Source organism: Pseudomonas graminis (assembly GCF_001705435.1).
GTDB lineage: Bacteria > Pseudomonadota > Gammaproteobacteria > Pseudomonadales > Pseudomonadaceae > Aquipseudomonas > Aquipseudomonas graminis_B.
In genome coordinates this window covers 57672-115342 of record NZ_MDEN01000051.1, presented here as the reverse complement: position 1 = coordinate 115342, position 57671 = coordinate 57672, and the positions used below count along the sequence as shown (strand labels likewise).

At 61.4% G+C, this 57671-nt stretch carries 51 protein-coding genes (2 of these 51 cut by a window edge); 17 read left to right on the top strand and 34 right to left on the bottom strand.

All coding sequences use genetic code 11. The annotated features are described in order from the left end of the window. The 9 genes from hutH to hutC all read right to left on the bottom strand — a co-directional run. Positions 1–1414, bottom strand: the 5' portion of a protein-coding gene (gene hutH, locus BBI10_RS03250) for a histidine ammonia-lyase (protein ID WP_083233005.1). It extends 236 nt beyond the left edge of the window; 1414 of the gene's 1650 nt are visible here — the first part of the coding sequence; the start codon lies at positions 1412–1414; its stop codon lies beyond the left edge, outside the window. A 13-nt stretch (positions 1415–1427) separates the two neighbouring features. After that, a complete protein-coding gene (locus tag BBI10_RS03245) occupies positions 1428–2312 on the bottom strand; it encodes a quaternary amine ABC transporter ATP-binding protein (RefSeq protein ID WP_065986706.1) in 885 nt (294 codons plus the stop codon). Next, positions 2309–3160, bottom strand: a complete 852-nt coding sequence (locus BBI10_RS03240; protein ID WP_065986704.1) for an ABC transporter permease — start codon at positions 3158–3160, stop codon at positions 2309–2311. The genes BBI10_RS03245 and BBI10_RS03240 overlap by 4 nt, the downstream gene beginning before the upstream one ends. Positions 3161–3346: 186 nt before the next feature. Beyond that, complete coding sequence (locus BBI10_RS03235; RefSeq protein ID WP_065986702.1) at positions 3347–4312, bottom strand: ABC transporter substrate-binding protein; 966 nt, start codon at positions 4310–4312, stop codon at positions 3347–3349. A 138-nt stretch (positions 4313–4450) separates the two neighbouring features. Then, the gene (locus BBI10_RS03230) at positions 4451–5920 is read right to left on the bottom strand and encodes a purine-cytosine permease family protein (protein ID WP_065986740.1); all 1470 of its coding nucleotides are present in this window, start codon (positions 5918–5920) and stop codon (positions 4451–4453) included. A gap of 180 nt (positions 5921–6100) precedes the next feature. Continuing rightward, positions 6101–7792: a urocanate hydratase gene (hutU, locus tag BBI10_RS03225; RefSeq protein WP_065986700.1), complete on the bottom strand. Its 1692-nt coding sequence runs from the start codon at positions 7790–7792 to the stop codon at positions 6101–6103. Positions 7793–8276: 484 nt separating this feature from the next. Beyond that, positions 8277–9455, bottom strand: a complete 1179-nt coding sequence (gene nhaA / locus BBI10_RS03220) for a Na+/H+ antiporter NhaA (protein ID WP_065986698.1) — start codon at positions 9453–9455, stop codon at positions 8277–8279. 53 nt (positions 9456–9508) lie between these two features. Then, positions 9509–10102 (bottom strand): HutD/Ves family protein, encoded by a 594-nt coding sequence (locus tag BBI10_RS03215; RefSeq protein WP_065986696.1) that lies wholly within the window; start codon positions 10100–10102, stop codon positions 9509–9511. Further along, positions 10099–10809: a histidine utilization repressor gene (gene hutC, locus BBI10_RS03210; protein ID WP_167355769.1), complete on the bottom strand. Its 711-nt coding sequence runs from the start codon at positions 10807–10809 to the stop codon at positions 10099–10101. Before hutC ends, BBI10_RS03215 begins: the two co-directional genes overlap by 4 nt. A gap of 190 nt (positions 10810–10999) precedes the next feature. On the opposite strand from hutC, the gene BBI10_RS03205 reads away from it, so the two are divergent. Next, entirely contained in the window at positions 11000–12364 is a 1365-nt protein-coding gene (locus BBI10_RS03205) for a formimidoylglutamate deiminase (RefSeq protein WP_065986692.1), read from the top strand. Position 12365: 1 nt separating this feature from the next. Here BBI10_RS03205 and BBI10_RS03200 read toward each other — a convergent pair whose 3' ends face one another. Both BBI10_RS03200 and bamE read right to left on the bottom strand, forming a co-directional pair. Further along, positions 12366–12953 carry a lipocalin family protein gene (locus tag BBI10_RS03200; protein ID WP_065986689.1) on the bottom strand — a complete coding sequence of 196 codons (588 nt, stop codon included), beginning with the start codon at positions 12951–12953 and terminating at the stop codon, positions 12366–12368. Further along, positions 12950–13204, bottom strand: coding sequence for an outer membrane protein assembly factor BamE domain-containing protein (gene bamE / locus BBI10_RS03195; protein ID WP_065986688.1), 255 nt, complete (start codon positions 13202–13204; stop codon positions 12950–12952). The genes BBI10_RS03200 and bamE overlap by 4 nt, the downstream gene beginning before the upstream one ends. A 221-nt stretch (positions 13205–13425) precedes the next feature. Between bamE and BBI10_RS03190 the strand changes: the two genes are divergently transcribed. Beyond that, positions 13426–13698, top strand: a complete 273-nt coding sequence (locus tag BBI10_RS03190; protein ID WP_065986686.1) for a type II toxin-antitoxin system Phd/YefM family antitoxin — start codon at positions 13426–13428, stop codon at positions 13696–13698. Continuing rightward, positions 13695–14027, top strand: a complete 333-nt coding sequence (locus BBI10_RS03185; RefSeq protein ID WP_065986683.1) for a type II toxin-antitoxin system RelE/ParE family toxin — start codon at positions 13695–13697, stop codon at positions 14025–14027. The genes BBI10_RS03190 and BBI10_RS03185 overlap by 4 nt, the downstream gene beginning before the upstream one ends. A 113-nt stretch (positions 14028–14140) precedes the next feature. Here BBI10_RS03185 and BBI10_RS03180 read toward each other — a convergent pair whose 3' ends face one another. The 4 genes from BBI10_RS03180 to BBI10_RS03165 form a co-directional block, all read right to left on the bottom strand. Next, a complete protein-coding gene (locus tag BBI10_RS03180) occupies positions 14141–15151 on the bottom strand; it encodes a class 1 fructose-bisphosphatase (protein ID WP_065986681.1) in 1011 nt (336 codons plus the stop codon). A gap of 355 nt (positions 15152–15506) precedes the next feature. Then, entirely contained in the window at positions 15507–16907 is a 1401-nt protein-coding gene (locus BBI10_RS03175; RefSeq protein ID WP_083233004.1) for a DUF3999 domain-containing protein, read from the bottom strand. After that, positions 16904–19786 carry a DUF2339 domain-containing protein gene (locus BBI10_RS03170; protein WP_065986677.1) on the bottom strand — a complete coding sequence of 961 codons (2883 nt, stop codon included), beginning with the start codon at positions 19784–19786 and terminating at the stop codon, positions 16904–16906. The genes BBI10_RS03175 and BBI10_RS03170 overlap by 4 nt, the downstream gene beginning before the upstream one ends. Before the next feature lie 532 nt (positions 19787–20318). Continuing rightward, complete coding sequence (locus BBI10_RS03165) at positions 20319–22802, bottom strand: glycogen/starch/alpha-glucan phosphorylase (RefSeq protein ID WP_065986675.1); 2484 nt, start codon at positions 22800–22802, stop codon at positions 20319–20321. 380 nt (positions 22803–23182) lie between these two features. On the opposite strand from BBI10_RS03165, the gene pip reads away from it, so the two are divergent. The 4 genes from pip (at position 23183) to mdoH (ending at position 29420) form a co-directional block, all read left to right on the top strand. Then, entirely contained in the window at positions 23183–24154 is a 972-nt protein-coding gene (gene pip / locus BBI10_RS03160) for a prolyl aminopeptidase (RefSeq protein ID WP_065986673.1), read from the top strand. Then, on the top strand, positions 24155–24592 hold the full coding sequence (gene dtd / locus BBI10_RS03155; RefSeq protein ID WP_065986671.1) for a D-aminoacyl-tRNA deacylase: 438 nt from the start codon (positions 24155–24157) through the stop codon (positions 24590–24592). A 258-nt stretch (positions 24593–24850) separates the two neighbouring features. Further along, positions 24851–26830: a glucan biosynthesis protein gene (locus BBI10_RS03150; RefSeq protein ID WP_083233003.1), complete on the top strand. Its 1980-nt coding sequence runs from the start codon at positions 24851–24853 to the stop codon at positions 26828–26830. Beyond that, the gene (gene mdoH, locus BBI10_RS03145) at positions 26823–29420 is read left to right on the top strand and encodes a glucans biosynthesis glucosyltransferase MdoH (RefSeq protein WP_065986668.1); all 2598 of its coding nucleotides are present in this window, start codon (positions 26823–26825) and stop codon (positions 29418–29420) included. The genes BBI10_RS03150 and mdoH overlap by 8 nt, the downstream gene beginning before the upstream one ends. Before the next feature lie 192 nt (positions 29421–29612). On the opposite strand, the gene BBI10_RS03140 is transcribed toward mdoH, so the two are convergent. From BBI10_RS03140 to ubiE, 12 genes are all read right to left on the bottom strand, one after another. Continuing rightward, complete coding sequence (locus BBI10_RS03140) at positions 29613–31556, bottom strand: methyl-accepting chemotaxis protein (protein WP_065986667.1); 1944 nt, start codon at positions 31554–31556, stop codon at positions 29613–29615. Between the two features lie 182 nt (positions 31557–31738). Further along, positions 31739–33409, bottom strand: coding sequence for a methyl-accepting chemotaxis protein (locus tag BBI10_RS03135; protein ID WP_432213741.1), 1671 nt, complete (start codon positions 33407–33409; stop codon positions 31739–31741). Continuing rightward, positions 33406–33654: a hypothetical protein gene (locus BBI10_RS28495; RefSeq protein WP_432213740.1), complete on the bottom strand. Its 249-nt coding sequence runs from the start codon at positions 33652–33654 to the stop codon at positions 33406–33408. Before BBI10_RS28495 ends, BBI10_RS03135 begins: the two co-directional genes overlap by 4 nt. Positions 33655–33938: 284 nt before the next feature. Beyond that, positions 33939–34646, bottom strand: a complete 708-nt coding sequence (locus BBI10_RS03130) for a 16S rRNA (uracil(1498)-N(3))-methyltransferase (protein WP_065986666.1) — start codon at positions 34644–34646, stop codon at positions 33939–33941. Then, on the bottom strand, positions 34643–35437 hold the full coding sequence (gene tatC / locus BBI10_RS03125) for a twin-arginine translocase subunit TatC (RefSeq protein WP_065986665.1): 795 nt from the start codon (positions 35435–35437) through the stop codon (positions 34643–34645). Before tatC ends, BBI10_RS03130 begins: the two co-directional genes overlap by 4 nt. Next, positions 35434–36003: a Sec-independent protein translocase protein TatB gene (gene tatB / locus BBI10_RS03120; protein ID WP_065986663.1), complete on the bottom strand. Its 570-nt coding sequence runs from the start codon at positions 36001–36003 to the stop codon at positions 35434–35436. The genes tatC and tatB overlap by 4 nt, the downstream gene beginning before the upstream one ends. Positions 36004–36013: 10 nt before the next feature. Then, on the bottom strand, positions 36014–36298 hold the full coding sequence (locus BBI10_RS03115) for a twin-arginine translocase TatA/TatE family subunit (RefSeq protein WP_065986662.1): 285 nt from the start codon (positions 36296–36298) through the stop codon (positions 36014–36016). Positions 36299–36340: 42 nt separating this feature from the next. Next, the gene (locus BBI10_RS03110; RefSeq protein WP_065986654.1) at positions 36341–36673 is read right to left on the bottom strand and encodes a phosphoribosyl-ATP diphosphatase; all 333 of its coding nucleotides are present in this window, start codon (positions 36671–36673) and stop codon (positions 36341–36343) included. A 2-nt stretch (positions 36674–36675) separates the two neighbouring features. Beyond that, positions 36676–37068 (bottom strand): phosphoribosyl-AMP cyclohydrolase, encoded by a 393-nt coding sequence (gene hisI, locus BBI10_RS03105; protein WP_065986652.1) that lies wholly within the window; start codon positions 37066–37068, stop codon positions 36676–36678. A 56-nt stretch (positions 37069–37124) separates the two neighbouring features. After that, positions 37125–38744: a ubiquinone biosynthesis regulatory protein kinase UbiB gene (gene ubiB / locus BBI10_RS03100; protein WP_065986650.1), complete on the bottom strand. Its 1620-nt coding sequence runs from the start codon at positions 38742–38744 to the stop codon at positions 37125–37127. Next, on the bottom strand, positions 38741–39364 hold the full coding sequence (locus BBI10_RS03095) for a ubiquinone biosynthesis accessory factor UbiJ (protein WP_065986648.1): 624 nt from the start codon (positions 39362–39364) through the stop codon (positions 38741–38743). The genes ubiB and BBI10_RS03095 overlap by 4 nt, the downstream gene beginning before the upstream one ends. Continuing rightward, a complete protein-coding gene (ubiE, locus tag BBI10_RS03090; RefSeq protein WP_065986646.1) occupies positions 39364–40134 on the bottom strand; it encodes a bifunctional demethylmenaquinone methyltransferase/2-methoxy-6-polyprenyl-1,4-benzoquinol methylase UbiE in 771 nt (256 codons plus the stop codon). Before ubiE ends, BBI10_RS03095 begins: the two co-directional genes overlap by 1 nt. A 141-nt stretch (positions 40135–40275) precedes the next feature. Between ubiE and BBI10_RS03085 the strand changes: the two genes are divergently transcribed. After that, positions 40276–40554: a polyhydroxyalkanoic acid system family protein gene (locus tag BBI10_RS03085; protein WP_065986644.1), complete on the top strand. Its 279-nt coding sequence runs from the start codon at positions 40276–40278 to the stop codon at positions 40552–40554. Positions 40555–40569: 15 nt separating this feature from the next. Here BBI10_RS03085 and BBI10_RS03080 read toward each other — a convergent pair whose 3' ends face one another. From BBI10_RS03080 to argS, 5 genes are all read right to left on the bottom strand, one after another. Beyond that, complete coding sequence (locus BBI10_RS03080; RefSeq protein ID WP_065986642.1) at positions 40570–40947, bottom strand: gamma-butyrobetaine hydroxylase-like domain-containing protein; 378 nt, start codon at positions 40945–40947, stop codon at positions 40570–40572. 120 nt (positions 40948–41067) lie between these two features. Beyond that, positions 41068–42405, bottom strand: coding sequence for an HslU--HslV peptidase ATPase subunit (gene hslU / locus BBI10_RS03075; protein WP_065986640.1), 1338 nt, complete (start codon positions 42403–42405; stop codon positions 41068–41070). A gap of 69 nt (positions 42406–42474) precedes the next feature. Beyond that, positions 42475–43005 carry an ATP-dependent protease subunit HslV gene (hslV, locus tag BBI10_RS03070; protein ID WP_065986638.1) on the bottom strand — a complete coding sequence of 177 codons (531 nt, stop codon included), beginning with the start codon at positions 43003–43005 and terminating at the stop codon, positions 42475–42477. A 276-nt stretch (positions 43006–43281) separates the two neighbouring features. After that, positions 43282–43971, bottom strand: coding sequence for an SPOR domain-containing protein (locus BBI10_RS03065; protein WP_065986637.1), 690 nt, complete (start codon positions 43969–43971; stop codon positions 43282–43284). A gap of 1 nt (position 43972) precedes the next feature. Then, entirely contained in the window at positions 43973–45718 is a 1746-nt protein-coding gene (gene argS, locus BBI10_RS03060) for an arginine--tRNA ligase (RefSeq protein ID WP_065986636.1), read from the bottom strand. Here argS and BBI10_RS28195 point away from each other — a divergent pair. Further along, positions 45717–45845, top strand: coding sequence for a hypothetical protein (locus BBI10_RS28195; protein WP_274605108.1), 129 nt, complete (start codon positions 45717–45719; stop codon positions 45843–45845). The two genes, argS and BBI10_RS28195, sit on opposite strands and share 2 nt — an antisense overlap. Here BBI10_RS28195 and BBI10_RS03055 read toward each other — a convergent pair. Continuing rightward, a complete protein-coding gene (locus tag BBI10_RS03055; protein WP_065986635.1) occupies positions 45839–48058 on the bottom strand; it encodes a primosomal protein N' in 2220 nt (739 codons plus the stop codon). The genes BBI10_RS28195 and BBI10_RS03055 overlap by 7 nt on opposite strands. A gap of 168 nt (positions 48059–48226) precedes the next feature. Here BBI10_RS03055 and rpmE point away from each other — a divergent pair, with 168 nt between their 5' ends. From rpmE to BBI10_RS03040, 3 genes are all read left to right on the top strand, one after another. Next, a complete protein-coding gene (gene rpmE / locus BBI10_RS03050) occupies positions 48227–48460 on the top strand; it encodes a 50S ribosomal protein L31 (RefSeq protein WP_065986634.1) in 234 nt (77 codons plus the stop codon). 23 nt (positions 48461–48483) lie between these two features. After that, a complete protein-coding gene (locus BBI10_RS03045) occupies positions 48484–49287 on the top strand; it encodes a thermonuclease family protein (protein ID WP_065986632.1) in 804 nt (267 codons plus the stop codon). A 178-nt stretch (positions 49288–49465) separates the two neighbouring features. Beyond that, on the top strand, positions 49466–50734 hold the full coding sequence (locus tag BBI10_RS03040) for a malic enzyme-like NAD(P)-binding protein (protein WP_065986631.1): 1269 nt from the start codon (positions 49466–49468) through the stop codon (positions 50732–50734). A gap of 125 nt (positions 50735–50859) precedes the next feature. Here BBI10_RS03040 and BBI10_RS03035 read toward each other — a convergent pair whose 3' ends face one another. Then, entirely contained in the window at positions 50860–53334 is a 2475-nt protein-coding gene (locus tag BBI10_RS03035; RefSeq protein WP_410928352.1) for a penicillin-binding protein 1A, read from the bottom strand. Between the two features lie 209 nt (positions 53335–53543). Here BBI10_RS03035 and BBI10_RS03030 point away from each other — a divergent pair, with 209 nt between their 5' ends. The 5 genes in view from BBI10_RS03030 to pilQ are tightly spaced (at most 53 nt apart) and all read left to right on the top strand, a layout consistent with a single transcriptional unit that may run on beyond the window. Next, the gene (locus BBI10_RS03030) at positions 53544–54608 is read left to right on the top strand and encodes a pilus assembly protein PilM (RefSeq protein WP_065986628.1); all 1065 of its coding nucleotides are present in this window, start codon (positions 53544–53546) and stop codon (positions 54606–54608) included. Further along, the gene (locus BBI10_RS03025; protein WP_065986626.1) at positions 54608–55177 is read left to right on the top strand and encodes a PilN domain-containing protein; all 570 of its coding nucleotides are present in this window, start codon (positions 54608–54610) and stop codon (positions 55175–55177) included. The genes BBI10_RS03030 and BBI10_RS03025 overlap by 1 nt, the downstream gene beginning before the upstream one ends. After that, the gene (gene pilO / locus BBI10_RS03020) at positions 55174–55821 is read left to right on the top strand and encodes a type 4a pilus biogenesis protein PilO (RefSeq protein WP_065986624.1); all 648 of its coding nucleotides are present in this window, start codon (positions 55174–55176) and stop codon (positions 55819–55821) included. The genes BBI10_RS03025 and pilO overlap by 4 nt, the downstream gene beginning before the upstream one ends. Further along, entirely contained in the window at positions 55818–56345 is a 528-nt protein-coding gene (locus BBI10_RS03015; protein WP_065986622.1) for a pilus assembly protein PilP, read from the top strand. The genes pilO and BBI10_RS03015 overlap by 4 nt, the downstream gene beginning before the upstream one ends. Before the next feature lie 53 nt (positions 56346–56398). Then, positions 56399–57671, top strand: partial view of a type IV pilus secretin PilQ gene (pilQ, locus tag BBI10_RS03010; RefSeq protein WP_065986738.1) — the 5' portion only. 806 nt of this gene lie beyond the right edge of the window; the window shows 1273 of its 2079 coding nt (coding positions 1–1273); its start codon is at positions 56399–56401; the stop codon falls past the right edge of the window.

Below are 57671 nucleotides of genomic sequence, written 5' to 3'. Positions count from 1 at the left end.
GTTCGCGCAGCAAACGCCAAGCCGCCTCGGTGCCGACGCCAAAGCGCGGGCCCTTGAAAAACTCGAACGCCTGGGCGGCCAGCAAATACTCGATGGCGAGGATCTGCGTCACGTTCTCCAGCACCTTGTGCAGCTTCAAGGCGGCGCTGGTACCCATGCTCAGATGATCCTCCTGCAGGCCGGACGTCACGTAGTTATCGATGACCGCCGGTTGTGCCAGCTGGCGGTTTTCCGCGCACAGCGAGGCGGCGACGTATTGGGTGATCATCATCCCGGAATTGACCCCCGGCTGGCTGACCAGAAACGCCGGAAGCCCGCTGACTGTCGGGTTGATCAGCCGGTCGAGCCGCCGCTCGGCAATCGAGCCCAGTTCGGCCATGGCAATCGCCAACAGATCAGCGGCCATCGCCACGGACTGGCCGTGGGGGTTGGCCTGGGAGACCACGCGATACGCGTCGGGCGTGCCCAGCAGCAGCGGGTTGTCGGTGGCGGAGTTGAGCTCGATCTCGATCTGCCGGGTCGCATGGGCCAACTGGTCGCGCGTAGCGCCGTGGACCTGGGGGATAGAGCGGATGCTCAAGGCGTCTTGGGTGCGGATGCCCTGACTGTTGGCGAGCACCTCGCTGCCGGCGAGCAGACCGCGCAGGTTTTTGCCCACCTGTTGCATGCCGGGGTGCGGCTTGAGGGCGATGATGGTTTCGTCGAAGGCGTCGAGTTGCCCACGCAGGCCTTCGAAGGTCATGGCGCTGATGACATCGGCCCACTGCATCAGGCGATTCACGTCGGCAATCGCCAGGCAACTGAGGCCGGTCATGCACGGCGTGCCGTTGACCAGACACAGACCGTCTTTCGCACCCAGTTCCACCGGCGACAGGCCTTCTTCGCTCAGCGCCTGCAAGGCCGACATCAACTGCCCGCGATAACTGACCTGACCGACGCCCAACAGCGCGACGCCGATGTGCGCCATATGAGTGAGGTAACCCACCGACCCCTGGGACGGCACTTGCGGGGTGATGCGTCGATTGAGCAAGGCGAGCAAGGCCTCGACCACTTGGCGGTGAATTCCGGACTTGCCCTGGCTGTAATTGATGATCGCGGCGCAGGTGATCGCGCGGGTCTGCTCGTCTGGCAACGCCGGGCCGACGCCGCAGGCATGGCTGAGCAGCGTGTTGCGCGACAGCCGGCCGAGTTGCTCACCCGCCAGCGACACATTGCACAGCGCGCCGAGGCCGGTGTTCACGCCATAGGCGCGCTCGCCGCTGGCAACGATGCGCTGCACGATCGCCTGGGCATTGTCGATCCGCGCCCACGCGCCTTCGGACAACGACAGCGTTGCGCCATGGCGGGCAACGGCGGTCACGTCCCGCCAACTGAGCGGGCCTTCGCCAATGATGATCTGTTCTGCTCGCGACATGACCGCAGCGTCCTTAGAGAGTCGCCACGCGCCGCTGCACGAAGCGATCGACGTAATCGTCGGCAGGCGAGTAGAGGATTTCTTTCGGTGTCCCGACCTGGATCAGCTGTCCGTCCTTGAGAATCGCGATGCGGTTGCCGATGCGCACGGCTTCGTCGAGGTCGTGGGTGATGAAAACGATGGTTTTCTTCAGGTTCGATTGCAGCTCCAGTAACTGATCCTGCATCTCGGCGCGGATCAGCGGATCGAGTGCGCTGAACGCTTCGTCCATCAGGATAATGTCGGTGTCGGCCGCCAGCGCCCGTGCCAGGCCGACACGCTGACGCATGCCGCCGGAGAGCTGATGGGGGTACTTTTTCTCGTAGCCCTTCAGGCCCACCGTGGTGATCCAGTGCTGCGCGCGCTCGGCGCATTGCGTTTTGCTCTCGCCACGAATGGTCAGGCCGTAGGCGACATTGTCGATCACGGTCTTGTGCGGCAGCAGGCCGAAGCTCTGGAATACCATGCTGATCTTGTGCCGACGGAAGTTGCGCAGCGCTTCCATGTCGTAGGTCAGGATGTTTTCGCCATCGACCAGAATCTCGCCGCTGGTGGGGTCGATCAGGCGGTTGAAGTGGCGCACCAGGGTCGATTTGCCGGAGCCCGACAGGCCCATGATCACAAAGATCTCGCCGCTGGAGATAGACAGCGACAGGTCGTTCACGCCGACCACGCAGCCGGTCTGCGCCAGCACCTGATCCTTGCTCTGGTTGTTCTGAACCATTGCCAGGGCATCCTTGGCGCGGTTGCCGAAGATCTTGTACACGTTCTTGACGACGATTTTGCCGCCCGTGTTCTCTGGAACGCCCGTGCTCAGTGGATTGCCCGAGCTCGCTGGATTGATAGTCTCGACGCTCATTTGTTCGCCTCATGCCGTGGACGGCCGTAGGCCTGCGTAATACGGTCGATCACGACCGCCAGAATGACGATGGCCAGGCCCGCTTCCAGGCCGCGTCCGACGTTGAGGGTCTGAATGCCGACCAGCACGTCTTCGCCCAGCCCGCGAGCACCAATCATCGAGGCGATCACCACCATCGACAGCGCCATCATCGTGGTCTGGTTGATCCCGGCCATGATGCTTGGCAGGGCCAGCGGCAGTTGCACGCCGAACAGTTGCTGCCAGCGGTTGGCGCCGAAGGCGTTGATCGCTTCCATGACCTCGCCATCGACCTGACGAATGCCCAGATCGGTCAGGCGAATCAGCGGCGGCGCGGCGTAGATGACCGTGGCGAAGATCGCCGGGACCTTGCCCAGACCGAACAGCATCAGCACCGGAATCAGGTACACGAAGCTGGGCATGGTCTGCATGATGTCCAGCAGCGGCATCAGTATCGAGCGCAGGCGATTGCTGCGCGCCGACAGAATGCCGAGCGGTATGCCGATAATCACCGAGATCAGCGTGGCGACCAGCATCAGCGCCAGGGTTTGCATCAGCTTGTCCCACAGGCCAACGGCACCGACCAGAAACAGCAGGCCGACGATGACCACCGTGGTGGTGATCTTGCGGGTCGCGTGCCAGGCGATCAGGCCGACGATGGCCAGCAGCAGCCACCACGGCGCAACGCGCAGCAGGCCTTCGAGCTTGACGATGGCCCACAGCAGCGTGTCGGAGATGTGCCGGAACAAGTCGCCGTAGTTGGTGACCAGCTTGTCGACCCAGTCATTGACCCAGTCGGCGATGGAGAACGTGAAGCTTTCGGGGAACATATCGTTATCTCGATGTTTAGAGTGGCGGCCTGGTTCATGTAGGAGCGTGGCTTGTCCCGCGATCTGTCGCGAAGCGGCAGCAAAATCAAACGCTGCGGTGTGTCTGACATACCGCGTTCGGCTTATCTACGACCGGTTCCCGGCCGCTCGCGGGACAAGCCACGCTCCTACAGACAGCGGTGCCTGTCAGAGAGAGGCATCCACCTTCTTCGCCGCATCCTCGCTCACCCACTGATGCCAGACTTCCGGGTGCTCCTTGAGGAAGATTTTCGCCAGCTTCGGCGACTCGATGCGCTCTTTGGTCATGCGCGCCAGATTCTGGTTGAGCAGGTCGATCGGGATGTTGACCTTCTCCATCACCGACACCAGTTCAGGCGCCTGTTCGTGGAACGCCTTGGACAGGCCGACCTTGATCTCGATGGTCTTGTTCACGCCGGCTTTCTCTTCCAGACGCACCATGTCCACCTGGCCCATCAGCGGGGTCGGCGACCAGTAGTACGCCAGGATCGGCTCGCCTCGCTTGTAGCTGGACAGAATCGCCGCATCCAGCGCCGGGCCGGTGCCTGGGCGGAAGTTGGTGTATTTGCTTTCCAGGCCATAGCTCTTCAGCATTTCGCTGTTTTCCAGCTCGCAGGTCCAGCCGGCCGGGCAGTTATAGAAACGGCCTTTTTCCGGCTCTTCGGCGTCCTTGAACAGGGCTGCGTATTTGCCCAGATCGGCGATGGACTTGAGGTCCGGTGCCTTGGCTTCCAGCTTGCGCTTGGCGTCGCCTTCGATCACGTAGCGCGGCACGTACCAGCCTTCCACCGCACCCTTGACCGGCGAACCGACGCCGACCACTTTGCCGGCGGCTTCAGCCTTGTTCCAGACTTCGCTACGGCCGACCCACTCTTCGGCAAACACTTGAATATCATTGGTGCTCAGGGCGTTTTCCATGGTGATGGAGTTGCCCGGCAGGCTGTCCACTTCGCAGCCATAACCCTTGTTCAGCACCACTTGCAGCACATCGGTCAGCAGCATTGCGCTTTCCCAGTTCAGGCCGGCGAATTTCACCGGCTTGCCGGACTCGCACCATCCCGCCGCCTGACTGGCGCCACTGGCGAGTACGCCCGCGGTAAGCAACGTGGATAGCAGGGCCTTTTTCGTGTTCATTGAGTGACGCTCCGGTCTTGTAGTGGATGACGGCAGTAACGAAAACAGACGGCTTCCAGCCGGGGGAGAGGCACTTGTCGGCCTCGTCCCGCTTCTCTCTCCAGCATGCCTCCTGCAACAGACGTGCATGACGAACGGTCAGTTCACCGCCACGTGCGCAGGGGCAGCGGCGCGACTTGCCTGAGGTGCCCCCGAATCCGTCGGCAGGATCAAGCGATCGGCCACATTGCCCGGCCACCTCTTCGCCGCCCCGTAGTACAGCACAGCCGGCACGATGAGGCCGATGATCCACGAGATGTCGGTGTCATCGAGGCTCGCCACCAGCGGCCCGGTGTAGAAATGTGTGGAGATAAACGGCATCTGAATCAGCACGCCCAGCACGTAGATCCCGATGCCCATCCCGTTCCAGCGGCCATAGCGACCGTTAGGGTCCGACAGCGCCGGAATGTCGTAGCGCTCTTTGGTGATGCAGTAGAAATCCACCAGATTGATCGCGCTCCACGGCGTGAAGAATGCCAGCAGAAACAGGATGAAGGCCGAGAAGTCCTTGAGGAACGAGTCCTTGCCCAGCAGCGCCAGAGCTGTCGCGATCCCGACCATGGCGAAGATGTACGTCAGCCGCAGCGCGCTGGAGATGTGCCGATTGCCACGGAAGCCGCTGACGATGGAGGCGATGGACATGAAGCTGCCGTAGGCGTTGAGCGTAGTGATGGTCACCTTGCCGAACGCGATGCTGAAATACAGCGCTGCTGCGACCGCGCCGGTCCCGCCGAGGCCGACGATGAACGAGACCTCGTGATGGGCGAAGTTTTTACCGGCCAGCGCCGCCGCGAACACGCCGAACACCATCGACGCCTGCGCGCCGATCACCGACCCCAGACCTACCGCCCAGAATGTTTTGCCGGCTGAGGTGCTACGCGGCAGATAGCGCGAGTAGTCCGCGACGTAAGGGCCAAAGGCGATCTGCCAGGACGCCGACAGGGAAATCGCCAGCAGGAAGCTGCTCAGCGAGAAGTGCTTATTGCCCAACAGCGCGCCGACGTCGTTGCCCGCCAGCAGTGCGGCGAACAGGTAGACGAACGCGATCACGCCAATGAGGCTGGCGACCCGGCCGATCAGGTGGATGACCCGGTAGCCCAGAATGGTCAGTACCACGATGGCCGCCGCGAAGATCACCACGCCCTGCCAGTCCGGCACGTTGATCAGTTGTGCCACCGCCTGGCCCGCGAGCAGCGAGCCGCTGGCGGAAAAACCGATGTACATCAGGCACACCAGCACCAGCGGAATCACCGCGCCATAAACGCCGAACTGCACCCGACTGGAAATCATCTGCGGCAGACCGAGCTTCGGGCCTTGTGCTGCATGGAGTGCCATCACGCCACCGCCGATGAGTTGCCCGATGAACAGCCCGATCAGCGACCAGAACACATCGCCGCCCAGCACCACGGCCAGCGCCCCGGTGACAATCGCTGTGATTTGCAGGTTGGCGCCCAGCCAGAGGGTGAACTGACTGAACAGACGGCCGTGTCGTTCGGCATCAGGGATGTAATCGATTGAACGCCGCTCGATCACGGAAGCAGGTGCAGCACGATCATCTGGAACAGCCATCTCAAACATCCCCGAAACAGTTCTGGAAGCGCTAGTCGTCAGGCACATTTCTGCGCGGATCTGTGGGGGCGAGCTTGCTCGCGAAGGGGCCGGTACATCCGCAGCATCACCTGCGTCTGACATTCAGCATTCGCGAGCAAGCTCGCTCCCACAGGGTTCAGCGCGATGGCCACTGAAGTATCAGATCATCGGCAGGTTCAGGCCCTGCTCTTTGGCGCAGTCGATCGCAATCTGATACCCGGCATCGGCATGACGCATCACGCCGGTGGCCGGGTCGTTGTGCAGGACGCGGGCGATACGTTCGGCAGCTTCATCGGTGCCGTCGCAGACGATGACCATGCCCGAGTGCTGCGAGAAGCCCATGCCGACGCCGCCGCCGTGGTGCAGCGAGACCCAGGTCGCGCCGCTCGCGGTATTGAGCAGCGCGTTGAGCAGCGGCCAGTCGGACACGGCGTCGGAGCCGTCCTGCATCGATTCGGTCTCGCGGTTCGGGCTGGCGACGGAGCCGGAGTCCAGGTGATCACGGCCGATCACCACCGGCGCCGACAACTCGCCGCTGCGGACCATTTCGTTGAAGGCCAGGCCCAGCTTGGCGCGCTGACCCAGGCCGACCCAGCAGATACGTGCCGGCAGACCCTGGAAGCTGATGCGCTCACGGGCCATGTTCAGCCAGTTGTGCAGGTGCGCATCGTCCGGGATCAGCTCTTTGACTTTGGCGTCGGTCTTGTAGATGTCTTCAGGGTTGCCCGACAGCGCGGCCCAGCGGAAAGGACCGACGCCACGGCAGAACAGCGGGCGAATGTAAGCGGGCACGAAACCGGGGAAATCGAACGCGTTGGTCACGCCAACTTCCTTGGCCATCTGACGGATGTTGTTGCCGTAATCGAACGTCGGCACGCCCAGTTTCTGGAACGCCAGCATGGCTTCGACGTGCTCGGCCATGGACTGCTTGGCGGCCTTGACCACGGCGGCAGGCTCGGTGGCGGCGCGCTCGCGGTACTGCTCCCATGTCCAGCCTTTGGGCAGGTAGCCGTTGAGCGGGTCGTGGGCGCTGGTCTGGTCGGTGACCATGTCCGGGCGCACGCCACGGCGGACCATTTCCGGGAGGATCTCGGCAGCGTTACCGCACAGGGCGATCGAGATCGCCTTGCCTTCGGCGGTGTACTTGGCGATGCGGGCAAGGGCGTCGTCGAGGTCAGTGGCTTGCTCGTCGACGTAACGGGTTTTCAGGCGGAAATCGATGCGGCTCTGCTGGCATTCGATGTTCAGCGAGCAGGCGCCCGCCATCCCTGCCGCGAGTGGCTGCGCGCCGCCCATGCCGCCCAGGCCTGCGGTCAGTACCCAACGGCCCTTCAGGTTGCCGTCGTAATGCTGGCGACCGGCTTCGACGAAGGTTTCGTAGGTGCCTTGGACGATGCCTTGGCTACCGATGTAGATCCAGCTGCCGGCGGTCATCTGGCCGTACATCGCCAGGCCTTTTGCATCCAGTTCGTTGAAGTGCTCCCAGCTCGCCCAGTGCGGCACCAGGTTGGAGTTGGCGATCAGCACGCGGGGCGCGTTGCTGTGGGTCTTGAACACGCCGACCGGTTTGCCGGACTGCACCAGCAGGGTTTCGTCGTCGTTCAGGTTCGTCAGGCTCTCGACGATCTTGTCGTAGCACTCCCAGTTGCGCGCTGCTCGACCGATACCGCCGTAGACCACCAGTTCGTTCGGGTTCTCGGCGACTTCCGGGTCGAGGTTGTTCATCAACATCCGCAACGGCGCCTCGGTCATCCAGCTCTTGGCGGTCAGTTGCGTGCCACGGGCTGCGCGGATTTCCACATCGCGGCGTTTGGTCCATTGCTGAGCAGGGGTGTTGTGGTCAGTAGTCACTTAACAGTCCTCGATGATCGATCCGGCCTGGACGCGGGAGTCCGTGACGAACGTGGGAATAAGGTTCTGCATGAGTGCTGCCGTTGTAATCCGAACCGGCTGGGAACAGCTTTTATCGACTCATGCTTACTTGTACATACAAGCATATGCAACCAAGAGGCCAACGTTGCTTTTGCAAGTGCAGAAACCCCTTCGGCCCGCATTGCTGCGCGCTTGCCAAGGTTTCAGCCGTGCGAAGGCTTACGGATTCAAGGAAGGTGAAAAGAAGGGAATTGTTACTTTTCGGTGCGAACGCCCCAGCTCAGTGCATGACTGGGGTAACAGAAGAGTTATTTACGGAGCCACTGACCTGTGGGAGCGAGCTTGCTCGCGAAGCGGTTGATACATCCGCAAAATCTCCTGCTGATGTACTGCCATCTTCTTGAGCAAACTCACTCCCACAGGGCCAGTGTCTGCGGCGCGATACCGTTGTGTCTGGACTCAATCAGCGCTGGGCCAGCTTGCTGCGCAACAGCCACACCCCGGCCAGCGCCGACGCGATCGAGCCCAGCAACACGCCCACTTTCACTTCATCGATCAGATGCGCTGCGCCCGGGAAGGCCAGGTTGCCGATGAACAGACTCATGGTGAACCCGATCCCGCAGAGCAGGGCCACGCCATACAGCTGGGGCCAGTTGCTGCCTTCCGGCAGTGTCGCCAGCCCGGACCGGATCGCCAGCACCGCAGCGAGAAACACGCCGATCTGCTTGCCGACAAACAGCCCCAGCGCCACACCCAGCGGCACCGGGTCGACCAGATTGCCGAGAGTAATGCCCGACAGGGACACGCCCGCATTGGCAAATCCGAAAATCGGCACCACCGCGAACGCCACCCAGTAGTGCATTTTCTCTTCAAGAAACAGCAGCGGCGAGCGGGCTTCTTCTTTGCGTGTGCCCAGCGGAATGCACAGCGCCAGGGCTACACCCGCCAACGTTGCATGCACGCCTGACTGCAGCACAAAGAACCACAACAACAGGCCGAGCAGCAGGTATGGCAGCAATCGCTGCACGCCCATGCGGTTCATGATCACCAACACGGCCAGCGTCGCGAAGGAGGCGCCCAGCATCGGCATGTTCAGGCCGGTGCTGTAGAACAGCGCGATGATGGTGACGGCGCCCAGGTCATCGAGAATCGCCAGCGCGGCCAGAAACACCTTCAGCGACGTCGGCACCCGCTTGCCCAGCAACGACAGCACGCCAAGGGCGAAGGCGATGTCAGTGGCTGCCGGGATCGCCCAGCCGCTCATGGTTTCGGCGTTGCCCATGTTGACGCCGATGTAGATCAGCGCCGGCACCAGCATGCCGCCCGCTGCCGCGAAACCGGGCAGCGCACGCTGACCCCAACTGGCGAGACCGCCGGCCAATACTTCGCGTTTGATTTCCAGGCCGACCATCAGAAAGAAGATCGCCATCAGCCCGTCGTTGATCCACAGCTCGATCGACAACCCGCCCCAGACACTGTGCAGTGCGGCGAAATACGAGGGGGCGAGGGGGGAGTTGGCGACGATGATCGCGGCGAGGGCGGCGCCCATCAGCACAAGGCCGCCTGCCGACTCCGATGCAAGGAAACTGGCAAGAATGGCGAGGGCTCGTGGGCTTTCTTTATTGTCGTTGAGCGTCGTCATGGTCGTCCCTGTGCTGGCGAAAAAAACGCAATCTAACACAGGGACGGCTGGACTCAGACGCGCGACAGCTCGATCACGCACACGCGGCTGGGGCGCGGGGCGTAGAGCACCGCTTCCACGAGCGCGCCCGGGGCGTTCTCCAATTGTAAGCAGTCATGTTTTTCGAGCATTTGCGGCGGGTGCTCGCCGATATTGGCGGCCATCTGCTCGGCGGTGCTGAACACCACGAACACGTCAGCGGAACTGAAAAACCGCTGGGGCTGCATCACGTCGATCCACTGCAGGCGCGCGCGGTAACGGGCTGGCGAATAGATCAGGTTGAAATCGCGGATCGGGCCGTCGAGCAGCGTGCACGACACCGCGCTGTCGCCGCTGAACGCGAACGGATCGGACGGCAGCAGTGGCTCGCTGTCCTTCCCATCGATAGTCAGCGTCATGCCTGCACCTTGCAGCACGGTGATGATGCGCTGATAGCCAGCGAACACCGAAAAGCCGCCCGACTCGGCGATGTCGGCAATCGACAGCCGCCAGCCGAAACATTCCAGGCCTTCGCCGGCATCGCGGGTGATTTCCTCGGTGCTGCCGCCGCCGTTTTTCCAGGGCATGCGCGGGTAGTCCGCAGCGCGCAGAACAGTCAGTTGAGTCATTTGCTGAAGCGTCCTTCCAGGCGGTGGCGTGAGCCGGGATGAATCAGGCGGGCAGCAGTCACCGGCTGGCGGCCGGACCAGGTGCGCCGACGCACCAGCAGGCACGGTTCGCCCTTTTCGATCTGCAGCAATTTACACTCGTCGGGCTCGGCGAGAATCGCCTCGACCACGTGCTCGCCTTCGGTCAGCGGCGCGACCTGGGAAAGGTAGGCGTAGGGCGTTTGTTGGGTGAAGTCCTGCTGCAGGTAGTCCGGCGCGACGAGGGCGTTGACGAAGCGGTCTTCGATTTGCACGGGAATATCGTTTTCGAAATGCACGATCAGCGAGTGAAACACGCGCTGGCCTTCACGCATGTCGAGCGCCAGCGCGCGTTCGGAACCGGCGGCTTCTTCGGTGAGAATGATGACCTGGCAGGTGTGGACATGTCCGCGAGCGGCGATCTCATCGGCAATGTTATGCACTTCGAACAGCGCGGATTGAGTCTTGGGCTCGGCGACGAACGTACCGACGCCTTGCATGCGCACCAACATCCCTTCGGCGGTCATCTCGCGCAGGGCGCGATTGATCGTCATGCGGCTGAAGCCCAGTTGCGTCACCAGTTCGCTCTCGGACGGCACGCGGTGGTGCGGCGGCCAAGTGCCGTTCTGAATCTGCTGGGTGATCATGTGCTTCACCCTGGCGTACAGCGGCGCCGGACTGTCACCCATCTGGGAAGCCAGCGGCAAATTGGCAGGCGGAGTCGGCACAGAGAAATCCTTGTTATGGCGTTATTCAGGCGAGAGAGTTTACAGCGTCCACGCTAACCATTAACACGTGTGCCGACAAGCGCGGCGCAGTTTACCGGCCATGTAAACGTCTGTATATGTATAGACAATTTCACGCAAGGGGTGCCGAGTCATGTCCGTTTTCTTTGCCGAACGCGCGTTGTTGCCCACCGGCTGGGCCAGCAACGTACGTTTCGAGGTCGGTGCCGATGGCCTGCTGAGCCAGGTGCAGACCGACGCCGAACGTGGTGACGCCGAGTGGCTCAACGGGCCGGTCGTGCCGGGCATGCCCAACCTGCACTCCCACGCTTTTCAACGCGCCATGGCCGGTCTGGCAGAAGTGGCCGGCAATCCCAATGACAGTTTCTGGACCTGGCGCGACCTGATGTATCGCCTCGTCGGGCAGATCAGTCCCCGGCAGCTCGGCGTGATCGCGCGGCAGCTGTACATCGAGATGCTCAAGGGCGGTTTTACCTCGGTCGCGGAGTTTCACTACGTCCATCAGGACACCAGCGGCAAGCCCTACGCCGACCCCGCCGAGCTGGCGCTGCAGGTCAGTCAGGCGGCGAGTTCGGTCGGCATCGGTATGACCCTGCTGCCGGTGCTCTACAGCCACTCGGGGTTTGGCGGCCTGACGCCGAACGAGGGGCAGCGCCGGTTCATCAACAGCACCGACAGCTACCTGGATCTGCAGTCCCGCCTGAAGCCCGTCATTGCCGCGGAACCCGCCCAGGCGCTGGGGCTGTGCTTTCATTCGCTGCGCGCCGTGACGCCGCAGCAGATCAGCGACGTAACCGCCGCCAGCGACCCCCATTGCCCCATCCACATCCACATTGCCGAGCAGCAAAAGGAAGTCGACGATTGCCTGAACTGGAGCGGTCGCCGGCCGCTGCAGTGGCTGTATGAAAACGTCGAGGTCGATGGGCGCTGGTGCCTGGTTCATGCGACCCATGCCCAGCCGGACGAAGTGGCGTTGATGGCGAAAAGTCGTGCGATCGCGGGGCTGTGCCTGACCACCGAGGCAAATCTGGGCGACGGGATATTCCCGGCGGTGGATTACATCGCACAAGGCGGGCGTTGGGGCATTGGTTCCGACAGTCATGTGTCGCTGAGCGTGGTCGAAGAGTTGCGCTGGCTGGAATACGGTCAGCGTCTGCGCGATCAGCGTCGTAATCGTCTGTACCGGCCGGATCAGCCGATGGTCGGACGTACGCTGTACGACGCGGCGCTGGTGGGCGGTGCGCAGGCGATAGGGCAACCGGTGGGCGCGTTGGAAGTGGGCAAGCGTGCGGACTGGCTGGTGCTCGACGGCAACGATCCGTATCTGGCAACCGCCTCCGGTGATGCCATTCTCAATCGCTGGCTGTTCGCCGGAAGTGATCGTCAGATCAGAGATGTGATGGTCAATGGCCGCTGGGTGATCCGCGACGGCCACCATGCCGATGAAGGGCAGAGCAGCCGTGCGTTCGCTCAGGTGTTGCGGGAGTTGCTGGGCTGAGTCAGTCCGCAGCCTTGCCTACTTTCGAATCCGCTACCCGCCAGATCAGCTTGGTCGTGTCGTAACCCTGTTGCTGCGCTTTCATCAGCAGGTCGTTGCGCACCCCATCCGGCACGTGAGGCGTGCGCGACAGCAGCCACAGGAACTTGCGGCTCGGGCTGCCCACCAGCGCCACTGTGTAGTCGGGGCTCACGTACAGCACCCAGTAATCGCCCTTCGCCACGCCCGGGAAGAGGTTCGAGAACCAGTTATCGAACACGACCCACAGCTTGTCGGTCTTGCCCTGAATCTGCGGTGAAGCGGTCCCGGTTGCCTGCTCCCACTTGCCCTCGAGGGTGCGGCAACGGTTGGTGACGGCAATGTTCCCGTCAGCCTTCAGCGTGTAGTGCGCTTCGGACTGCGCACAGTTGCGCTGGAAGAACATCGGCAGCCGCGCCACCTCGTACCAGGTGCCTTGATAACGCTTGAGATCAACATGATCAACCGTCTTAGGCGCCATGGATTCGCTTTCAGGCTTGACCGCACAGCCAGCCAGCCAAACTGCCGCTATCGCCACGGCGCCGAGCTTCAGTGCCTGACGAATATTCATTCAAGCCCCTGCGCTGAGAACAGTACGACCTTGTCGGCGGCGTACTGGACGCTGATGAACGTCTTCGCATCGCCCCACGTGCAGCTGGACATCCCCAACGCGCCGGAGCACTCGGTTGGACTGCCGAGCAATTGCTCGACCTGCGCCTTGGGCATGCCGGCCGTGATTTTCGAGTAGTTTTCCTGAGTCACTTTGCTGCAGGCCGCCAGCAATACGCAGAACGACAACACTGCGAGAGTGCGCAAAGACATGAGATGAAACTCCTGAATCCAATGGGGGAGGCAGCGACGCAGCGCCCGGCGATAGCCGCACAGCGCCGACGTGATGCCGCAAGTTTAGAAGAGAAAAGGCGAGGACTGGTTCCGAGGGGCATAGATTTATCCATCGGGCGTGCCGCTCCACCAGACAAACAGCCTCACGGTATGAACCAAATTCAGACTAAAATCGGTTTTTTGGCAGGGGAGTCGGACAGATGAAATTTTCATCGCAAGTCAAACCGATCAGTTATTTGAAAAGTCACACTGCAGAAATCGTAAAAAACATCTCAGAAAGCAGGGAGCCTATGCTGATCACCCAAAATGGTGAGGCAAAGCTTGTGGTGATGGACGTCAAGTCCTACGAAGAGCAAATGGAAACTTTCGCACTGCTGAAAATATTGGCGTTAGGAAGCAGGGAAATCGAGAAGGGCGAGTATGAAAGCGTTGAAGATGTTTTTGATGAGCTAGAAAGGATTGGCAAGGAATGAGTTTGAAGGTCGTCATTCTCAACTCCGCAAAGCAGGATTTGAAAGAGCTCCGCAGTTATGTATTGGCCAGATTCTCTGACTCAGTATGGTCAGATACCTCGATGCAGCTAAAGAAAGCGATGCAGCTGCTGGCCGTTGCCCCATACGCAGGGGCCGTCCCTGAAGAAATCGAGATGCTGAAACTGAATGAATATCGCCAGGTTGTGTCCGGTAAAAACCGCATTATTTATGAGATCAGGCAGGAGCTTGTATTTATTCACGCAATAATTGATGTGCGCCGAGATATGGTCTCGCAGCTGACGAAGCGCCTGCTACACATCAGTCATTAACGTTTTATCGCGGTTCTTTGGTCATGGCTGTTGCGAGATCTGGAATTCAGACTGCGAAATGACATAAATCCGCCAACAAGGGTGATGGCCGCCAAAGGCGGCCATTCAGAACCTTATTCCTTGTGATACGCCGTTGCGCGTTCCACTTCTTCTTTCGAACCCAGGAACACAGCAACACGCTGGTGCAGGCCTTCGGGCTGAATGTCGAGGATGCGCTGATGGCCGTCGGTCGACGCGCCGCCGGCTTGTTCAACCAGGAACGACATCGGGTTGGCTTCGTACATCAGGCGCAGCTTGCCCGGCTTGGAAGGCTCGCGGGAATCGCGCGGGTACATGAACAGACCGCCACGGGTCAGGATGCGGTGGACGTCGCCCACCATCGCCGCGACCCAACGCATGTTGTAGTTCTTTTTCAGCGGGCCGTCTTCGCCCGCCAGCAGCTCTTCGACGTAGCGCTTGACCGGAGCTTCCCAGTGACGCTGATTGGACATGTTGACCGCGAATTCCTGAGTGGACTCCGGGATCTTGATGTCTTCGTGGCTGAGGACAAAGCTGCCCATCTCACGGTCCAGGGTGAAGCCTTTGACGCCGTCACCCAGGGTCAGCACCAGCATGGTCTGCGGGCCATAGATGGCGTAACCGGCGGCGACTTGCTGAGTGCCAGGCTGCAGAAACGCCTTCTCGTTCAGCGCTTCGTTCTGGCTCAGGTACTCGTTCGGGCAACGCAGCACCGAGAAGATCGTGCCGACCGGCGCGTTGATGTCGATGTTGGACGAGCCGTCCAGTGGGTCGAACACCAGCAGGTAGGCGCCTTTCGGGTATTTGCCGGGGATCTGGTAGGCGTTGTCCATTTCTTCGGACGCCATGCCCGCCAGGTGACCACCCCATTCGTTGGCTTCGAGCAGAATCTCGTTGGACATTACGTCCAGTTTCTTCTGCACTTCACCCTGCACGTTCTCAGTGCCCATGCTGCCAAGCACGCCGCCCAGGGCGCCTTTGGATACCGCGTGGCTGATCTCTTTGCACGCGCGCGCCACGACTTCAATCAGAAAGCGCAGATCGGCAGGGGTGTTGTTGGTGCGGGTCTGCTCGATCAGATAACGACTCAAGGTAACGCGGGACATGGAGAGCTCCGAAATGGGGGATAAAAACGCGCACAGTCTAGCGTGAGCGGAAATTTAATACTGCCTGTCAGACCGGGTAGGTAGTGATTCAGTTCACGGGCTACATCCTGGTGGGACCGGCTTTAGCCGGGAATAGGCCAGTGTGAACACCACAAATCCTGCAGCGTGACGACCGACGCCTTCCCGGCTGAAGCCGGTCCCACAAGGGATCGCCGTACCCAGTCGCATCGGTTGTACGTTAAGCGTAACGCGATCAGGGTGACGAATTGGCGGGCATCGTCTGCAATTTTTTCGATGCCGGGGCGATTCAGCGTCATCACCCCGACACTTATAATTTGGCGCGTTGTTTTGCGCGTTATTTGCTACGCGACCCGCGCAGTGTGCCAAGCGCCATCCATGCCAGAAAAATCACCCCGAGTATCAGCACGGCCCACAGACCGATGCGCTTCATGTCGGGACCACTGGCCTCCACGGGCGCTGCCGGAGCAACCGGCGCCACAGGTGTCGCGGCCATGGACGCGCTGCCCAGTGCTGCCAGCTTCTCCGGGCTGACACCGGGAATCAGCGTCGCCAGTGGCAACGCCGCGCTTTTCACCGTGGCGTTGCCGACGGCCAGGCTGTAAGGCGGCGCGCCGCGACCGAGGAACACCAGTTGCGTGGCGCGCACGGCAAAGCTCAGCGTCGGCGCGTTATTGCCCAGGCCGCCGCCGCGGTCATCGACCTCAAGTTTAAGCTGCTGCACGACATTGCCCGGCAGCTCCATTTCGTCCTGCACAACGTCCTGACCGTTCTGGCTGAGCCGATAAAGCAGGCCGTTGTCGATCAACTCCCACGCTGCGTTGCTGTCACGACGCCCATAGAGCGTGGCAGGCGCGAGGCTGTTGGGTTGCGCGATGTCGATCCGCATGCGTTCCAGCGGCAGGGCCACCGGCAGTTGCCACACATACACGCCAGGTTTTTCGACGCGGCCATTGATGGCCGGCGACCAGCTCAACGGCAGCACGCCGGGCTGCGTGCTGATCAGTTGCACGGCGTTCAGCGTCGGCGCGGACAGGGGCGATTTCCACAGCAGACGCAGATAGCGGGCGCTGCGCCCCGGCAGATTGACGACGCGCTGCTCAACCAACTCTTCAGCAAATGACAGCCTCGCGACCTGACCCTCGCCCCAGCGCTGCCAGTGCTGGAGGTCGTCGCTGGCCTCGATGCTGAACCGCTGAAAGCCGTCGCGCTCGCTGCTCCAGTCCAGGATCAATTGATCCAGCGGCGCGTTGATCGCGCTGGTGTCGAGCAACCAGCCGCGCAGAATCTCTTCGCCCGCCTCGATCTCACCCTGGGGCTGCACCTCCACCAGCGTGCCGTTCGGCGTTCGCTCGACGCGGATTTTCGGCTCGGCGTCTTTCGCGGCATCACTGTTGTACAGCGGGAACCACTTCACCGAGACCGGGCTTGCGTCGGCTGCACGCTGGGGCGGGCTTTGGGTGATTGCGTAGGGTTGGGCCTGGCCGTCTGCGTTGAAAACGCGCACATCGTTGAGAGTGCTCTGGCGCGCGTTCAACTGCACGCCGAGGGGCAATTCCAGCCGATACCAGGGCCCTTCGCCGCTGACGGTCAGGGGCGCATGGGTGGTGAAATCATCCGGCAGATCCTCCGCCTGGCTGAGCGGGGCCGCGCACAGCAGCGAGCCCAGCAACGGGGCAAGCAGGGCGGCCTTGATGACGAACTGACGACTCAACTGAACACTCCTTACGCGCTTCATTTCGATGCCCGGTCCGCCGCGTCGGCGTCGGTCAGACCCTCGCTTCGAGCCGGATGCCGGGGCGGCAGGGGGGCGAAATATCCCACCACCAGCAACAGAACGCCAACGCCGATAAAGGAAATGATCCGCTCCAGACCGCCACGATTGCTCAGCTCGACGAAGAACAGTTTGGCCACGACGACCCCGATCAGTGCGGCGCCGGCAATCCACAGGTCCCGACGCGCGCGCAGATGGCCGCCGATCATCAGCGCCAGCGCGGTCAGCGTCCAGACGATGGAAAGCCCGGCCTGCACACGCATCGATTCAAACAGCGCGTCGGGGTACCAGGCCACGCCGGCCCAGTGATGGGCCGTGCGCAGCACCATGGCGGTGATCAGTGCGAACAGCGATGCGCCGGCAATGACCAGCGCCGCTTTCTGAGCACGCCCCTCGCTGACGCCCAATTGGGGAAGTTGCTGGCGGGTCCAGCTGACGATGCCGGTCAGCGTGATCAACAGGCCCAGTTCCAGCGGGTTCAGCAATGGAAGATAGGGCAGGGGGTCGGTAGCGCCTTCGCTGAACCCGTTCGCCAGCCAGAACCAGGCGAGCATCAATGCCGCCAGCGGCGCGGCGGCCCAGACACGGTATTCACGCGGATAGGCGTTGACGGGCCAGAGCCACGTGCGGGAAGCCGTCATCGCCAGCAAGTACAGGCTCGGCAGCAACGCCCAGCCCAGCCAGCGCCAAGCGTTATACGCCTCCGACAACACCAGCAGTCCGTAACGAAGTTGCAGCGAGAAAACGCTGATGATCAGCCAGCAGCCGATCACATGGTCCCCACTGCGCAGGCGCGGGAGCAGCAATTTGTCGAGCTTCTTCAAGGACCACAGGTGAACCGCAAACACCGCGAGCCAGCCCAGCCAGCCCCAATCGGCGGCAGGGTTGTGATAGGCGTTGAAGCTCATCAGCACGAGCAACACAGCGCTCATCGGCGTCAGCAGCGTGGACAGTTGAGCGATTCCGGTCCAGTTCAGGCGCAGGGCTGCCATGGTCCACAGCCCAACGCTAACGGCGCCCAGCACCAGCAACGTCGAGAACACGTTCGGGCCTGCTACGTAGTCAGTCATGATGAACAGCGCTACGGACCACCAAAGCGTTCCCCACATCAGCAACGCAGGTTGCAATACACGCTTGCTTAGCGACAGACGCAAAGTCCCGATGTGCTCCACGGAGAACGCGCTGACCAAACCAGCGAGTGCGATGATCAAGGGGGTCCAGAAATCCCCCTGATTGAACGTCGGCACATACCAGCGCCCGACCACGCCCAGAAACGCCATCCCCGCGCCCAGTTGCAGCAGCAGGCCGAAACCCCGTGCCAGCAAGCGGTTCTGACGCATGCCGAGCCAGAACACCGCCGCGCCTTCGACCGCCCAGGCGACCGTCGTCCATTGCGCGCTGAGGCCGAGGGGAATCGCCAGCGTGCCGAAGACAACGCCCAGCGACAGGCACGTTTCGACCAGCAGCAACGCCCGACCCGGTGCGCGCCCGGCCAGGAACCGAGCGATGCCCATGTACAGCAAGCCCAGCGCCAGTGCGCTCAACGCAGCGCCGAATTCGATGTGTTGAACGAGCGCGTACTGCAGGCCGAAGCCGACGATGGGTGTGCCGAACAACAGGCTGCCGTCGACGTAGTGGGTCTGACGCGAGGACCCGCGCAGGGTGGCTTCCCGGCTGTCGTCGTCGGGCCCGGCGGCGTGTTCTTGCAGCGTGCGCCGGGCGAACAGCAGGCCGATGGCCAAGTACATCAGGAAGAACAGGATCAGGAAGGGTTCCGTGCTCCAGAACAGCTCGGGCGTGTACGCGTCCATGCCCCAGGCGAAGCCGATGCCGAATGTGCCGATGAAGCCGATCAGGTTCAGCGGGCGCCAGGCCTTGAACCAGGCGATGGCGAAGATGCCAGCATTGAGCAGGGCGAAATAACTGAACAGCGCGACGTGACTGCCCTCGCCAGAGGACGTCAGCAGCGGCGCGGCAAATCCGCCCAGAGCGGCGACGCAGGCGAGGGCCAGAGAGTTTTGCGTGACGGCGAGAATGGCCGAAAATACGGTGACCGCCACCAGCAGGCTGAATGCCATCCCTGGCGCCAGCAAGGTGTGGACTTTCATCGCGGCGAACACGGTCAGGTACAGCACCGCGACGCCCGTCCCCTGCAGCATCAGCGCGAAGGATTCATTGCGATGACGCAGCCCCCAACCCAACCCCAGCAGCGCCAAGGCTGCCCCCGCGACACCGGCATAACGGGCTTCGATCGGGACGACCATGCCTTCGGTGGCGTAGCGCAGCAGGAACGCCAGGCCGAGAAACAGCAATACGACGCCGACCCGCAGCACGGTGTTGCCACCGAGCAGCCAGTTTTTTGCGCGCATGAAGGCGCTGTCGAACAGGTTGTGCCGGGCAGGGGCGGGCTGGGTTGAAGCGGGCAGGGAGGCGGATGCAGCAGCGGGCGCGTAGCTCGGGGCTGTGGGTGATGGCGCCGGTGCAGGACGACTCCATTCCGAATCGCCAACGTCCGAGGCGGCCGGCTCGAGGTCCGGTAGATCCCACAGCAGCTCCGGGCCATCGTCTGCGATGGGCTGAACATTCAACGGCGCGGACACGGGTGCATCCGGCAACTGGGCGGAGGCGGAATCCAGCTGGCTGAGGCGTTGTTGTACGGCGTCGAGGTCCTGCCGGGTCTTGGCAAGTTCGGCTTTCTGCACGGCGGTTTCCCGCGTCAATGCACTCAGCCGGAAGCTCAAGCCCGCCGCCAGGCCAATGACCGCCCCGACCGCGCCGCCCAACAGCGACCCATCAAGAAGCGCTCCGATCACCAGACCGGCCAGCAGAAGAATCCATTGCACGCGACGACATCCCTTTTCAGCCGATCAACAGCGATGGCGAAAAGTATATCGGGCATCAGGAAAGGGGAAACATTTTGTGTTGGGGAGGGGAGCCAAGTAAAAAAGGACTGCGGTGGAAGTGCGGAGGAAGGGGGATTGGTGGAAGGGGACTGATTTATTTACCACGGAGGAAGGGGACTGATTTATTTACGGGTGGAAGGGGACTGATTTATTTACAACGCTTCACCGTAAATTAATCTGTCCCCGCCCAAGCGTTTCTGGTGAATGAAAGTAAGTCTTCGCGAGCAAGCTCGCTCCCACAGGATTTGCATCTGCCTCGAAACCGAGCGGTGTGGCCGGGGTGGAAGCGGGGTGGAAGGGGACTGATTTATTTACAACGCTTCACCGTAAATTAATCTGTCCCCGGCCAAGCATTTCTGGTGGATGAAAGTAAGTCTTCGCGAGCAAGCTCCCACAGGATTTGTACTTGCTGCGAGAGCGAGCGGTCACATCGAGGTGATCGTCTCGGCTGAGACAATCACCTCAAGCGCCCTTAATCCAGCGCGTTCCAGATTTCGGTCGCGTACTCGCGGATGGTCCGGTCCGAAGAGAACCAGCCCATGCGCGCAGTGTTGAGCACCGCCGAACGCCACCATTCTTTCGAATCGTGCCAGCGCGCTTCGACCTTGGCCTGGGCGTGCCAGTACGACTCGAAGTCAGCGCAGACGAAGAAGCGGTCGTAGTTGATCAACTGATCGATCAGCCCGGCGTAGCGATACGGATCATCCGGCGAGAACACCCCGCCGCGGATCGCTTGAAGCACGTCATTCAAACGCCCGGACGCTGCGATGTCCTGATGCGCGTTGAACTCACCGGCATGCTTGCGTGCTTCGACTTCCTGCGAGGTCATGCCGAAGATGAACATGTGCTCCAGACCGACCTGCTCGCTCATCTCCACGTTGGCGCCGTCGAGGGTACCGATGGTCAGTGCGCCGTTGAGGCCGAACTTCATGTTGCTGGTGCCGGACGCTTCCAGGCCCGCCGTGGAAATCTGCTCCGACAAATCCGCCGCCGGAATGATGCTTTCCGCCAGGCTGACGTTGTAGTTGGGCATGAACACCACTTTCAAACGGCCGCGCAACGTCGGGTCATTGTTGACCGTGCGCGCGATGTCGTTGGTCAGCTTGATGATCAGCTTGGCCGAGTGATAACTGGCCGCCGCCTTGCCGCCGAAGATCTTCACGCGCGGCACCCAATCGGTGCTCGGGTCGGCACGCATGGCCTGATACAGCGCCACGGTGTGGAACAGGTTAAGCAACTGACGCTTGTACTCGTGGATGCGCTTGACCTGTACGTCAAACATCGCCTCAGGGTTAACCACGATGCCCATGCGTTCCTGAATGATCGAGGCCAGGGCTTTCTTGCTTTGCAGGCGTTGAGCGGCAAACTCCTGCTGGAATCGTGGGTCTTCAGCCAGCGGCTCCAGTTTCAGCAGCGCGGTCTCGTGGTTGTCGAGTACCTGCTCGCCGAGCTCGTTGACCAGCATGGAAGTGAGTTGCGGGTTGGACTGGAACAGCCAGCGGCGGAAGGTGATGCCGTTGGTTTTGTTGTTGATGCGGTCCGGGTGCAGCTTGTGCAGATGAGCGAAAACGGTCTTGCGCATCAGCTGCGTGTGCAGCGCCGACACACCGTTCACACTGTGTGAGCCAAGGAACGCCAGGTTACCCATGCGCACGCGACGGCCGTTGTCTTCTTCGATCAGCGAGACGGCGCGCAACAGGTCGAACAGGCCAGGATCGTCTTTGAAGTCCAGGCGGACCTTGTCGATGTGCTGGGCGTTGATCATGTAAATGATCTGCATGTGGCGCGGCAACATGCGCTCCATCAGGCCGACCGACCAGGTTTCCAGCGCTTCAGGCAGCAGCGTGTGGTTGGTGTACGCCAGGGTGCCGACGGTGATGCGCCAGGCTTCATCCCATTCCACGTCGTGCAGGTCGATCAGGACGCGCATCAGCTCCGCCACGGCGATCGACGGGTGGGTGTCGTTCATCTGGATGGCAACGTGTTCCGGCAGGCTGCCGATGCTGTAGCCCATGTTCTTGTGGCGGCGCAGCAAATCCTGCAGCGACGCCGAGACGAAGAAGAATTCCTGACGCAGGCGCAGTTCCTGGCCCGCTTCGGTGCTGTCGTTTGGATACAGCACACGGGAAATACTTTCGGCCCGCACTACTTCCGCCACCGCACCGACGTGGTCGCCGGCGTTGAAGCGTTCCAGATGCAGGTCTTCCACGGCGCGCGCACGCCACAGGCGCAGCGTGTTCACCGCTTTGCCGCGCCAGCCCACGACGGGCGTGTCGTAAGCAATCGCGCGAACGGTTTCGCCTGCGGTCCAGACCTGACGGGTTTCGCCCGAGGCGTCCAGCACAGGCGCGCCGGCTGCATCAAGCAGAGGCTGCACGCTGCCGCCGAAGCCGATCTGGTAAATCACTTCAGGACGTTCGAATTCCCACGGGTTACCAAAGTCCAGCCAGTTCTCGGTCTGCTCCTGCTGCCAGCCATCGACGATGGCCTGACGGAAGAGGCCGTGCTCGTAACGAATGCCGTAGCCATGGCCCGCAATGCCGAGGGTCGACATGCTTTCCATGAAGCAGGCGGCCAGACGACCGAGGCCGCCGTTGCCCAGTGCAGCGTCAGGCTCCAGCGAGCGAATCTGCTCCAAGTCGACGTTCAGGCCTTTCAACGCTTCGCGCGCGGTTTCGAGGATGCCCAGGTTACTCAGGCTGTCGAACATCAGACGGCCGATCAGGAACTCGAGGGAAAGGTAATAGACACGCTTTTTTTCCTGCCGATAGACGTAGCGCGTGTGGTTCATCCAGCGCTCGGCCATTTTGTCGCGAGTCGCCAGCGCGATGGCCATGAACCAGTCATGGTCGAAGGCATGGTCGGGGTCTTTACCGACGGCATACTCGAGTTTGTTCAGCACAGCTTCTCGGAAGGCTGCCACTTCAGCGTCACGAACGTTGGGTTCCGGAGACATCGGGTACGACCTCAAGTTGGTTTGACGATTAAATGGGTGGGTTGACTGTAGGGCGTGTCATTGGTTATTTCCTCCCGGTCGGACGGAAAATACGCGGTTGCACAACCCTCGGTTCGACTCGAACAAGCTACCCCGGTTCGCCGTCATTGCACATCGAAGGCAATTCTCTGGCGCATTCCCCCGTATCTGGAGACGCCTTGCATTGATCGTTCCACTCTGGCGTTGATCTTGCTCATGTTTTGCTGTCAGCGGGCATGTGCCTGTGAAACAGGGGATAACAGTTGGCCGGAATGAGGCGGGCATGTTCATTCGCCGATTCAGGTTTATGATGCCCAACGGCAGATAGACCGCAGCCCCTGAACTGGACTTTTGGAGCACCTATGCAGACTTTGTACCCGCAGATCAAACCTTACGCCCGGCACGATCTGGCGGTGGAAGAGCCGCATGTACTGTATGTCGATGAAAGCGGCTCGCCGGACGGCCTGCCCGTCATATTCATTCACGGGGGGCCGGGTTCGGGATGCGATGCACAGAGCCGCCGTTATTTCGATCCTAATCTCTATCGCATCATCACCTTCGATCAGCGCGGCTGCGGTCGTTCAACGCCTCATGCCAGCCTGGAAAACAACACCACCTGGCACCTGGTCGATGACCTCGAACGCATCCGCACCCACCTGGGCATCGACAAATGGGTGGTGTTTGGTGGCTCGTGGGGTTCGACGCTCTCCCTGGCCTACGCGCAGAAACACCCGGATCGGGTCCATGCTTTGATCTTGCGCGGCATCTTTTTGAGCCGGCCCCAGGACATCAAGTGGTTCTACCAGGAAGGCGCGAGCCGGCTGTTCCCGGATTACTGGCAGGACTACATGGCGCCGATCCCGCCGGACGAGCGCCACGACGTGCTCGCCGCATTCCACAAACGCCTCACCGGCAATGATCAGATCGCCCAGATGCACGCCGCCAAGGCGTGGTCGACATGGGAAGGGCGCACCGCCACATTGCGTCCGAACCCGCAGGTGGTCGATCGCTTCACCGAACCCCATCGCGCCTTGTCCATTGCGCGCATCGAATGCCATTACTTCACCAATGGTGCGTTCCTCGAAGAAAACCAGCTGATTCGCGACATGCCGAAAATCGCCCATCTGCCGGGCATCATCGTCCATGGCCGCTACGACATGATCTGCACGCTGGACAACGCCTGGGAGCTGCACCAGGCGTGGCCGAACAGTGAACTGCAGGTCATCCGCGAAGCCGGTCACTCGGCGTCCGAGCCGGGCATCACCGATGCGCTGGTGCGGGCGGCGTCAGAAGTGGCGCGCCGTTTGCTGGATCTGCCGCCGGAAGAGGCATAAATGAAGGCCTTGCTTCAGCGCGTTTCCCAGGCGCGCGTCGACGTTGCCGGCCAGACCATTGGTGCGATTGATCAAGGTTTAATGGTCCTGATTGGCATCGAGCCTCAAGACACGCCGGCCAGCGCCGACAAGATGTTGCACAAGCTGCTTAACTATCGGGTATTCAGTGACGCCGACGGGAAGATGAATCTTTCGTTAATCGACGTTAATGGCGGCTTACTGCTGGTCTCTCAGTTCACACTGGCGGCAGATACCAAGAGCGGGATGCGGCCGAGCTTTTCAAAAGCTGCACCCCCGGCCCTCGGCGCCGAGCTGTTTGGCTATTTGGTGACGAAGGCCAAAAGCTCCCACGAGACGGTGGAAACGGGCCAGTTTGGTGCAGATATGCAGGTGCACCTGATCAATGATGGCCCTGTGACATTTTTGCTTGAAACCTGAGCGCCCCGGTCTTTTTGATGGCCCCGGATTTACTGGCTTCAAACGCAATAAATAGTTTGCGTCCCCTGATGCGTTGTAACGCGAGCTACTGGATAATCGCGCGCTACAAGGACGGGCCAAAGCCCGTTAAATCGGTAAAACGCAGACTGGTCCGGCACCGCTTGGGGAATCATTGGCCCCTTTTGGAGTCGGAACAGTGCTCGCCAACCCGGCATTTGATAGCTGGCCGTTGGTTTCTTCATCTGTTTTCGGCGAGGGTTGCTCGTGATTGTTAGTCCATGTAATGCACCAAAGAACCCGGGCGGGCGCTTGCGCAGCGCGCTGCTGGCAGGGTCGGCTTTGTTTTGTCTGTTCGGCGCCAGTCAGCTCTGGGCGTTCGATCTAGACGACGTGGCGACAAAGGCCAAAGATCTGGCCGGACAGAAATTCACCGCGCCGAAGAGCAATCTTCCGGCCGAATTCCGCGACATGAAGTTCGCGGACTATCAAAAGATCCGCTTCCTGCAAGACAAAGCCGAATGGGCGAATGACAAGACCCCGTTCAAGGTGTCGTTCTACCACCAGGGCATGCACTTCGACACCCCGGTCAAAATCAACGAAGTCACCGCCAACTCCGTCAACGAGATCAAGTACGACCCGACTCGTTTCGATTTCGGTGACGTGAAGTTCGATCCCAAGTCGACCGAGAACCTGGGCTACGCCGGTTTCCGCGTTACCTACCCGATCAACAAAGACGACAAGCAAGACGAAATCATGACCATGCTGGGCGCGAGCTACTTCCGCGTCATCGGTAAAGGTCAGGTTTACGGTTTGTCTGCGCGCGGGATGGCGATCGACACGGCGATGCCATCAGGTGAGGAATTCCCTCGCTTCACCGAATTCTGGATCGAGAAGCCAAGCCCGGATGACAACCATCTGGTCATCTTCGCCTTGCTCGACTCCCCTCGCGCCACCGGCGCTTACAAGCTGACCCTGCGTCCGGGCACCAACACACTGGTTGATGTCCAGTCGCGCATGTACTTGCGTGACAAGGTCGGCAAATTGGGCGTTGCGCCGCTGACCAGCATGTACCTGTTCGGCGCCAATCAGCCGTCGAAAGTCCTGAATTACCGTCGCGAGCTGCACGACTCCAGCGGTCTGTCGATCCAGGCAGCCAATGGCGAGTGGATCTGGCGCCCGCTGAACAACCCTAAACACCTCTCGGTCAGCAGCTTCTCCGTAGAGAACCCGCGCGGCTTCGGTCTGCTGCAACGTGGCCGCAACTTCAGCCATTACGAAGATCTGGATGACCGCTACGACAAACGTCCAAGCGCCTGGATCGAGCCGAAGGGCGATTGGGGCAAGGGCACCGTTGACCTGGTCGAGATCCCTACTGCTGACGAAACCAACGACAACATCGTTGCGTTCTGGAAGCCGGAAACCCAGCCAGAGCCGGGTCAGTCGATTGACTTCAACTACCGTCTGCACTGGACCATGGATGAGGATGCCATTCACTCGCCAGATCTGGGCTGGGTCAAGCAGACCCTGCGCTCGACGGGTGACGTGAAGCAGTCGAACCTGATTCGTCAACCGGACGGCAGCGTTGCTTATCTGGTGGATTTCGTTGGCCCGACCCTCGCCAAGCTGGGCGAAGATCCGTCGATCCGCAGTCAGGTCATCACCGATGACAACACCGATCTGGTCGAGAACAACCTGCGCTATAACCCGGTCACCAAAGGCTGGCGTCTGACGCTTCGCCTGAAGGTCAAGGATCCGGGCAAGGCGGTTGAAATGCGTGCTTACCTGCTGCGCGAAACCCCTGCCGAGCCAGGCAAGGAGCCAGCGGTCATCACTGCCGACAAGTCGGACAAGAAGCCGGCCGCCAAGGCTGATGCCAAGGCTGCTGTTGCTGCGGCGCCAGTGGTTGCTGCACCGAAGGACGAGAAAGCTGAGCTCGTTAAGACCGATGCCTTGAAGGCCGGCGATGCGAAAGACGCGAAAGACATGAAGGACGCTAAAGGCCCTAAAGCCGACAGCAAAGATGCCGCCAAGTCGGCCGAAGCTACCAAGGTAGCCGAAGCCAAGTCGGATGAGGCGTCCAAGCCTGAAGCCGCACTGGGGGACGCTGCCAAGGCCAACAAAGGCATGAAAGAGACCCCGCAGCCAGCGGTAGAGGCTGCATCCACCCAACAGGGGCCGGCCATGATTCAACAAATCCTGACCGAAACCTGGAGCTACCAGTTGCCAGCCGATGAGTAATTCACACGCGGTGCCAGAGCCTTTGAATGAGTCTCTCAGCGAGTACCTGGCGCATCTGCCGATGACCGACGCGCAGCGGGCAGAACTTGCCAGCTGCACCTCGTTCGCTGAGCTGCACGAACGCCTTTCGGCGCAAACCGTCGCTGACCCTGCCGAGGCCTCCCAGGCCTCGGTGGGTCGTCGCCTGACCCTGACGACCGCTGATGAGCTGCACGAAGCCGAGATGCTGAGTGTCGACGCCAGTGGCCGCGTTGTCCTGAAAGCCACGCCGCCGATTCGTCGGACCAAAGTCGTGCCGGAGCCGTGGCGGACCAACATCCTGCACCGCGGCTGGCGTCGACTGACCGGCAAGAGCAATCCGCCGCCGCCCAAGGACGATCTGCCACGCGATCTGCCGAAGGCGCGCTGGCGTACCGTCGGTTCAATCCGTCGCTACATTCTGTTGATCCTCATGCTGGGCCAGACCATCGTCGCCGGCTTCTACATGAAGGGCATCCTGCCGTACCAGGGCTGGTCGCTGGTTTCGTTTGACGAAATCAGTCATCAAACCCTGTGGCAGACCGCTGTTCAGGTCATGCCGTATGCGCTGCAGACCAGCATCCTTCTGTTGTTCGGGATTCTGTTCTGCTGGGTGTCGGCCGGTTTCTGGACCGCGCTGATGGGCTTCCTCGAACTGCTCACTGGCCACGACAAGTACCGTATTTCCGGTGCAAGCGCGGGCAATGAGCCGATCGAAGCGGGCGCGCGCACTGCGCTTGTGATGCCGATCTGCAACGAAGACGTGCCTCGCGTATTCGCCGGTCTGCGGGCGACGTTCGAATCGGTCAAAGCCACAGGCGATCTGGACCGCTTTGACTTCTTCATTCTCAGCGACTCCAACGAAACCGACATCTGTGTGGCCGAGCAACAAGCCTGGCTCGACGTGTGCCGTGAAACCGGTGGTTTCGGCAAGATCTTCTATCGTCGTCGCCGCCGTCGCGTTAAGCGCAAGAGCGGTAACCTCGATGACTTCTGCCGTCGCTGGGGCGGTGAATACCGCTACATGGTCGTGCTTGACGCTGACTCGGTGATGAGCGGCGAATGCCTTACCAGCCTCGTGCGTTTGATGGAAGCGACGCCGGACGCCGGTATCATCCAGACCGCGCCGCGTGCCTCGGGCATGGACACGCTGTATGCACGCATGCAGCAGTTCGCGACCCGGGTGTACGGCCCGTTGTTCACCGCCGGCCTGCACTTCTGGCAGTTGGGTGAATCCCACTACTGGGGTCACAACGCGATCATCCGCATGAAGCCGTTCATCGAGCACTGCGCCCTAGCGCCGCTGCCCGGTAAGGGCGCGTTTGCCGGTGCAATTCTGTCCCACGACTTCGTTGAAGCTGCGCTCATGCGCCGTGCCGGCTGGGGTGTGTGGATTGCCTACGATTTGCCGGGCAGTTACGAAGAGCTGCCGCCGAACCTGCTGGATGAGCTCAAGCGTGACCGTCGCTGGTGCCACGGTAACCTGATGAACTTCCGCCTGTTCCTGGTGAAAGGCATGCACCCGGTGCACCGTGCGGTGTTCCTGACCGGCGTGATGTCCTATCTGTCGGCTCCGTTATGGTTCTTCTTCCTGGTGCTGTCGACCGCGCTGCTGGCGGTGAACACGCTGATGGAGCCGACCTACTTCATGGAGCCGCGTCAGCTGTATCCGTTGTGGCCGCAGTGGCACCCGGAGAAAGCCGTTGCCTTGTTCTCCACCACGGTCGTGCTGTTGTTCCTGCCGAAACTGCTCAGCGTCATTCTGATCTGGGCCAAGGGCGCAACCGGTTTTGGTGGCCGCATCAAAGTCACCCTGTCGATGCTGCTGGAAATGCTGTTTTCCATGCTGCTGGCGCCGGTGCGCATGATCTTCCACACCCGCTTCGTACTGGCCGCGTTCCTGGGCTGGGCTGCGACGTGGAACTCGCCGCAGCGTGATGATGACTCGACGCCGTGGAGCGAAGCGGTCAAACGTCACGGGCCGCAGACGCTGCTGGGCTTCTGCTGGGCGCTGCTGGTGGCCTGGCTGAACCCGAGCTTCCTGTGGTGGCTGGTGCCGATCGTGGGTTCGTTGATGCTGTCGATCCCGGTGTCGGTGATTTCCAGCCGCACGAATCTGGGCCTGAAAGCGCGCGACACCAAGCTGTTCCTGATCCCGGAAGAGCACACGCCGCCGCAAGAGCTGGTGTCCACTGACAAGTACACCCACGAGAACCGTTGGCATGCGCTGAACGACGGCTTTGTTCGCGCCGTGGTCGATCCACAGCAGAACGCCTTGGCCTGCGCGCTGGCGACTTCTCGCCATCGCGAGGCCGAGCCGATCGAGTGGATGCGTGTCGAGCGTGTGCGTCACGCGATCAAGGGTGGCCCTGAGCTGCTGAACAACCACGAACGCCTGCAATTGCTCAGTGATCCGGTTGCGCTGGCTCGGTTGCACGAACTGGTCTGGAGCGAAGGCAATTCCGCTTGGCTCAATGCCTGGCGCGCGTCGGTGGAAGCCGATCCCCATGCGCCGCTGCTGCCTTTGCAGCCAGCGACCCATGTGAATGACGCGACCCTCGTCAACGCCTGATTCATACGCTGAATAAAACGCCGCCGAAGAGTGATCTTCGGCGGCGTTTTTGTTTGGGCCGGGCCCTTGTGTAGTAGGACCGGCTTTAGCCGGGAAGAGGCCTGCGCGTATGCTATTAATTCTGCGATGTGAATGCACACGCCTTCCCGGCTAAAGCCGGTCCTACAATTCGACGTCGCAGCCGGTTTCGCCTTAACTCACCCGAAACTTCCCGACCATCTCCTGCAGCTGCACACCCAGCCGCGCCAGTTCGATGCTCGACGCGGCCGTCTCCTCGCTGGACGCTGCGGTTTGCTCGGACACATCCCGAACGTTCAGCACACTGCGGTTGATCTGCTCCGCCACGCTGCTCTGTTCCTCGCCCGCCGCGGCGATCTGCTGGTTCATCGTCTGAATCGTCGACACCGTCCGTGTGATGTGTCCCAACGCGCTGCCGGCCTGGCGACTCAACTCCACGCTGCTGTCGGTGAGGATTCGGCTGGCATCGAGGGTCATCACCACTTGCTGGGTGCCGCTTTGCAGCGCTGCGATAAGCACTTCGATTTCCTCGGTGGATTCCTGGGTGCGCTGGGCCAGGCCTCGAACCTCATCGGCAACGACCGCAAAACCGCGTCCCGCTTCCCCTGCCCGGGCGGCTTCGATCGCGGCGTTCAAGGCCAGCAGATTGGTCTGCTGCGACACTGACTTGATGACGTCGAGGACACCGCCGATCTTGTCGCTCTCCAGCTTCAGCTTGCCCATGGCTTCGGTGGAATTATCCACCTCCAGCGCCAGGCGCTCGATCTGCGCGATGGCGTCGTTGACCACCTTGTCGCCGTCCCGCGCCTGCTGATCAGCGTGCCGCGCCGCCTCGCTGGCTTCTTCGGCATTGCGGGCCACTTCCATCACGGTTGAGGTCATCTGGTTCATCGCCGTCGCAACGCAGTCCGTTTCGTCTTTCTGGCTGTTGACGCCCACGCTGGTCTGCGCCGTGACAGCGGACAGTTGCTCGGCCGCGCTGGCGATCTGGGTCACGCCGTCGCTGATGCCACTGATGAGCTTGCGCAGGCTCAGGGTCATCTCCTGCATGCTGCGCTGAAGCATGCCCATCTCGTCGCGGCGGCCGAGCTCCAGGTCCTGACTGAGATCACCGTTGGCGATGCGCGCCGCCGCACTCAAGGTCAGCCGTAGCGGCGCGATGATCTGCTGGGTGATCAGCCACGCCGCGAGCAGGCCAAGGAGCATCGCCAGCCCGGCCACGCCACTGAGCGTCTGCCGCGACTGAGTGGCTTCGGCATCACGCCGCTGGCCTTGCAGCGCAGTGATCTCGCCGGTCGAGGTGAGCAGGCTCTCGCTCAGCGCCTCCATGGACTCCTGGGCCGCTTCAACCTTGACCTGCAGGTCTTTGAACTGGCCCATGTGCTCGCGGTACTTGAGCAGCGTCTTACGCGCCGTGAGCAATTCACTGACGTTGCCATCGGCTTGATCGCTGGCGATCTGCTCGACCTCCTTCAGCGCTTCGTCGATGGCGGTAATGGCGGCAATTTCATAGGACTCTTTACCGCTGAACACGTACGCCTGAACTTCGTAACGGGCGTTCTGCACTTGCTCGCGCAATTGCTGGATGTTGGTGAACTCACCGAGGCGCTCGCTGCTGTCCTGCTCTTGGCTGACGGCTTTCAAGACCTCGCTTTCCACCTGGCCGATGGACTTGATCGCCTCGTCCGAGAGAACCGCCAGCTGCGCACGCGATTCGGCTCGCGCACTCAACAGCGTGGTCAGATCGGCAAAGGTGGCTTCGAGCGCCCTGACCGTGTCGCTTTGGCTGTTGAGCAGCTTGAGGATGTCGGCGGGAGGAGCATCGTCGCGCAGCACAACCAGATGCGCTTCGATTTCATTGATGCGGGCAACGACGCGCGAGGCGCTGTCAGCAGTGTTTTCGACCCGAAAGACGATGCGCTCGGCGCGCAGGTCCTTGGTCATCGCGTTGAGCTGAGCGATGGAGGTCAGTGACTCCGAGCGCTCGATCATCGTGTCGAGCCCATGCCACCCGGTCAGGGTAATGGCCAGGGTCAGAAGCAGAACCAGGCCAAAGCCCAGCGAGAGTTTGAGTTTGACGCTGGTGTTGGCCAGCGCCCGGTTGATGCTTTGCAACATGATGCGTCTCCTGCGGATGGGCGATAAACGCGCATCGGCAGGGGAGGCGGAGGCGTGACCTGATCAGGTCGTAGGAGATTTCCGAGGGGCGGGAAGGGGTGACGCGTGTCACAGATTCCGCCCCTATTGGAGGCTTTGCCGGCAGGCCGGTGGCTGATGCGGGTGCGAGCCGGGCAAGCGGATCAGATCCGGAAGCGACTCACCAGCCCTTGCAGATGGCTGCCCAGTCGCGCCAGCTCGACGCTCGACGCTGCGGTTTCCTCGCTGGCGGCGGAGGTCTGTTCCGACACGTCGCGCACGTTGAGCACGCTGCGGTTGATCTCTTCGGCCGTAGCGCTTTGCTCCTCGGCCGCGGCGGCGATCTGCTGGTTCATGGATTGAATCGCAGACACGGTCCGGGTGATGTTTTCCAGTGAGGTGCCGGCGCGGCGGGTCAGTTCGACGCTGCTGACCGTCAGTTCGCGGCTGTTGTCCATGATTGTCGCGACTTGTCGGGTGCCGTTCTGCAAGCCGGAAATCAGCTCTTCGATCTCTTCCGTGGACTTTTGCGTGCGTTGCGCGAGGCTGCGCACTTCGTCTGCGACCACAGCGAATCCGCGACCGGCCTCACCCGCCCGGGCGGCCTCGATGGCCGCGTTCAGGGCAAGGAGGTTGGTTTGTTGCGCAACGGACTTGATCACGTCGAGGACGCTGCCGATCTTGTCGCTCTCGCGCTTGAGTTCGGCCATCGCCTCGGTGGAGTGACCGACCTCGGTCGCGAGGAGCTCGATCTGCGCGATGGCCTCGTTGACGACCTTGTCGCCCTCACGCGCCTGGAGGTCAGCGGCTACGGCGGCCTCGGACGCTTCTTCGGCGTTACGCGCCACTTCCTGCACCGTGGCGGTCATCTCGTGCATCGCCGTCGCTACCTGATCGGTCTCGACCTTCTGGCTGTTGACCCCGGCACTGGTCTGCTCAGTGACCGCCGACAGCTCTTCGGCCGCGCTGGCGATCTGGGTCACGCCTTCGCCGATGCCGCCGATCAATTGGCGCAGCTCCACCGTCATGCGCTGGATGCTGCCCTGCAACTGGCCAAGCTCGTCGCGCCGGTCGACGCTCAAGTTGTGGGTCAGATCACCGGACGCCACGCGCTCGACCGCAACAAGCGTCTGCCCCAGCGGCACCGTGATTTGGCGGGTGATGACCCAGGCGGCGAAAACACCGAGGATCAGGGCCACTATCGTGGCAATGCCAAGGGTCGATTGGGCCTGACGGGTGTCTGCCTCGCGTTTGGCGTTTTGCGAAATGTTGAGTTGTTCGCTGGCGTCCAGCAGCTGTTGCCCCAGCTCGGTCATCTTGGCGAGGGCCTGAACGCTGACCAGTTGCGCTTCACGGTATTGGCCGACAGCGTCGCGATAGCCTTTGAGCGCCAGGTTGGCCTTTTGCAGCTGCGGGATGTACTGGGAGGAAACGTCGCCGGCCAGCGTGTTGACCCCGACGATGGCTTCGTCGATGGCGGCGGTCGCGTTCTTTTCGAAATCCGGTTTGCCACTGAAGGTGTAACCGCGCACCTGGAAGCGGGCCTGCTGGATCTGCTTGCTGACATCCACCGCGCTGTTGAATTGCAGGATGTTGTCGTGCTGCAGCAACGCCTGTTCGATCTGGTTGACGGTATCGACAGCGGCGTCGGCGGACGCGCCCAAGTTGGTTCGGCTGGCTTCGCGGGTCTGGATCGCTTTGGTCATGTCGCCAAAGGCACGGCGGTATTCGCTGGCGGCCTGAGCCTGAGCGTCCATCAGTTTGAGATCGCCGATGCCCTTGACCATGCTCTGGCCGGTTTTCAGGTCAGCGTCGAGCTTGTCCAGCGCGGTCATGACCGCCGTCGCAGCTTCAGCGGTGTATTGAGCTTCGTACACATGCCTGCCGTGCGCAGATCCATCGTCCGCTCACTGATCTGCGAGATCATCCCCAGCTTGTCGCCGCGCTCGATCACTGCCTTCACGCTGGACCAGCCCGTCGCCGTGATAAGTAGCGTCAGCAACAGCACAAGGCCGAAACCGACACCCAGTTTGAGACGGACGCTCATATTTCCAAGGCGTTGGGTAAACCAGCGAGACATGATGATTCCTGCGAATTTTTTTATAGACGCTTGTGCATCGGCTGTCGCGCGGCAAACTGAAGTGCTTGATGAGGACGGGAGGTAGCTCGGGGGGGGGGCAAGGACATTGCCCGCCGTTCTGACACCGCGCGGCGGAGCAGCAGACATGGGCCGTGTGTGGGACTGAGCGTGCTCAGGACGAGGCCGGGACAGTCAGCAACGTTCTCGGGTCTGAAAGTGAGCCTTCGCGAGCAAGCTCGCTCCCACAGGTTCTATGTCTGTGGGGGAATCGGTGTCGCCATGTTCTAGAACAATCGGGCGAGTAGCGCGGTCACGGCGGTTTCAACGCGCAGGATCCGCGCACCCAACTGGACTGGATTCAGCCCCGAGGCCTGCAGCAAATCAACTTCGTAGGGAATCCAGCCGCCTTCGGGGCCGATGGCCAGGGTGACGGGCTGCTCGACCGCGCGTGGGCAGGCGGGGAAATCACCCGGATGGCCGACCAATCCCAGCGTCCCTTCGACCACAGCGGGAAGGCGGTCCTCAACGAACGGCTTGAAGCGCTTCTCGATGACGATCTCAGGCAGCACGCTGTCCCGGGCCTGCTCCAGTCCGAGAATCAACTGCTCGTGAATGGCAGCCGGCTCCAGAAAGGGCGTCTGCCAGAAGCTTTTTTCGACGCGGTAACTGTTGACCAGGATGACTCGGGGGACACCCATCGTCGCCACGGTCTGAAACACCCGACGCAGCATTTTCGGGCGCGGCAGGGCGAGGATCAGCGTCAGGGGGAGTTTGGCCGGCGGGGCGTGCTCGAAGCTCACCGAAAGCTCGGCTTCACGAGTTTCCAGACGCAGCAATTGCGCACTGCCCAGCAAGCCGTTCACTCGACCGACCCGCAAGCTGTCGCCGACTTCGCTGCGATGCACTTCCTGCATGTGCTTGAGGCGCCGATCACGCAGCACGACCCGATCCGCCGCGATGAAGTCGGCGTGCTCAAGCAACAGCAGGTTCACGGCTGGGTCGCTGGCGGTTGGCTCTGTTCGTCTTCGGCTTTCTCGTCGTCTTCATGATCGCCGCGCTTGGTGATCATCGAACTGCACAGCACGCCGATTTCAAACAGCAGCCACATCGGCACAGCCAGAAGGGTCTGGGAAAAGATGTCCGGCGGGGTGAGGATCATGCCGACCACGAAGCAGCCAATCACCACGTACGGGCGAATCTTCTTCAGGTATTTGACGTCGACGATGCCGATCCACACCAGCAGTACAACCGCCACCGGAATCTCGAACGCGACCCCGAATGCCAGGAACAGCGTCATGACGAAGTCCAGGTAACTGGCGATGTCCGTCATCATCGACACGCCTTCCGGCGTGACGCTGGCGAAGAAGTGGAAGATCAGCGGGAAGACCAGGAAGTAGGCAAACGCCATCCCGGCGTAGAACAGGATGATGCTGGAGATCAGCAGCGGCACTGCCACGCGCTTTTCGTGCTTGTACAAGCCTGGCGCAATGAAGCCCCAGATCTGATACAGAATCACCGGCATCGCCAGAAACAGCGCCACCATCATCGTCAGCTTGAACGGCGTGATGAACGGCGAGGCCACATCGGTCGCGATCATCGTGGCGCCGTCAGGCAGAAACTTGCGCAGCGGGGCTGAAACGAAGGTGTAGATCTTCTGGGTGAAGTAGAACAGCGCGCCGAAGATCACGAAGATCGCCAGCACGCAGCGCAGCAGGCGAGAGCGCAGTTCTGTCAGGTGCGAGACCAGCGGCATTTGCTGGTCGTTTTCCGGGATTTCGCTCATGGGGCTCGTGGTGGCAGTGACGAATCGTTGGCAGAAGGCGCACTTTGCACCGCGGTCGCAGGGGTGATGACCGGCGCAGGTGCGGGTGCAGAATCCGGCCCGACAGGCGAAGGTGCAGGCGCAGCAGGCTCGACATGAACGGGCGGCGGCGTAACCGACGCGCTTTCCGCCGGAGCGGCCGGGCCAATGTCGGCGCTCTGGGCCGGTGAGGCCGCACCCATGACCGGCGCTGTAGAGGCCGGAGCCGGTGGAATCGGCGTCTCGGCAGCGGGTTCAGCCGGTGCCGGTGTCGCGGGGGCTACAGGCGCTGCAGGCGGTTGCTGTGGCTGCATGATCTTGCGAGCTTCCTCTTCCAGCGAAAGGATATGCTCGTTGTGCAGCTGACGCCGAATCTCGTCAGCGCCGATTTCGCGCTCAACTTCCTGTTTGATCGCATTGAAGCTGCGTTTCAGGCGGCCGATCCAGAGCCCGGCCGTCCGTGCTGCGCCCGGCAGACGCTCGGGCCCCAGGACCAGCAGGGCAACGAGGCCGACCAGCAGCAGTTCAGAAAAGCTGATACCAAACATGCGTCACGACCTAGTCTTTGCGGAGGGGGTCTTCGACTCGTTGCGCCTGAGCGTCGATGGTGTGCGGCTGGTGCAGCGGCTGAGTCGGAGGGACAGGCTGCGCGGTGGGCTGTGGCTGAACCGGCGGCTGCACGGTTGGCTCTTCCGGATGTTTGTCGTCGTCATTCATGGCCTTGCGAAAGCCCTTGATCGACTCACCCACGTCAGTCCCCAGGTTCTTGAGTTTCTTGGTGCCGAAGACCAGCACGACAACCACAAGAATGACGATCCAGTGTTTCCAGTCAAAAATGCCCATAACGCGTTCCTCACAAGAAATTTCGGGCCGCAGCCCCTGTGTTTATTCCGCCGAGCGAGATGCTTTCTCGGCGTGGCCGGACAGGCCGAAACGGCGGTCCAGCTCATCGAGCACGGCTTGCGGGTGTTGGCCCAACTGGGCAAGCATCACCATGCTGTGGAACCACAAGTCGGCGGTTTCGTAGACGACATCACTGCAGTCACCGCTGATGGCAGCGTCCTTGGCAGCGATTATGGTTTCGACCGACTCTTCGCCGACCTTCTCCAGAATCTTGTTCAGTCCCTTGTGATACAGGCTGGCGACGTATGACGAGTCGGCAGCCGCGCCCTTGCGTGATTCGAGCACCTCGGCAAGGCGTGACAAGGTATCAGTCATGTTCAGTGTCCTGCTTGGTAAATGGCTTCCGGATCTTTGAGTACCGGGTCCACGGTCTTCCAGCCAGCATCATCGTAGACGCGGTAGAAGCAGCTCTCGCGGCCGGTATGGCAAGCGATGCCACCAATTTGCTCGACCATCAGGATAATGACGTCGGCATCACAGTCCAGACGCAGCTCATGAAGCTTCTGCACGTGGCCCGACTCTTCGCCCTTTCGCCACAACTTGCCACGCGAACGTGACCAATAGATAGCGCGCTGTTCGCTGGCAGTCAGGCTCAAGGCTTCACGGTTCATCCACGCCATCATCAGCACGCGACCGGTCTTGTGGTCCTGTGCGATGGCGGGCACCAGGCCGTCCTTGTCCCACTTAATCTCGTCCAGCCAGTCTTTCATCATCGGCTCCGGCCGTTCCAGGGGAGAGTTAGTGTGCCAGCGGCTTGCGCCGATGGCTATCGGCGAACGACCAGATAGACGCCTGCCGCCAGCATCAGCAAGGCAGGCCAGGCACTCAGGGTGTTCAGCGCTGCGCCGGTCTGGGTATGGGTGATTGCCAGCAGCACGCCGCCGGCCAGCAGGCCCGCGCCGAGCAGCCGAAGGGCCCAATGATCGCCATCGCGCCGGTAGGGCGGGGGCGGATCGTGGCGATGGGGCTGCGACAGGCGCTCGAGCAAATCCCGGGTCATGTTGGCCAGATGCGGAATCTGTTCAACCTGGGACTGCAGGTTGCCCAGCAGGGTTTTCGGGCTGACGCGCTCGCGCATCCAGCGTTCGAGGAACGGCTGCGCAGTCGCCCAGAGATCCAGCTCCGGGTACAGCTGACGGCCGAGGCCTTCGATATTGAGGAGCGTCTTTTGCAGCAGCACCAGTTGCGGCTGCACTTCCATGTTGAAGCGGCGAGCGGTCTGGAACAGGCGCATCAGTACCTGGCCAAAGGAAATGTCTTTCAGGGGCTTCTCGAATATCGGTTCGCACACCGTACGGATGGCCGCTTCGAATTCATTCAGCTTGGTCTCGGCCGGCACCCAGCCCGAGTCAATGTGCAGCTGCGCCACACGGCGGTAGTCGCGCTTGAAGAAGGCAAACAGGTTGCGCGCCAGGTAGTCCTGATCCTCAGGGGTCAGACTGCCCACAATTCCGCAGTCGATGGCGATGTACTGGGGATCCCACGGCGTGACCGTGCTGACGAAAATATTGCCGGGGTGCATGTCGGCGTGGAAAAAGCTGTCACGAAAAACCTGGGTGAAGAACAGCTCGACGCCGCGCTCCGCCAGCTTCTTCATGTCGGTGCGCTGATCGGCGAGGGTCGCCAGATCGGTCACTTGCACGCCGTAAATGCGCTCCATGACCAACACCTTCGGCCGGCACCAGTCCCAGTAGACCTGCGGCACGTAGAGCATGGGCGAGCCCTCGAAGTTGCGGCGCAGCTGGCTGGAGTTGGCCGCCTCGCGCAGCAGGTCGAGCTCGTCGTAGATGGTTTTTTCGTAATCGGCGACCACGTCCACCGGGTGCAGCAGGCGGGCGTCTGCGGAAACCCGCTCGGCAATCTTTGCCAGAATGAACAGCCACGCAAGATCGGAACCGATGATCGGCTTCAAGCCTGGCCGTACGACCTTTACCACCACTTCCTCGCCAGTCTTCAGGCGCGCGGCGTGGACTTGAGCGACAGAAGCAGAGGCGAGCGGGGCCACATCGAAACGGCTGAACACTTCGCTGATCTTCGCGCCCAGCTGCGACTCGATCAGCGCCACGGCTTTGGCGGAGTCGAACGGCGGCACGCGGTCCTGCAGCATCATCAGCTCGTCGGCCACGTCTTCAGGCAGCAGATCCCGGCGAGTGGACAGCAACTGCCCGAACTTGATGAAAATCGGCCCCAGGTCCTGCAACGCCAGTCGCAGACGGGCACCACGGCTCAGTTCGTTCTTGCGCCGCGGCAACCAGTGCCATGGCAGCACGAAGCGCACAGCCAGCAGCCACCAAGGCAGGGGCAGGGCGAACAACAGGTCATCGAGGCGGTAACGGATTACGACACGCTGGATGCGAAACAGGCGGCGGACGGCAAGCAGGCTCATGCGTTATCGCTGGATGTGAGGGAGTGGGCCAGACGCTCGAAGCGGGCTTCGAGGCGTTCCAGGTCTTGTTTGGTCTGATCCAGTTCGGCGAAGCGGGCTTCGGCCTCGCGTTTGCCGACCAGCGTGCGGGATTCTTCGGCCAGGTATTCGGCCAGGTTATGGCTGAGGCTGGCCGCGCTGTCGCGGGTCCAGCGCGCGCTGTTGCGCAGGTGCCCGCCGATCAGGGGCGCCGCGACAGGGCCGAGCCAGCGTTGCAGCTCGTACTCCCAATCGAGGTCCAGGTCCTGCAGCACGCCCACCAGCTCAAGCAGCACGGCGCTTTCGCCCTCCAGCTCGACTTCCGGGCTGTGCAGCACGGCATTTTTGTCTTTGCTCATCGCCAGGCGCATCAGGCTCGCAGCGGGCGCGCGCAGGGTCACATCAGCACCGCCTTCCCAGTTCGCCGCCAGCATCAGGCCGTCGTCGCCGGGCAGCACGTGCAGATGAAACGTCGGGCTGGTGCACTCGATCGCGATGACCTTGCCGCTCAGCCGGTCAAGGCGCGGCAAGGCGGTGCTGTCCATGCGCAGCACGCGGTTGATGCCGTGTTCGGCACTGGCGAGCAAGCCGTTGATCAGCATCAGGGTTTGATGCCCCGGTGGAGCGCGACGATGCCGGAGGTCATGTTGTGGTAGGTCACTCGGTCGAAACCGGCCTGGACCATCATTGACTTCAGGGTTTCCTGATCAGGGTGCATGCGGATCGACTCTGCCAGATAGCGGTAGCTTTCAGAATCGTTGGTGATCAGCTTGCCGGCCAGCGGCATGAAAGCGAACGAGTAGGCGTCGTAGATCTTGGACATGACTTTGCTGGTGGGCTTGGAGAATTCCAGTACCAGCAAACGACCACCCGGCTTGAGCACGCGCAGCATGGAGCGGATGGCGTCTTCCTTGTGCGTCACGTTGCGCAGGCCGAAGGCGATGGTCACGCAGTCGAAGTGGTTGTCAGGGAACGGCAGCTTTTCAGCGTCGGCCTGGACGAACTTGATGTTGCCGGCCACCCCGCGATCCAGCAGGCGGTCACGACCGACCTTGAGCATCGATGCGTTGATGTCAGCCAGTACGACCTCACCGGTCGGGCCGACAAGATGGGAGAACTTCTTCGCCAGATCACCGGTGCCGCCTGCGATGTCGAGCACGCGGTTGCCGCTGCGAACGCCGGACAGTTCGATGGTGAAGCGCTTCCAGAGGCGATGCATGCCGCCGGACAGTACGTCGTTCATCAGGTCATATTTGGCCGCGACGGAGTGAAATACCTCGGCGACTTTCTCGGCCTTCTGGCTTTCCGGTACGTTTTTGTAACCGAAGTGGGTGATGGGTTCGGCATCGCTGCCTTTGCGCGGATCATTCATATCGCTGTCACCGGAATAAAGTGGCGCCATTCTAATCGTCGGGGCTGGCTTTGTCTTGACAAGGCGCACGGCCAACAGTTTCTTCGCTTCGGGCCGCTGGTATAGTGCGTCGACGATTTAAGCCGAAGCAGGAGCCCGTCAGTGGCCAGAATTACCGTGGAACGCCAGCACACGCTGGGAAAGGAAAAGGCCCGCGAGAAGGCTGAGATCATGCTGCAGAAACTATCCGACAAGTACGGCATCGAGCACGAGTGGACAGGCGACACCGTGGCCCTGGAAGGCAAGGGCGCCAAGGGCACTGTCGCGGTCGAAGATGAATGGGTGCGGGTGAACATTGATCTCAACTTCTTCCTCTCCGCCATGAGCGGTTCGATTCAGTCGGAAGTTGAACGGCAGCTGGACAAGGTGCTGACCGCCTGACGTCTGGAGCGACGGCTAGAGCATCAGCTTGATGACTTGCTCGGAAGGGTCGCGGGATTTGCCGGCGGCCTTGAGCTCGGCCAGGTACTCCTCCCACAGTTGCGCCTGGCGTTGCGCCAGTTGCTCCAGGTATTCCCAAGTAAACAAACCGCTGTCATGACCGTCGTCGAAGGTCAGCTTCAGCGCGTACTGGCCGGCGGGTTCCACTTTGGTAAGCCCGACGCCCAGCTTGCCGAACTGCAAAATCGGGTTGCCATGGCCCTGCACCTCCGCCGAAGGCGAGTGCACACGCAGAAATTCCGCCGGCAGGCGGTATTCCTCGTCCGGCCCGTATTTCAGGCTGAGGACTTTCGACGCTTTGTGCATCTGGACAGCGGTGGGCATGCGGGTCATAGAGGTAATCTCAGCTACAAGCTACAAGCTACAAGCTACAAGCTACAAGCTCCAAGCGAAGCGGATTCGTGCAGCCAGTGAAATCTGCTTGCCGCTTGAAGCTAACCGCTTGCAGCTGCTTTAAAGGATATAACGCGACAGATCTTCGTCTTCCGCCAGCTCACCCAAGTGGCTGTTCACGTACTCAGCGTCGATCTGAATCGTCCCGCCATCCTGCGCACCCGCCAGATCACCGGCACTGAAAGAAACCTCTTCCAGCAACCGCTCAAGCAGCGTATGCAAGCGACGCGCACCGATGTTCTCGGTCTTCTCGTTGACCTGCCAGGCGATCTCGGCCAGACGCTTGATGCCATCCGGCAGGAACGCAATGTTCAGGCCTTCGGTCTTCAACAGCTCGCGGTATTGCTCGGTCAGCGAGGCATGGGGTTCGGTCAGGATGCGTTCGAAATCCTGCGGGCTCAGCGCTTTGAGCTCGACGCGAATCGGCAGACGACCCTGCAGTTCAGGCACCAGATCGCTCGGCTTGCTCAGGTGGAACGCGCCGGACGCGATGAACAGGATGTGATCGGTCTTGACCATGCCCAGCTTGGTGTTGACGGTGCAGCCTTCGATCAGCGGCAGCAGGTCGCGCTGAACGCCTTCGCGTGACACATCGGCGCCGCCGACATTGCCGCGTTTGGCCACTTTGTCGATCTCGTCGATGAACACAATGCCGTGCTGCTCGACCGCTTCCAGCGCTTGCACTTTCAGCTCTTCGTCGTTGACCAGACGGCCCGCTTCTTCATCGCGAACCATCTTCATCGCGTCTTTGACTTTCAGCTTGCGGCTTTTCTTCTTGCCCTTGCCCATGTTGGCAAACAGGCTCTGCAGCTGGTTGGTCATCTCTTCCATGCCCGGCGGCGCGGAAATATCGACGCCGCCCATTTCCGCGACCTCGATCTCGATTTCCTTGTCGTCCAGCTGACCTTCGCGCAGGCGCTTGCGAAACAGCTGACGGGTGTTGGAATCACTGCCCGATGTCGCGTCTTCGTTGAAGCCCGCGCGCGCCGGTGGCAGCAGGGCGTCGAGAATGCGCTCTTCGGCGGCGTCTTCAGCGCGGTGGCGGACCTTGGTGATCTCCTGTTCACGCAGCAGCTTCATCGCCGCGTCGGCCAGATCACGGATGATCGACTCGACATCGCGACCCACGTAGCCGACTTCTGTGAACTTGGTCGCTTCGACCTTGATGAACGGCGCGTTGGCGAGCTTGGCCAGACGACGGGCGATTTCGGTTTTACCGACGCCGGTCGGGCCGATCATCAGAATGTTCTTGGGGGTGACTTCGACGCGCAGCTCTTCAGGCAGCTGCATCCGGCGCCAGCGGTTACGCAGGGCGATGGCGACGGCGCGCTTGGCATCGTCCTGGCCGATGATATGGCGATTGAGTTCGTGGACGATTTCACGGGGAGTCATGGACATGGTTTTCAACGGTCCTCGGCAGAGTGCAAGTCGGGCAGGCCGCGATGAATGGCGGCCATTACCTCAGGCTTACTCGGCGAGGTCCTGCTCCTCAATGGTGATGTTGTGGTTAGTGAAGACGCAGATGTCGCCGGCAATGTGCAAGGCGGTTTCGGCGATTTCACGGGCAGAGAGTTCGGTCTTCAGCAGCAGCGCGCGGGCCGCGGCCTGGGCAAAGGCACCGCCGGAACCCATGGCGATCAGGCCATCTTCGGGCTCTACAACGTCGCCGTTACCGGTAATGATCAGCGAGGCGTCTTTGTTGGCAACGGCCAGCATGGCTTCAAGGCGGCTGAGCGAGCGGTCGGTACGCCATTCTTTCGCCAGCTCTACGGCGGCGCGAATGAGGTGACCCTGGTGCTTTTCCAGTTGGGCTTCGAAGCGCTCGAACAGGGTGAAGGCGTCAGCGGTGGCGCCTGCGAAACCGGCGATGACCTGACCGTGGTAAAGGCGCCGGACTTTCTTGGCGTTGCCTTTCATGACGGTATTGCCCAGGGAAACCTGGCCGTCACCGGCCATGACGACTTTGCCTTGGCGGCGCACTGAAACGATGGTGGTCAAGGGGAGAGTCTCCACGCTGCGGGGCGAAAATGCCCTGATGGAAACTCATATGGGGGTGGGGGCGGGTATTTCAACCGTTGAGTGGGTTGAGGGATGAATGGCGTTGCGTCAGGTTGCTTCAAGTTTGTGTAGGAGTGAGCTTGCTCGCGATTGCGGTGAATCAGGCACCCATTATGTTGGATGTGCCAATGTCATCGCGAGCAAGCTCACTCCTACAACTGATCGTGCCCGCGTGGAGCGGGACCGATCGTTGGTCCTGCGGTGGGCGACACTGCCCTAGCGAGCCTGGCGCTGTTGCAGGAGCAGGTTGCTGAAGCCGCCGCCCGCCAGTTGCTTCTGCGCGATGGTCAGCTGTTCGCGGTTGCTGAACGGGCCGACCAGCACGCGGTACCAGGTTTCATCCTTCACCGTCCCCGACTCCACGGTCGAGGTTTGCCCCAGCAGAATAATCTGCGCGCGCACTTTTTCGGCGTCGGCCTGTTTGCGGAACGAGCCCGCTTGCAGGAAGAACGTCGTCACGGCCGCCGGCTTGGCCACCGGAGGCGCTGGCGGTGGCGTCAGACCGCTGAGTGCCGCCTGGGCACGAGCCGTGTCGATCTTCGCGGCCACTTCAGGCGTAACCGGCGTGCTTGGCGCAACGACCGGTGGCGTCTTCTCTGGCACCGCTTCATTCGGCACGATGACTTCCGACTCAGGCAACAGCGTGTAGAAGTCGTACTTCGGCTTCACGGGCGCGGTCGGGCTGGGCGGCGTCTTGTTCGCTTCGGCGATCTTCGCGGCCTTGGCTTCAGCCTTGACGCGCTTGATATCGTCGCCACTGCCGGGTTCGAGCTTCATCAGAAAAACAACGAAAGCGCCGACGGTCAGGCCGATCGCCATCCACACCCAACCCGGAATCGGCGTCTTTGCGGGTGCCTGATACCGGCTGGCGCCGCGCTTGGGAGCAGGTTTCTTTTTAACGGCCAACTTACATACGCTCCAGAGTGTCCAGACCCAGCAACTGCAGGCCTTGCTTGAGGGTGCGACCGGTCAGGGCGGCGAGGCGCAGACGGCTTTGCTGTTGTTCAGGGCTTTCTGCCGCCAGGATCGGGCAGTTCTCGTAGAAACTGGAGAACAGACCGGCGAGGTCGTACACATAGGCGCAGAGCACATGGGGCGTGCCTTTGTCGGCGACGGTGTTGACGGTCTCGCCGAACTGCGCCAGACGCGCGGCCAGGTCTTGCTCCTGCGGTGCGTCGAGGATGATCCGGCCCGCGCTCGCGTCGAAGGTTTCGCCCTTTTCTTCGAGCTTGCGGAATACACCGGCCACACGGGTGTAGGCGTACAGCAGATAAGGCGCGGTGTTGCCTTCGAAGCTGAGCATCTGGTCGAAGTTGAAGCTGTAGTCACTGGCGCGATGCTTGGACAGGTCGGCATATTTCACCGCGCTGATGCCGACGGCCTTGGCGATAGAGCGCAACTCGTCTTCGGCGACGTCCGGGTTTTTCTCTTTGACCAGCGTGTAGGCGCGCTCTTCGGCTTCGTCGAGCAAGTCGACCAGCTTGACCGTGCCGCCATCGCGGGTCTTGAACGGACGGCCATCGGCGCCGTTCATGGTGCCGAAGCCCATGTGCTCCATCTGCATGCCGTTGGTGACGAAGCCTGCGCGGCGCGCCACTTCGAAGACCTGCTGGAAGTGCAGGGCCTGACGCTGATCGACGAAATACAGCGCGCGATCGGCTTTCAGCACGTTGCTGCGGTAGCGAATGGCGGCGAGGTCGGTGGTGGCATACAGATAACCGCCACCGGCCTTTTGCACGATCACCGGCAGCGGCGTGCCTTCAGCGGTTTTGAATTCTTCAAGAAACACACATTGCGCGCCGTTGCTTTCGACCAGCAGGCCGGCTTTCTTCAGGTCGGCGACGACATTGGCGAGGTCGTCGTTGTAGGCGCTTTCGCCCATGACGTCCTTCGGCGTGAGTTTGACGTTCAGACGTTCGTACACTTCCTGGCAGTGAGACAGGGAGATGTCTTTGAAGCGCGTCCACAGGCTCAGGCACTCGGCGTCGCCTGCTTGGAGCTTGACCACCAGCCCCCGAGCGCGCTCGGCGAATTCTTCCGACTCGTCAAAACGGCCCTTTGCAGCGCGGTAGAAGTTTTCGAGGTCAGCCAGCTCGTCGCTGGTCGCCGGGGTTTCCTGCAGATAGGCCAGCAGCATGCCGAACTGGGTGCCCCAGTCGCCCACGTGGTTCTGACGGATCACGGTGTCGCCAAGGAACTCAAGGACGCTGGCCACGCCGTCGCCAATGATGGTCGAGCGCAAGTGGCCGACGTGCATCTCTTTGGCCAGGTTCGGCGCGGACAGGTCGACCACGACGCGTTGAGCAGGACCATTTTTGCGCACGGACAGGGTCGCGTCGGCCAGCGCTTCGTCGAGGCGCGAAGCCAGGGCCTGGGTGTTCTGGAAAAAATTGAGGAAGCCGGGGCCGGCGATGTCGACCTGGGTGATCTGCTCGTCGGCGGGCAGCGCGGCGACGATTTTCTCGGCCAGATCGCGAGGTTTCAAGCCGGCAGGCTTGGCCAGCATCATGGCGATATTGCTGGCGAAGTCGCCGTTTTTCTTGTCCTTGGCGTTCTCCACCTGAATCGCCGGCGTCAGCCCTTCCGGCAAGACGCCATCGGTGACGAGTTGGCTCAGAGCTTGTTGAATCAGCTGGCGGATGGTGTCTTTCATGGTGCTCTCTTTCGACCGCAAGCGCGGCCGCGCCTGGATGCGCGGGTGGAAAAACTGGGCATTATCCGTGGCCGGAGCCGCCTTGCCAACCGCGCTGGATGCGCGGTCAATCGATGCGAATCAATAAAGGTCCACCGGGTCCACGTCCAGCGACCATCTGACCTGGCGCCCGCTCGGCATGTTTTCCAGCGTCAGCAGCCAGGTCGCGAGCAGCTTGTGCAGTGGCGCGCGGGCGTTGGCCTGGACCAGCAACTGAGCGCGATAGCGTCCGGCGCGTCGTTCCATCGGTGCCGGAACCGGACCCAGCAGCTCGATGCCGCCCAGCGCCATGTCCTTCAATAACCGCTCGGCTTCGGTGCAGGCTTCGTCAAGAAACCCTTCGGCCTGACCCGGCTTGTGCGCTTCCGCGCGCAACAGCGCCAGGTGTGAAAACGGCGGCAGCCCGGCGGCGCGACGTTCGCTCAAGGCCTGCTCGGCAAAAGCGAAATAACCCTGCTCGGTGAGTTGAATCAATAAAGGATGGTCGGCCAGGTGGGTCTGGATGATCACCTTGCCCGGCTCTTCGGCGCGCCCGGCCCTGCCTGCGACCTGCACAATCAATTGCGCCATGCGCTCGCTGGCGCGGAAGTCACCGGAGAACAGCCCGCCATCGGCGTCGAGAATCGACACCAGCGTCACACGCGGGAAGTGATGCCCTTTGGCGAGCATCTGGGTGCCCACCAGAATGCACGGCTGGCCTTTCTGGATGGTCGCGAACAGCTGATTCATCGCGTCCTTGCGCGAAGTGCTGTCGCGATCGACGCGCAGGACCGGATAGTCGGGGAACAGAATCGCCAGCCGCTCCTCGGCACGTTCGGTCCCTGCACCCACCGGGCGCAGATCAACCTTGCCGCATGCCGGGCAATTGCGTGGGACGCGCTCGACATGGCCGCAGTGGTGACACCGCAGCTCACCCGAGCGCTGGTGAACAGTCATGCGCGCGTCGCAACGGGGGCATTCCGACAACCAGCCACAGTCGTGACACAGCAGAGTAGGGGCAAACCCGCGGCGATTGAGGAACACCAGCACTTGCTGGCCAGCCGCCAAAGTCTGGGCGATGGCTTGCTGCATGGGGCCCGAGATGCCGCTGTCGAGGGGACGACTTTTCACATCCAGCCGCAGGAAGCGAGGTTGCTGCGCACCGCCCGCGCGCTGATTCAGGCGCAGGAGCGCGTACCGACCAGTGTGGGCGTTGTGCAGGCTTTCGAGCGAAGGCGTCGCCGAGCCGAGCACGATCGGGATGTCCTCCTGATGCGCCCTCACCAGCGCCAGGTCCCGGGCGTGATAGCGCAGGCCTTCCTGCTGTTTATAGGAGCCGTCGTGCTCCTCGTCGATGATGATCAGCCCGGGGTTTTTCATGGGGGTGAACAGCGCCGAACGGGTGCCGATGATGATGTCGGCTTCGCCATCGCGTGCTGCCAGCCAGGCGTCCAGCCGATCGCGATCGTTGACCGCCGAATGCAGCAGCGCGATGCGCGCGTTGAAACGCTGCTCGAAGCGCGCGAGGGTCTGCGGGCCGAGGTTGATCTCCGGAATCAGCACCAGCGCCTGCTTGCCCGCTTCCAGCGTCTCGCGGATGAGCTGCAGATAAACCTCGGTCTTGCCACTGCCGGTGACCCCCGCCAGCAGTGAAGCGTGGAAACTGCCGAAACCCGAACGGATGGCCTCATAGGCCGCCCGTTGCTCGGTGTTGAGCGGCAATTCCGGCTGCGCCAGCCAGTGCTCGTGCCGCTCGACGGGGCCATGACCGCGCACCTCGACGGTCACCAGTCCTTTGGCGAGCAGCAAGTTCAGGCTGTCCCGGTTGAGCATCAGCTTGCTCAGCAACTGATGAGCCACGCCGTGGGGATGCTGGGCCAGGGTGCGCAACGCTTCCTTTTGTTTCGGCGCCCGGGCGATGCGCGGGTCATCGACGCTGGCGTCCGGGGCTGCGTGCCAGAACCGCTCTTGCCGCGCTTCCGCAGGTTCCCCTTGGCGCAGCAACACCGGCAACGCCCAGCTGAACGTGTCGCCCAGGCTGTGCTGGTAATACTGGGCGGTCCACAGGCACAGCTTGAATAATGCAGGCGGCAGCGGCGCTTCGGCATCCAGCACGGCAATGGCCGGCTTGAGCTTGTCGGCCGGCACGTCGCTGTGATCGACGACTTCCACCAGCACGCCGATCATTTCCCGACGGCCGAACGGCACGCGCAGGCGCATCCCTGGCTGCAAGGTACTGCGCGCCACACCTGCGGGGGCAAAGTAGTCGAACAGGCGACGCAGCGGCGAGGGCAGGGCGAGGCGCAAGATGGCGTCGGGCACGCGGGGGATATCCTGTTACGGAGTATGACGAAGGGCGCGATCTTAGCAGACGACCGGCGTGAACGTTCCCTTGCGTGATTGGCGTTGTCTGTTAATATGCGCGGCCTAATTCCGTGCGGTATTCAACAATAGTGTTGGGTGGCGGCACGATAGCCTGAGGAAATACCCATGAAAGCTGATATCCATCCAGTTTACGAAGCCATTGACGCAACCTGCAGCTGCGGCAATGTCATCAAAACCCGTTCCACACTGGCCAAGCCTCTGAGCCTGGACGTGTGCAACGAGTGCCACCCGTTCTACACCGGCAAGCAAAAAACTCTGGACGTCGGCGGTCGTGTCGACAAGTTCAAGTCGCGTTTCGGTGCGTTCGGTCCTACCAAAGCTCCTGCTGCTGCAGAGTAAGGTTGGCCGTTCTGGAGTCGCCGATGCGTTTCTCCAGGCTGCTTAAAAAGGCGTCCCTCGCGGGCGCCTTTTTTATGTCTGCGATTTGGCTTTCGTCGGCCCAGGCCTTGTGCCCTGCGCCGCCGTCTCTGCCTGTGCTTCAGGTGCAGCGAGTGGTCGATGGCGACACGGTTCGCCTGAGCGATGGTCGCAGCGTTCGCATGATTGGCCTGAATACACCAGAAACCGGCAAAAAGGGCCAGTCCGCCCAGCCGTTTGCCGAAGCGGCCAAGCGTCGTTTGCAGGCATTGGTGGATGCCAGTGACGGGCAGGTCAGGCTACGTGTCGGTGAAGAGCCGACCGATCACTACGGACGCACCCTCGCCAACGTCTATGGCCGCGATGGCGCCAATCTCGAGGCGCAACTGCTGGCGGACGGCCTAGGCTATCTCGTCGCAGTCTCCCCTAACGTTGCACTGGTGAGGTGCCAGCAGGCCGCAGAGAAGTCAGCACGCCAGGCCGGACGGGGCCTGTGGCGCAACTCGCCGGTTCAGCCGGTCGAGCAGATCAGCACGGGCGGGTTTGCGCTGGTCACTGGGCGCGTGACCAGCGTGCAGCGCAATGGCGGCGGCCTGTGGATCGAATTCGGCGATGCGCTGGTGCTGCGCATTGCGCCCAGGCTGCTCGGCCAGTTTGACACTGCCGCGTTGCAGCGCTTGAAAGGTCAGCGAGTCGAGGCGCGTGGCTGGGTAGTCGATCGTTCGCGTCGGGGCAGCCTTAAATCAGGTCAGCCTCGCTGGATGATGCCGATCACTCATCCTGCAATTTTGGATACAGTCAATAAATAAATTGTAGACAGTTTTGGTCAGGATTGTCGCCGCTGGAGGCCTTGTGTTCTGCGTCTCTACGCTGAAAGTCGTAGATGCGGCCTCTTGACACAGGTGACCCGCCAGTCTTGTTAGGACTTTATGACTTGCGTATGCTCGGCGGTCCGTCTGTCCAACAGCAAAAAAGCGGAATGCCCCCATGTCAGATTTGAAAACTGCCGCTCTCGAATATCACGCTCATCCCCGTCCCGGGAAACTCAGCGTCGAGCTCACCAAAGCCACTGCAACCGCTCGCGATCTGTCGCTGGCTTACAGCCCGGGTGTGGCTGAGCCGGTCCGCGAAATCGGTCGCGATCCGGAACTTGCCTACAAGTACACCGGCAAAGGCAACCTGGTAGCGGTGATCTCTGATGGCACCGCGATTCTGGGTCTGGGTAACCTCGGGCCTCTCGCCTCCAAGCCGGTCATGGAAGGCAAGGGTGTGCTGTTCAAGCGCTTTGCCGGTATCGACGTGTTCGATATCGAAGTCGATTCGGAAAGCCCGCAGGCCTTCATCGACACCGTGCGACGCATCTCCATCACCTTCGGCGGCATCAACCTGGAAGACATCAAGGCACCTGAGTGCTTCGAAATCGAAAAGGCGCTGATCGAGCAATGCGACATTCCGGTTTTCCACGATGACCAGCACGGCACCGCGATCGTTACCGCCGCCGGCATGATCAACGCGCTGGAAATCGCTGGCAAAACCCTGGAAACGGCGAAGATCGTCTGCCTGGGCGCTGGCGCTGCGGCCATCTCCTGCATGAAGTTGCTGGTGAGCATGGGCGCGAAGATCGAAAACATTTTCATGATCGACCGTAGCGGCGTGGTTCACGACGGACGTACCGATCTGAACCAGTACAAGGCCCAGTTCGCTCACACCACCGACAAGCGCACGCTGGCCGATGCACTGGAAGGCGCTGACGTGTTCGTCGGTCTGTCCGGTCCGAACCTGCTGAGCGCTGAAGGCCTGAAGTCGATGGCGGCCAATCCGATCGTGTTCGCCTGCTCGAACCCGGATCCGGAAATCTCGCCGGAACTGGCTCACGCCACCCGCAACGACGTGATCATGGCGACCGGCCGTTCGGACTACCCGAACCAGGTTAACAACGTGCTGGGCTTCCCGTTCATCTTCCGTGGCGCACTGGACGTTCGCGCCAAGCGCATCAACGAAGAGATGAAGATCGCAGCGGCCAACGCCCTGCGCGAACTGGCCAAGCTGCCGGTGCCTCAGGAAGTCTGCGACGCCTACGGCGGCATCGCCCTGGAATTCGGTCGTGAGTACATCATCCCGAAACCAATGGACGCACGCCTGTTGGGCTTGATCTCCGATGCAGTTGCCAAGGCAGCCATCGAGAGCGGTGTCGCGACCCTGCCGTATCCAAAGCACTACCCGCTGAAGAGCGTGGACGAAGTGTTCAACGGCTGATACAAGCGCCCATAAAAAAACCCAGCCATGTGCTGGGTTTTTTTATGGCTGGAGGCTACCAGCAGTGCAACTGATCGCCGCTGCTTTTACTTGGAGCTTGCCGCTTGAGGCTTGCGGCTGCTCCCCTAGAACAGATCGATCGGCGCCGATTCGTCCGCTGGCAGCGGGCTGCCTGGGGGTGGGCTGCCGCCGAGTTCGTTCACGCTAGGCGGCGTGTCTTCGCTCTTGAACAGCTCGAAGAACGCACCCGGCGTGCTTGGCGTCGCAGAGCGGCCACTGACCGGATCGATGCGCAGGCTAAGGATGCCGTCCGGTTCTGCCTGAACGTGTGGCGGCTTGTCCTTCAGCGCGGCGCTCATGTACTTCATCCAGATCGGCAGCGCGACCGTGCCGCCGAACTCATGACGACCGAGGCTTTCAGGCTGATCGAAACCGGTCCAGACCGTGGTCACGTAGTCAGCGTTGTATCCCGTGAACCACGCATCTTTTGATTCGTTGGTGGTACCGGTTTTGCCTGCGATGTCCGGACGGTTCATGGCCAGGGCGCGGCGACCGGTGCCGCGCTTGATCACGTCCTGCAGCATGCTGTTGAGGATGTAAACCGTGCGACCGTCAACAATCCGCTCCGCGACCACCGGGGCCGGCGCTGCGCCCGAAGTATCCAGTGCGTTCGGCACAACGTTGGCAGTCAGCGGTGGCGTGTCTGGCGCTGCATAGGTCGATGCGCTGCTGATGGCCGCTTCGCTGACCGCTTTCGGATTCGGGTCATTGGCGGGCACCGTCGGCGGGTTGGCGACGAACAGGGTTTTGCCTTCACGGTCCTCAATCTTCTGGATGAGGTACGGGCTGATCTTGTAGCCGCCGTTGGCAAACGCACTCCAGCCGCCGACGATTTCCATCGGCGTCAGGGTGGCTGTGCCCAGGGCCAGGGAAAGGTTGGGCGGCAAGTCCTGTTTGTTGAAGCCAAAGCGCGTGATGTAGTTGATGGCCGTGTTCACGCCCAGGCTTTGCAGCAGGCGGATCGACACGAGGTTACGCGACTTGTACAACGCCTCGCGCAGCCGAATCGGACCGAGGAAGGTGCCCGTGTCGTTCTTCGGGCGCCAGACCTTGTCGATGGTTTCGTCGACGAACACGATCGGCGCGTCGTTGACCAGGCTGGCGGCGGTGTAGCCGTTATCCAGCGCTGCCGAGTACAGGAACGGTTTGAAGCTGGAGCCCGGCTGACGCTTGGCCTGCATTGCCCGGTTGTAGTTGCTCTGCTCGAACGCGAAACCGCCGACCAGCGCGCGAATCGCGCCGTTCTGCGGATCCAGCGAAACCAGCGCGCTCTGCGCCACCGGAAGCTGGCTGAACTTGAGCGAGTTGTCCGGCTGACGCTGCAAACGCACCAGATCGCCGACATGGGCCACATCGCCAGGCTGCTTGGGATTGGCACCGACGCTGTTGGTGTTCAGGAACGCCTTGGCCCACTTCATGCTGTCCCAGGCGACGGTTTCTTCGTTCTCGCCGCTGCGGGTCAGTACGCGAATGCCGGTCTTGTCGACCTGGGTGACGATGGCCGGCTCCAGACCGCTGATCGGACGCTGTTTGCTCAGTTCCTGCACCCAGCCCTCGCGGGTCAGGCCGGGGAATCGGCTCTCAGGCCCGCGATAGCCATGGCGCTGGTCGTATTCGATCAGACCGTCCTGCACCGCCTTGTTGGCGTCTTCCTGCAAGCCGCTCGGCACGGTAGTGGTGACCCGGAAGCCTTCTGTGTAGGCTGCGCTGCCATAACGACCCACCATTTCGGCGCGCGCCATTTCAGCGATATAGGGCGCGTTCACTTCAGGGCTCTGAACGTGGTAGCTGGCGTTGATCGGCTCGACAAGGGCGGTCTGGTAGGTGTTCTGGTCGATTTTCCCCAGCTTGAACATGCGGCCCAGAATCCAGTCGCGGCGCTCTTTGGCGCGCACCGGGTTGGCCAGTGGGTTGAATCGTGACGGCGCCTTGGGCAGACCGGCAATCATTGCCATCTGCGCGACGCTCAGGTCGCGGATGGATTTGCCGTAGTACACCTGTGCTGCGGCCTCGATGCCGTAAGCCCGGTTACCCAGATAGATCTTGTTGACGTACAGCTCGAGAATCTCGTCCTTGGTAAGTTGGCGCTCGATTTGCAAGGCCAAGAGGATCTCGGTGGTTTTGCGCGAAAAACTGCGCTCGCTGGTCAGGAAATAGTTTTTCGCGACCTGCATGGTGATGGTCGAGCCGCCGGACTGAATGTGACCGCTCTTGACCAGCTGGCTGGCCGCGCGCATCAGGCTGCTCGGGTCCACGCCGTAGTGGTTCTCGAAGTTATCGTCTTCGGCAGACAGCAAGGCGTGAATGAAATTGGGGGGAATGTCGGCGAAACGGATGGGAGAGCGGCGCATTTCGCCGAACTCTGCAATCAGCTTGCCGTCGCTGCTGAACACTCGCAGCGGGATCTGCAGCTGGATATTGCGCAGCGCATCGACCGAGGGCAGGTTCGGGGCCAAGTAGAGGAAGGCGCCGCTCAGGCCGAGCACCAGCCCGCAGACGACCGCGACGATGGACCACCAGACAAACTTCAGCAGGCGTATCAAGGCTTTTGGATTTCCAGAAAAAAGAATGAGTTAGACGCAGGCATTTACAAATGAACACGCCTTGAAGCTTCGCTACACGAAAAAAACGCTGGGCATTATAAGCATTTTTCGTCGTCGAGCGTTATTTGCGCTACTGTCAAGTCAGCCGACAGTGGCACTGGACTAGAAATCATCCGTAAGTGACGGAAACGCATAGGGAATCGGTTGTGTTCGAACTCTTCAGTAAGAAGGCCAACACCCTTCTAGGGATCGATATTAGCTCCACCTCGGTCAAGCTCCTGGAGCTAAGTCGGTCCGGCAACCGTTACAAGGTCGAGTCTTATGCGGTCGAACCGCTGCCGGCCAACGCAGTGGTCGAAAAGAACATCGCGGAGCTCGAAGGTGTCGGCAGTGCTTTGACGCGTCTGCTGGTAAAAGCCAAGAGTAACGTCAAAATCGCGGCGGTTGCCGTTGCAGGTTCGGCTGTTATTACCAAGACCATCGAGATGGACGCAGGCCTTTCCGACGACGAGATGGAAAACCAGCTCAAGATCGAGGCCGACCAGTACATTCCCTATCCGCTGGAAGAAGTCGCCATCGATTTCGAAGTCCAAGGCTACTCGACGCGTAATCCCGAACGCGTCGAAGTATTGCTGGCCGCTTGCCGCAAGGAAAACGTAGAAGTGCGCGAAGCCGCGCTGGCACTGGCCGGGCTGACCGCTCGCGTCGTTGATGTCGAAGCCTATGCCTTGGAGCGCTCGTTCGGTCTGTTGTCTGCGCAACTGGGCCAGGACCACGAGCAGTTGACGGTCGCCGTCATCGACATCGGCGCGACCATGACCACCCTCAGCGTGCTGCACAACGGCCGCATCATTTATACCCGCGAACAATTATTTGGCGGTCGCCAGCTCACCGAAGAAATCCAGCGCCGTTATGGTTTGTCCGTCAGCGAGGCCGGGCTTGCGAAAAAGCAGGGCGGGCTCCCCGACGACTACGTCATGGAAGTCCTGCAGCCGTTCAAAGACGCCGTGGTGCAGCAGGTGTCCCGTTCGCTGCAGTTTTTCTTCGCAGCCGGCCAGTACAACCGCGTTGATTACATCATGCTGGCCGGCGGCACCGCCTCTATTTCCGGTCTTGATCGGCTGATCCAGGAACGCCTGGGCACGCCAACGCTGGTGGCAAACCCCTTTGCTGACATGGCGCTGAGCGTCAAGGTCAACGCCGGCGCGCTCGCCAGCGATGCGCCTGCACTGATGATCGCGTGCGGTCTGGCCCTGAGGAGCTTCGACTGATGGCACGGATCAACTTACTTCCCTGGCGTGAGCAGCAGCGCGAGGAGCGCAAGAAGCGCTTCATTCTGGCGCTGGCCGGTGTGCTGGTGCTGGGCATCGGCGCCATTCTTTTGGCTGATCAATATTTGAGCAGTGCCATCGCCCATCAGAACGCCCGCAATCAATTCGTCAGGACCGAAATCGTCCAGCTCGACGCGCGCATCAAAGAGATCAGTGAGCTCAAGGCGCGTCGCAAACAATTGCTGGAGCGGATGAAGATTATTCAGGACCTGCAGGGCAACCGGCCGATCATCGGGCGCATCTTCGATCAGATGGCTCGTACCCTCCCCGATGGCGTCTATTTCAACGACGTGAAGATGACCGGCCAGATGATCAGCATTTCCGGCGCTGCCGAATCCAATAACCGGGTGTCGGACCTGCTGCGGAATCTGGATGCCTCTGACTGGCTGGAGTCGCCGAGTCTGACCGAGGTCAAGGCGAACACTGCGGCGGGTGGCGTGGATCAGACCAACACCTTTCAGTTGACGGTGCGCCAGACGCAGCCAGCCGTTGAGGGGATCAAGCCATGAGCATGAATGATTGGCTCGATAGCCTCAAAAAGATCGACCTTAACGACCTGGACATCAATAACCTGGGTTCATGGCCTGCTGCGGTCAAGACCATTGCCGGCGCGCTGTTGCTGGCGCTGGTGCTGGCCGGTGGGTACTTCTTCTATATCCAGGACATGCAGACTCAGCTCGATCAGGCCCGTGGCGAAGAGACGGCGCTGAAAGAGCAGTTCGCGACCAAGGCCTACCAGGCTGCCAACCTCGCGGCCTACAAGAGCCAGATGGTGGAGATGGAAAACACCTTCGGCGCCTTGCTGCGGCAGTTGCCGAGCGACACTGAAGTCCCCGGTCTGCTTGAAGACATCACCCGCACCGGTCTGGGCAGCGGCCTGGAGTTCGAGGAGATCAAGCTGCTCCCTGAAGAGGCTCAGCAGTTTTATATTGAATTGCCGATCCAGATTACCGTCACAGGCAGTTATCACGACCTCGCGACCTTCGCCAGTGGCGTCGCCAGCCTGCCACGAATCGTGACGCTGCATGACTTCGAGATAAAACCGCTGGACGCCAAGTCCCCCGGAAAGCTGCGCATGAGCATCCTTGCCAAGACCTATCGCTATAACGACAAAGGTCTTCAGAACGTTGATACGAAAGGGCCGGCGAAATGAGGGCGATGCGTTGGTTGTGCGTCGGCGTCACGCTGATGGGGCTCGCGGGTTGCGACAGCTCGAATGAATTTGACGATCTCAAGCAGTTCATGGCCGAGGTACGCGCACGGCCGGTTGGCACCATCGAGCCGATGCCCAAATTCCGGCCGTATGAGGCCTTTACCTATGCGGCGGCCAGTTTGCGCAGTCCGTTTCAGCCGCCGATCAAGATCGATCTGGTTAACCGTCCGAAGGGCTCGCACCTGGTGCAGCCGGATCCGACGCGGGTGAAGCAGTTTCTCGAAGGCTTCAACATCGATTCCTTCGAGATGGTCGGCACGTTGAGCAATGAAACCGGCACGTTCGCGCTGCTTCGCGGGGCGGGTGGCGTGCATCGGGTGAAAGTGGGCGATTACCTGGGGCGTAACGATGGCCGGATTACGGCGATCACCGACTCGGCGGTGCAAGTGATGGAAATCGTTCCGGATGGAGAGGGCGCGTGGCTTGAGCGACCGCTCAGTATTTCCCTCAAGGAACGCTCATGAAGACGGCAAGCAAGCGAAGCACCTTCGGATCTGCACAGTGGTGGAATGTGAACATGAACAGGATTCTTTCGATTATCGGCCTGTCGCTAGGGATGGCGATGCTTTCACCGGTTGTCCAGGCGGCTAACCTCAAGACGCTGGATGTCGCCGCATTGCCGGGGGATCGAGTCGAACTGAAACTGTCCTTCGACGGTCCGGTGGCGGCGCCGCGCGGCTACACCACCGAGCAGCCGGCACGAATCGCGCTGGACCTGCCTGGGGTGACCAGCCAACTGGCGATCAAAAGCCGTGACCTGGGTTCAGGCAACGCCCACAGCGTTGTGGTCGTCGAAGCCAAGGACCGCACGCGGGTGATCATCAACCTCACCACGCTCGCGCCCTATAGCTCGCGTGTCGACGGCAACAACCTGTTCGTCGTCGTGGGCCAGGGCGCTGCTGCGGCCCAGGGCTCGCAGCCAAGTACCGCCATGGGCGCGGCGCGAGTGAGTGTGCCTGCCGCGCAATCGGCAAAACCTGTTGCCCGCTCGTACGCGCCAGGCCCACGGTCGGTGAAAAACGTCGACTTCCAGCGCGGCGAGTTGGGTGAAGGCAACGTCATCATCGAGCTGAGCGACACCGGCATTGCCCCGGACATTCAGGAGCAGGGCGGCAAGATCCGCGTCGACTTCGCCAAAACCCAGTTGCCTGAACCCCTGCGCGTACGTCTGGACGTCAAGGATTTCGCGACCCCGGTGCAGTTCGTCAATTCCAGCGCCACGGGTGACAAGGCCAGTATTTCCATCGAGCCGTCCGGCGCGTTCGACTACTCCGCCTACCAGACCGATAACAAGCTGACCATCAGCGTGCGTCCCCTGACCAACGAAGATCAGGAGCGCCGCAATTCGGAAAAACTGGTCTACACCGGCGAGAAGCTGTCGCTGAATTTCCAGGACATCGACGTGCGTTCGGTGCTGCAACTGATCGCTGATTTCACCAACCTCAATCTGGTGGCCAGCGACACCGTTCAGGGCGGCATCACCCTTCGCCTGCAAAACGTACCGTGGGATCAGGCGCTGGATCTGGTGCTCAAGACCAAAGGCCTGGACAAGCGCAAGATCGGCAACGTATTGCTGGTCGGTCCGGCCGACGAGATCGCCGCGCGGGAGCGTCAAGAGCTGGAGTCCCTGAAGCAGATTTCCGAGTTGGCCCCACTGCGTCGCGAATTGCTGCAGGTTAACTACGCCAAGGCGGCCGACATCGCCAAGCTGTTCCAGTCGGTCACCAGCGCTGAATCGAAGACCGATGAGCGCGGTTCGATTACGGTCGATGAGCGCACCAACAACATCA

What these genes read in the sequence shown, in the direction of transcription:
- BBI10_RS03245 (WP_065986706.1), bottom strand. Translation starts at nt 2,312, where the DNA reads ATGAGCGTCGAGACTATCAATCCAGCGAGCTCGGGCAATCCACTGAGC.
- BBI10_RS03240 (WP_065986704.1), bottom strand. Translation starts at nt 3,160, where the DNA reads ATGTTCCCCGAAAGCTTCACGTTCTCCATCGCCGACTGGGTCAATGAC.
- BBI10_RS03235 (WP_065986702.1), bottom strand. Translation starts at nt 4,312, where the DNA reads ATGAACACGAAAAAGGCCCTGCTATCCACGTTGCTTACCGCGGGCGTA.
- BBI10_RS03230 (WP_065986740.1), bottom strand. Translation starts at nt 5,920, where the DNA reads ATGGCTGTTCCAGATGATCGTGCTGCACCTGCTTCCGTGATCGAGCGG.
- nhaA (WP_065986698.1), bottom strand. Translation starts at nt 9,455, where the DNA reads ATGACGACGCTCAACGACAATAAAGAAAGCCCACGAGCCCTCGCCATT.
- BBI10_RS03215 (WP_065986696.1), bottom strand. Translation starts at nt 10,102, where the DNA reads ATGACTCAACTGACTGTTCTGCGCGCTGCGGACTACCCGCGCATGCCC.
- hutC (WP_167355769.1), bottom strand. Translation starts at nt 10,809, where the DNA reads ATGGGTGACAGTCCGGCGCCGCTGTACGCCAGGGTGAAGCACATGATC.
- BBI10_RS03205 (WP_065986692.1), top strand. Translation starts at nt 11,000, where the DNA reads ATGTCCGTTTTCTTTGCCGAACGCGCGTTGTTGCCCACCGGCTGGGCC.
- BBI10_RS03200 (WP_065986689.1), bottom strand. Translation starts at nt 12,953, where the DNA reads ATGAATATTCGTCAGGCACTGAAGCTCGGCGCCGTGGCGATAGCGGCA.
- bamE (WP_065986688.1), bottom strand. Translation starts at nt 13,204, where the DNA reads ATGTCTTTGCGCACTCTCGCAGTGTTGTCGTTCTGCGTATTGCTGGCG.
- BBI10_RS03190 (WP_065986686.1), top strand. Translation starts at nt 13,426, where the DNA reads ATGAAATTTTCATCGCAAGTCAAACCGATCAGTTATTTGAAAAGTCAC.
- BBI10_RS03185 (WP_065986683.1), top strand. Translation starts at nt 13,695, where the DNA reads ATGAGTTTGAAGGTCGTCATTCTCAACTCCGCAAAGCAGGATTTGAAA.
- BBI10_RS03180 (WP_065986681.1), bottom strand. Translation starts at nt 15,151, where the DNA reads ATGTCCCGCGTTACCTTGAGTCGTTATCTGATCGAGCAGACCCGCACC.
- BBI10_RS03175 (WP_083233004.1), bottom strand. Translation starts at nt 16,907, where the DNA reads ATGAAGCGCGTAAGGAGTGTTCAGTTGAGTCGTCAGTTCGTCATCAAG.
- BBI10_RS03165 (WP_065986675.1), bottom strand. Translation starts at nt 22,802, where the DNA reads ATGTCTCCGGAACCCAACGTTCGTGACGCTGAAGTGGCAGCCTTCCGA.
- pip (WP_065986673.1), top strand. Translation starts at nt 23,183, where the DNA reads ATGCAGACTTTGTACCCGCAGATCAAACCTTACGCCCGGCACGATCTG.
- dtd (WP_065986671.1), top strand. Translation starts at nt 24,155, where the DNA reads ATGAAGGCCTTGCTTCAGCGCGTTTCCCAGGCGCGCGTCGACGTTGCC.
- mdoH (WP_065986668.1), top strand. Translation starts at nt 26,823, where the DNA reads ATGAGTAATTCACACGCGGTGCCAGAGCCTTTGAATGAGTCTCTCAGC.
- BBI10_RS03140 (WP_065986667.1), bottom strand. Translation starts at nt 31,556, where the DNA reads ATGTTGCAAAGCATCAACCGGGCGCTGGCCAACACCAGCGTCAAACTC.
- BBI10_RS03135 (WP_432213741.1), bottom strand. Translation starts at nt 33,409, where the DNA reads ATGACCGCGCTGGACAAGCTCGACGCTGACCTGAAAACCGGCCAGAGC.
- BBI10_RS28495 (WP_432213740.1), bottom strand. Translation starts at nt 33,654, where the DNA reads ATGTCTCGCTGGTTTACCCAACGCCTTGGAAATATGAGCGTCCGTCTC.
- tatC (WP_065986665.1), bottom strand. Translation starts at nt 35,437, where the DNA reads ATGAGCGAAATCCCGGAAAACGACCAGCAAATGCCGCTGGTCTCGCAC.
- tatB (WP_065986663.1), bottom strand. Translation starts at nt 36,003, where the DNA reads ATGTTTGGTATCAGCTTTTCTGAACTGCTGCTGGTCGGCCTCGTTGCC.
- BBI10_RS03115 (WP_065986662.1), bottom strand. Translation starts at nt 36,298, where the DNA reads ATGGGCATTTTTGACTGGAAACACTGGATCGTCATTCTTGTGGTTGTC.
- BBI10_RS03110 (WP_065986654.1), bottom strand. Translation starts at nt 36,673, where the DNA reads ATGACTGATACCTTGTCACGCCTTGCCGAGGTGCTCGAATCACGCAAG.
- hisI (WP_065986652.1), bottom strand. Translation starts at nt 37,068, where the DNA reads ATGAAAGACTGGCTGGACGAGATTAAGTGGGACAAGGACGGCCTGGTG.
- ubiB (WP_065986650.1), bottom strand. Translation starts at nt 38,744, where the DNA reads ATGAGCCTGCTTGCCGTCCGCCGCCTGTTTCGCATCCAGCGTGTCGTA.
- BBI10_RS03095 (WP_065986648.1), bottom strand. Translation starts at nt 39,364, where the DNA reads ATGCTGATCAACGGCTTGCTCGCCAGTGCCGAACACGGCATCAACCGC.
- ubiE (WP_065986646.1), bottom strand. Translation starts at nt 40,134, where the DNA reads ATGAATGATCCGCGCAAAGGCAGCGATGCCGAACCCATCACCCACTTC.
- BBI10_RS03080 (WP_065986642.1), bottom strand. Translation starts at nt 40,947, where the DNA reads ATGACCCGCATGCCCACCGCTGTCCAGATGCACAAAGCGTCGAAAGTC.
- hslU (WP_065986640.1), bottom strand. Translation starts at nt 42,405, where the DNA reads ATGTCCATGACTCCCCGTGAAATCGTCCACGAACTCAATCGCCATATC.
- BBI10_RS28195 (WP_274605108.1), top strand. Translation starts at nt 45,717, where the DNA reads ATGGTGCTCTCTTTCGACCGCAAGCGCGGCCGCGCCTGGATGCGCGGG.
- argS (WP_065986636.1), bottom strand. Translation starts at nt 45,718, where the DNA reads ATGAAAGACACCATCCGCCAGCTGATTCAACAAGCTCTGAGCCAACTC.
- rpmE (WP_065986634.1), top strand. Translation starts at nt 48,227, where the DNA reads ATGAAAGCTGATATCCATCCAGTTTACGAAGCCATTGACGCAACCTGC.
- BBI10_RS03045 (WP_065986632.1), top strand. Translation starts at nt 48,484, where the DNA reads ATGCGTTTCTCCAGGCTGCTTAAAAAGGCGTCCCTCGCGGGCGCCTTT.
- BBI10_RS03040 (WP_065986631.1), top strand. Translation starts at nt 49,466, where the DNA reads ATGTCAGATTTGAAAACTGCCGCTCTCGAATATCACGCTCATCCCCGT.
- BBI10_RS03025 (WP_065986626.1), top strand. Translation starts at nt 54,608, where the DNA reads ATGGCACGGATCAACTTACTTCCCTGGCGTGAGCAGCAGCGCGAGGAG.
- pilO (WP_065986624.1), top strand. Translation starts at nt 55,174, where the DNA reads ATGAGCATGAATGATTGGCTCGATAGCCTCAAAAAGATCGACCTTAAC.
- BBI10_RS03015 (WP_065986622.1), top strand. Translation starts at nt 55,818, where the DNA reads ATGAGGGCGATGCGTTGGTTGTGCGTCGGCGTCACGCTGATGGGGCTC.